Source organism: Rahnella perminowiae (genome assembly GCF_019049755.1).
Taxonomy (GTDB): domain Bacteria; phylum Pseudomonadota; class Gammaproteobacteria; order Enterobacterales; family Enterobacteriaceae; genus Rahnella; species Rahnella perminowiae.
The window spans coordinates 1-43613 of record NZ_JAFMOS010000636.1; the positions used below are offsets into that span (position 1 = coordinate 1).

Consider the following 43613-nt stretch of genomic DNA (forward strand, 5'->3'; position numbering starts at 1 on the left):
GGTTTTTTATTGTGCGGAAGAAACAGCTTACGCTTGTTTAGCTTCAGCAGCGGCTTTGACGATCACAGCGAAAGCATCTGCTTTCAGTGACGCACCGCCAACCAGCGCGCCATCGATGTCTGGCTGGGTGAACAGTTCAGCAGCATTGGCCGCGTTAACAGAACCGCCGTACTGGATGATCACTTGCTCTGCAACCGCAGCATCTTGTTTTGCGATATGGTCACGGATGAATTTGTGAACCGCCTGAGCCTGAGCCGGGGTGGCAGACTTGCCGGTACCGATCGCCCAGACAGGTTCGTAAGCGATAACAGCGCCTTCGAATGCTTTTGCACCCAGAGTGTTCAGCACCGCATCCAGTTGTTTCGCGCAAACGGCTTCAGTCTTGCCTGCTTCGTTTTCTGCTTCGGTTTCACCGATGCACAGAACAGGAGTCAGGCCAGCGTCTTTCAGCACACCGAATTTTTTCGCGATGAACTCGTCGCTTTCTTTGTGGTAAGTGCGGCGTTCTGAGTGACCGATGATGATGTATTTCGCACCGATGTCTTTCAGCATGTCGGCAGAGATTTCACCAGTGAATGCGCCGGACAGGTTCGCATCAACGTTCTGAGCACCCAGCGCAATACGGCTGCCAGCCAGAGCGTGTTTAGCCTGTGACAGGTAAACTTCTGGTGGAGCAATTGCAACGCCACAACCTACAACTGTGCTCAGTTCAGTACGCAGAGCAGCAATCAGTTCGTTAACCATGTGGGTGCTGCCGTTAAGCTTCCAGTTACCCATCACTAATGGATGTCGCATGTTTTTTCCTCCAAAAGGGGACGCGAGTGTCGATTAAAATTTCTGCCAAATAAGCAGATTACCTGTGCAACAGTATAGAGATCATTGGTCATAAAGGCTTTGCTTTTTGTCATTAAAAACCGTCATCTCATGGCTCAGCAAGCGCCAGCTTGACCGGTTCAACGGCGAATGTCAGACCTTTTTCGCCATTGTCTGAAATGACAAAACGTACTGCGCCTACTTCCTGCTTATAAAACTGCTGACCTTTGCCTTTCTCGATCAGAGAAGCCACTCTCGCCACGCTTTGCTCAGTGGATAGTGTGGCGTCGAACTGACGCATCAGGTTGGCCATATAGCTTATCGCCAGGGTGCGTGCGGCTTTTTCTTCAGCCCCCTGAATCGGCAGGTAAGTAATTTGCAGCGTTTTTATTTTGCCGGTGCCTTTTTCCAGCGCGGTCGACGCATACAGATTTTCGTTAATTTTGCTGGCAGCGCGGGTCAGGAAACTGTTGGGAGACTTATCGCTGATAGAACGGAACTCGCCAATCTGCTGAGTCGGATTAGCTTCATTATATCTGGCGCGAAAATTGATCAGCGTCGTTTCAAAGGTTGGCGCACCGGCAAGCAGGTAAGGGGCTTTTGGCATTTCTTCCGCGCCGGCGTGCTCTGCCGACGGATCGGCCAGTGCAATATTCTGGCCGGTGAGCATAAGCAGCGCGGGAAGTGCCAGTCGTAATAAGGATTGAGCAACAGTCATAGGGCGTTTCTTATTTTATTTCAACAAACCGATTAAAGCGGGGAACGGGGGGTAATGTCAAAAGGAGTGCGTAAAGATTCTCGTCGTTGTTGTCCGTGGGGTACACTCCGGCTGGTTTAACAATTTACTCCCATTGTACTTTACGGAACGGACTGTCAATGACGTTACAGCATGCACTATTTTCTTTTAACGGCCGCCTGGGCCGACGTGATTTCTGGATGTGGATGGTCAGCTGGCTGATCCTGATGGTGGCTGACTTCTTTTTTGCCGCACAGGAATGGATTACCTATCAGTCCGCCGGATTCGCGCTGGTGGTTTTACTGTGGCCGACGGCGGCTGTGCTGGTGAAAAGATTACATGACCGTAATAAATCTGCCTGGTGGGCGCTGTTGTTTGTGCTGGCGTGGATGCTGGTGGCGGGGAACTGGGCAGCGGCGATGCCTCAGATATGGAGCTGGGTTCTGGGACGGCTGGCGCCTTCAGTGATTTTCATTATGTTGCTGATCGACTGCGGTGCGTTTACCGGCACGCCGGGCACAAATCGTTTTGGCCCGGAACCGGACGACGTTAAATTTCGCTAGTTTTCAGTCACTGCTTACCAGTAATGCTCGCTGGTCATATGACCCGGTTTACGTTTGAGGTGTTTGCGCATACCCCGCGTGTCTTTGAGTAACTGCTGTGTATCGCGAACCATCTGCGGATTGCCGCACAACATTATGTGGCTGTCCTCTGCCAGCATTTTCAGGCCGACAGCTGCTTCCAGCGCACCGCTTTCAATCAGCGCAGGAACTCGCCCGGTCAGCGAGCCTGAAATTTCCTCGCGACTGACCACGGTCTGTATATGCAGTTTGCCTTCATAACGGCGTTGCAGTTGCTGCATCAACGGCAGATAACTCAGATCGGCAGCAAAGCGTGCCGCATGAACCAGAACAATATTTTTGAACCGTTCCAGCCCCGTACCTTCCTGTAAAATCGACAGATACGGCCCGATGGCGGTGCCCGTTGCCAGCATCCATAAGGTTTCGCATTCGGGCACTTCTTCAATGACGAAAAATCCGGCGGCTTCCCTGGTGATGTTGATTTCATCTCCGGGCTGCATCACATGCAGATGCGGGCTGAGTTTTCCTTCCGGCACGTTGACCAGATAGAATTCCAGCTCACCGCTTGAGGGCGGATTCACATAGGAATAAGCGCGCTGAACCCGCTCACCGTCAATATCCAGTGAAAGTTTGGCGAACTGGCCTGCGGTAAAAGGGTCAACGGGCGCATTGACCGTGATGCTGAACAAACTGTCAGTCCAGTGTTCAACTTTTTTGACTTTTCCTGTCACCCAATCAGCCATAAAAAACTCCCGTGGTTTCTGGTTTGTTCACGTGGTGCGAAATTATGTCCTGATTTTATTTCAAATTTTCCCGATCCCGTATCGGTTAAATGTTATCAGCCTGTTTATTACCGGTTAGTCAGTATCGATTTCTGTACACCCAGCGTTACAGAAGTGGTTCCCGCCGCTGCCAGCGAACTGACAGAAGTCTTCCCCGCAGTACTCGCTTATTCATCTTAATTTGTTAACTTATGCGCCGCCGGTGTCTGGCTGAAATGATGGGTTATTTATTCTGCTCTTTTCCATACTTATCCGATAATGAACTGAAAAATGAAAAAACTGGAAAATATTCACCTGCTTATTATGCTCATTTTGCTGGTGGCTGTCGGGCAAATGGCACAGACCATTTATGTGCCGAATATTGCGGACATGGCCGCCAGTCTTGCCGTAAAACCCGGTGCCGTGCAGCGGGTAATGGCGGCATATCTGCTGACATACGGCGGCTCGCAACTGGTTTATGGTCCGCTTTCCGATAACGTTGGCCGTAAACCGGTGATCCTGACCGGCCTGATAATTTTCCTGCTTGGCGCGGCGGGCGCGATGATGTCAACGAGCCTGAATATGCTGATCGCTTTTGCAGCCATTCAGGGGCTGGGCACCGGCGTAGCAGGTGTGATGGCGCGAACCATGCCACGTGATTTATACAGCGGCGGTGCGTTACGCCATGCCAACAGTCTGCTGAACATGGGCATTCTGGTCAGTCCTCTGCTGGCACCGGTGATCGGCGGCGCTTTGTCGGCGTGGCTGGGCTGGCGTGCAAGTTTTGGGTTTCTGCTTATCCTGTGCGCAGGAGTGGCTTTTTCGATGTACCGCTGGTTGCCGGAAACCCGTCCTGAATTCACTGCCGATCATCCGCCGCGCAAAATGCTGGGCAGTCTGCGTTTATTGCTGGCCGATGCCAATTTCAGCCGTTATCTGGTGATGCTGGTCGGTGCGCTGGCCGGCGTGGCGGTGTTTGAAGCCAGTTGCGGAGTGCTGATGGGCGGCGTTCTCGGGCTGAGCGGTGTGATGGTCAGCGTCCTGTTTATCCTGCCGATCCCGGCAGCTTTCTTTGGTGCCTGGTATGCCGGGCGTACAGAGAAAAGTTTCCAGCAACTGATGTGGCATTCGGTCATCAGTTGTCTGCTGGCTGGTCTGGCGATGTGGATCCCCGGCTGGCTGGGTATCATGAATATCTGGACGCTGGTGGTGCCAGCTTCGCTGTTCTTCTTCGGCGCGGGTATGTTATTCCCGCTGGCGACCACCGGCGCAATGGAGCCTTTCCCGTATCTGGCAGGCGCTGCGGGTGCTCTGGTCGGTGGTTTACAGAATATGGGTTCAGGGCTGGTAGCCTGGATGTCAGCAATGCTGCCGCAAACCGGTCAGTTCAGTCTCGGGTTACTGATGTTTGCCATGGCAGTGCTGATTTTGCTGTGCTGGTGGCCGATGTCGAACCGCAGTCAGCATGAAGGGCATACGGCCTGATAATGCAAAAGTAGGGCGCTGATGGCCCTGCTTTTTGATGACCGGAAGGAATGATCAGATAATAAATGCGTGTAACGCCGCGTCTTTACGGTCGAGGTAATGGGTGGAGCGGATACGGCGGATAGTGCGTGATTTACCCCGTATCAACAGTGTTTCGGTGGTCGCCATGTTCCCCTGACGGCTGATGCCTTCCAGCAGGTCGCCTTTAGTAATACCGGTCGCGGAGAAAATCACGTTATCGTTACGCGCCATATCATCAAGCAGCAGCACCTTACCGGCTTCAATTCCCATCACTTTACAGCGCGTCAGCTCTTCTTCGCCGATACGACGGTTTTCCGGTGTATCGCCTTTCACGTCATGCCGTGCCAGTAACCGGCCCTGCATATCGCCATCCAGTGCGCGGATTACGGCGGCAGAAATTACCCCTTCCGGTGCGCCGCCGATGCCATACAGCACATCCACTTCGCTTTCCGGCATACAGGTCAGGATCGTCGCCGCCACATCACCGTCCGGAAACGCGAACACTCGCACGCCTGACGCCAGCATTTCGCGGATCGCATCGTCGTGGCGTGGTTTCGCTAAAACCGCGACAGTCAGTTCGGTGAGCGGCTTATTCAGCGCCTTTGCAATATTTGCGAGGTTTTCAGCCAGTGTCAGTTGCAGATTAATCGCTCCTTTCGCGCCCGGCCCGACGGCAATTTTTTCCATGTACATGTCCGGCGCATTGAGGAAGGAACCTTTGTCGCCCACGGCCAGCACGGCCAGCGCGTTGGATTGCCCCATGGCCGTCATACGTGTGCCTTCAATCGGGTCGACAGCAATATCTACCGCATCGCCATTGCCGGTACCGACTTTTTCGCCGATGTATAACATCGGCGCTTCATCAATTTCCCCTTCACCAATCACGATGGTGCCATCAATATCAACTTTATTGAGCATGATACGCATGGACTGAACGGCAGCATTATCGGCAAGGTTTTTATCACCACGCCCCAGCCATTTGTAACCAGCCAGCGCAGCAGCTTCGGTCACGCGGGAGAACTCGATTGCTAATTCACGTTTCATTGGAAAGCCTGTAGAAAGAAAAAAGAGGTCGGTGAGACGAGGCTCATCTGTGCCGCAGATTTTAGCACAATGGGAAAAGGCACATAAAAAAACTCCCCAGGCGGGGAGTTTCAGAAAGAGGTGTTGGCGATAAAATACCCGGCGATTACTCGTCGTGATCTTCCCAGGAACGAACACGTGCCACCGCTTTTTGCCAGCCTTTATAGCGGACATTACGTTCCGTCGTTTCAATGCTTGGGCGGAATTCACGTTCGATAGTTGCTTTGCTGCGCACCTCTTCCAGATCGCTCCAGAAACCGACGGCCAGACCGGCGAGGTAGGCAGAACCCAGCGCGGTCACTTCCAGCACTTCAGGGCGCTCTACACGGGTGCCGAGAATGTCTGACTGGAATTGCATCAGGAAATTATTGGCAACCGCACCGCCATCCACTCGCAGCGCCTGCAGACGAGCGCCTGAGTCGGCCTGCATCGCATCCAGCACGTCGCGGGTCTGGTAGGCGATAGATTCCAACGTCGCGCGGATAATGTGGTTACTGTTCGCACCACGGCTCAGACCGAAGATAGCGCCGCGGGCATACGGGTCCCAATAAGGCGCGCCGAGGCCGGTGAAGGCGGGCACCACGTAAACACCATTGGTGTCTTTCACTTTCATGGAGAAATATTCGGAGTCGGTGGCATCGCTGAAAAGCTTCAGTTCATCTCGCAGCCACTGAATGGACGCACCGCCGACAAACACAGCACCTTCCAGCGCATAGTTCACTTCGCCGCGCGGACCGCAGGCGATGGTAGTCAGCAAGCCATTTTTAGACGCTACCGCTTCAGTACCGGTATTCATCAGCAGGAAGCAACCGGTGCCGTAGGTATTTTTCGCCATACCCGGTTGGACACACAGCTGGCCATACAGGGCCGCCTGCTGGTCACCGGCGATACCGGCGATAGGGATACGCGTACCGCCTTTACCCCCGATGTTGGTCTGGCCGTAAATCTCAGAAGAAGGGCGAACTTCCGGCAGCATTTCACGCGGAATATCCAGCGCTTCAAGCATGCGCTCATCCCATTGAAGGTCATGGATGTTGAACAACATGGTACGTGAGGCGTTAGTGTAATCCGTCACGTGAACACGACCCTGCGTCATTTTCCAGACCAACCAGGTGTCGACGGTGCCGAACAGCAGTTCGCCGCGTTTAGCGCGTTCACGTGAGCCTTCAACGTGGTCGAGGATCCATTTCAGTTTGGTACCGGAGAAGTACGGGTCGATAACCAGGCCGGTGTTGTGGCGAATGTATTCTTCCAGACCGTCTTTTTTCAGCGTTTCGCAGATGTCAGCAGTGCGGCGGCATTGCCAGACAATCGCATTATAGATTGGCTTGCCAGTTTCTTTTTCCCACACAATGGTGGTTTCGCGCTGGTTGGTGATACCGATACCGGCAATCTGATCGGAATTAATGTCGGCTTTTGCCAACACTTCCACCAGCACCGAGCTTTGCGATGCCCAGATTTCCATCGGGTCATGCTCAACCCAGCCCGATTTCGGGTAGATCTGGGTGAACTCGCGTTGTGCCACGCTGACGATATTGGCATCGTGATCCAGAACTACGGCGCGTGAACTGGTTGTACCCTGGTCGAGTGCAACAATGTATTTTTTTTCGTGAGTCGTATCTGCTGACATAATATTCATCCTACGAATGAGTAAGCTGTGGAACAGTTTAGCCGATCAGGCCTTACGTTGTTTGGATGGCTGAGGTGCTTTTTCTTCTGCCGGTTCATTAATCTGATTTGGCAAATGGCGACCAATCAGCGCCTTGTAGGCGATGGCACCCAGAGAAGCCCCGAGCAACGGGCCAAAAATTGGCACCAGGAAATAAGGAATATCGCGCGCACCGGTGAAGGCAACCTTGCCCCAGCCAGCGAAGAAGGCGAACACTTTCGGACCGAAGTCACGGGCCGGGTTCAGGGCGAATCCGGTCAGTGGCCCCATGGATGCACCGATAACGGCGATCAGGATACCGATAAGCAGCGGTGCCAGCGGGCCACGTGGAATACCGTTGCCATCATCAGTCAGGCCGAGGATTAACGCCATCAGAATGGCTGTAATCACCGTTTCTACCAGAAACGCCTGCAATACGCTGATGTGCGGGTTCGGATAGGTAGAGAAAATACCGGCCAGATCCAGACTTTCGACGCTGCCGCGGACCATATTGTGGCTTTGCTCAAAATCGAAGAACAGATTGTAGTAAAGGCCATAAACCAGTGCAGCGGCGCAAAAAGCACCGGCGACCTGTGCCACGATGTAAGGCAGAACTTTGCGTCCTTCAAAGTTTGCAAACAAACAAAGTGCAACGGTCACCGCCGGATTCAGGTGTGCACCGGAGATGGCGGCTGTCAGGTAGATGGCCATTGCCACACCCAGACCCCAGATGATACTGATTTCCCACTGGCCAAAGGTTGCCCCGGCAAGTTTCATTGCTGCGACACAGCCCGCACCAAAGAAAATGATAAGCCCGGTACCCAGAAACTCAGCGATGCACTGACCTTTTAATGTGGAACTCATGGTTTGGCTCATAGTTTGATCCTGCTAAGGATGATGTTAATGGTTAGTTATAGTTTTTCTGTTATATCGTTTGTGAACGTAATCGGATTTTGGCGTTCATCATTAAATGAGAACGTAATGTGAATTTATCGTTAACGAGCATAAACGAGAAATAGCGAAATCAAATTTTGTGTGTTGCGTCATAAAAATGAGCGATTTCGCGTATTGTCGGGCCATGATGCCGCGCCAAAAGGCCTGGATTTAACATTTTCAGCGCGCGTTGCTGACAAACGAGCATCACTATTACGTGTTTTACGGTGGCTACGGTTATTCGGCATTAAAGGCTATTTCTGGCGTGTGACACTGCTTTTTAGGCATTTCCTGATACCCAGCACTGTAAAATTGCAACAGACTGCGTGGATAGAGGGGTTGCGGGTAGACAGATCAAAGCTGGCTACATACAATCACCCGTTAAGACACCTGCCGGTTTTATGCAATTCTCTGATGAATTCGTTATAAAAATCGACGGAGTGCAGGAATTTTTGAGCCGTGTCCGGACGATGCGGCAGAACATAAGATGTGCGCCTTGCGAACATAAGGGGACCGAAAAATGTCATTTGAAGTATTTGAGAAATTAGAAGCTAAAGTTCAGCAAGCGATCGATACCATTACTCTGTTGCAGATGGAAATCGAAGAACTGAAAGAGCAGAACAACGCCCTGTCTCAGGAAGTTCAGCAAGCCAGCGGCAATCATGAGTCTCTGGTGCGTGAAAATGCGCAGCTGAAAGAAGAACAACACGTATGGCAGGATCGTCTGCGTGCACTGTTGGGAAAAATGGAAGAAGTTTAATGACTTCATATTCCAAATAAAAAAGGACGCCAAGGCGTCCTTTTTTGTTGTGCACAGAAGAAAATTATTCTATATCGAGCGGGTCTTCTGACAGCACGATACCGGTATTATCGGCATAAAGATGGTCGCCGGAGAAGAAGGTGACGCCGCCGAAATTGACACGAATGTCGCTTTCGCCGATTCCTTCACTGCCTGCGCCAGCCGGGATAGCCGCCATCGCCTGAATACCCAGGTCCAACTCTTCGAGATCGTCAACCTGACGGACTGCACCATAAATCACGATGCCTTCCCATTCGTTCTGGAACGCGAGGCGTGCCAGTCCGGCATCCAGCAGTGCGCGACGCACAGAACCGCCGCCATCAATCACTAACACACGGCCACGGCCGTTTTCTTCCAGCAGGTCATAAAGCAAGCCATTATCTTCGAAGCATTTCACAGTGGTGATTTGCCCGCCAAATGAAGTACGGCCGCCAAAGTTGGAGAACAAGGGTTCGACGACATTCACTTCTTCATGGTAGATGTCGCAAAGTTCGGAAGTATCGTATTTCATAGGTTTTCATCTGGTTGCTGCATGAATGCTCAGTATATCCCTTTCCGGCGGATGTTGGCAAAATCATCAATTGTTAAATGTGAAAAGTGACCTGATAAACGCACATCAGGCCAACTTTGTTCAATTGAGTAACAGTCCTACTGCAAACAAGACGTTAGTCAGCAACGCCGTTTTTACCATATGTTCCAGTAACGGGCGGACTTCGGTGGATGTTGTGGATTTCATCACCCGCGCCACATGTTTCGCCAGCATCGGAATCGCCAGGATAAACAGCCAGCCGGTCCAATGATGCAGGTATACGGCGGAGAAAATGAGCAGACACAGCACGGCGGCGGTCAGGATGATAGTGTGATAACGGCGGGCGTTAACCGGCCCGAGGCGAACCGCCAGTGTATTCTTGCCATTGATACTGTCGGTTTCGATATCGCGCAAATTATTGATATTGAGCACGGCGGTGGAGAGCAAACCGGTTGCCGTCGCCGGAAGCATCACGATCCAGTCGAAATAGCCTGCCTGTAAATAAAACGTCCCCGCGACACTGATCCAGCCGAAGAAAATAAGAACGGAAATATCGCCAAGCCCCATGTAGCCATAAGGCCGTGTGCCGACGGTATAGGTAATCGCCGCACCAATCGACAGCAAGCCGAGAACCAAAAACCCGACCACGTCACTGGGTTTATGGCAGGCCACGGCGATGAGCGCGATACCGCAAATTATGGTCAGCGCGATGGTCAGGATAATGGCGTGCTTCATCTGCGCAGCGGTAATCAGCCCCTTTTGCATTCCGCGCAGAGGGCCGACGCGATCCGGGGTATCGCTGCCTTTCTCTGCGTCCCCATAGTCATTCGCCAGATTCGACAGGATTTGCAGACAGCCGGCAGTCAGCAGTGCCAGCAATGCAATAAGCGGATGGAAGGTATTTTGCAGGCTGGCAATGGCAGAACCCATGACGATAGAGGCAAACGCCAGTGGCAAGGTTTTCGGGCGCAAGCTTTCCAGCCAGGCGCGGGCGGGCGTCGTCGGTGTGCAGGAAGTGATTATGCTCATAGATGATTTCGCTCAGGTGAAGAATCAGTCCGAAATCTAAAAAAAATCAGGGAGGCAAACGCCTCCCTGAAGATCACTTTCGGAACGTATGAGCAAATTATAAGATAAAACGGCTCAGATCTTCATCAGCTACCAGCTGGTCAAGGTGGCTTCTAACATAATCTGCATCAATGTTTATGGAGATTCCGTTACTTTCGCTGGCGTCGTAAGAGATATCTTCCATCAGACGCTCCAGAACGGTGTGCAGACGACGCGCACCGATATTCTCGGTGGTTTCGTTTACCTGCCATGCGGCTTCTGCAATGCGCCGGATACCGTCAGCGGTGAAATCAATGGTTACGCCTTCGGTCGCCATCAATGCTTTGTACTGATGTGTCAGCGAAGCACTTGGCTCGGTCAGGATACGTTCGAAGTCTTCAGTCGACAGCGCCTGCAGTTCCACACGAATGGGCAGACGACCCTGCAATTCTGGGATCAGGTCTGACGGACTGGCCGTCTGGAATGCGCCGGACGCGATGAACAGGATATGATCGGTTTTCACCATGCCATGCTTGGTAGACACCGTGCAGCCTTCCACCAGTGGCAACAGGTCACGCTGAACACCTTCACGGGATACGTCAGGGCCTGAACTCTGACCGCCACGTTTACAGATTTTGTCGATCTCATCGATAAACACGATACCGTGTTGTTCAACGGCTTCGATCGCCTGTTCTTTCAGATCTTCCGGGTTCACCAGTTTCGCCGCTTCTTCTTCAATCAGCAGCTTCAGCGCTTCTTTGATTTTCAGTTTACGTGGTTTCTGTTTCTGAGCACCCATGCTCTGGAACATCGACTGCAACTGATTAGTCATTTCTTCCATGCCCGGCGGAGACATAATTTCAACGCCAATCGGGCCGGATGCCAGGCTGATTTCAATTTCTTTGTCGTCGAGCTGGCCTTCACGCAGTTTTTTGCGGAAGTTCTGGCGCGCAGCAGAAGGTTCCTGCGCTTCGTCAGGCTGCCCCCAGTTATTTTTAGCCGGCGGGATCAGTACGTCCAGAATACGTTCTTCGGCCAGTTCTTCAGCACGATAACGGTTTTTTTCAATAGATTGCAGACGCACCATTTTTACAGCCGAATCGGTCAGGTCGCGGATAATAGAATCCACTTCTTTACCCACATAACCGACTTCAGTGAATTTGGTCGCTTCTACTTTGATGAACGGCGCGTTAGCCAGTTTCGCCAGACGGCGGGCAATTTCGGTTTTGCCGACACCGGTCGGGCCGATCATCAGAATATTTTTCGGGGTGACTTCATGGCGCAGCGCTTCATCGAGCTGCATGCGGCGCCAGCGGTTACGCAAAGCAATGGCCACGGCGCGTTTCGCTTTATCCTGGCCAATGATGTAACTGTCTAATTCGCTGACAATCTCGCGCGGGGTCATCTCAGACATAATTTCGATCCTTACGCTTTAGAAGATAATTCTTCGATAGTGTGGAAATGGTTGGTATAGATGCAGATGTCACCGGCGATGCTCAGCGATTTTTCAACGATGTCGCGCGCTTCAAGCTCGGAATTTTCCAGCAATGCGCGTGCCGCGGCCTGGGCATACGGGCCACCGGAACCGATGGCGATCAGGTCGTTTTCCGGCTGGATAACATCGCCGTTACCGCTGATGATAAGCGACGCGTTTTCATCCGCGACGGCCAGCAGGGCTTCCAGACGTCGCAGCATGCGGTCGGTTCGCCAGTCTTTTGCCAGTTCAACGGCAGCTTTCACCAGATGACCCTGATGCATTTCCAGCTTGCGCTCGAACAGCTCAAACAGCGTGAAGGCATCAGCCGTGCCGCCAGCAAAGCCCGCAATCACTTTGTCGTTATACAGGCGACGTACTTTTTTGACGTTGCCCTTCATGACGGTATTTCCCAATGTGGCCTGGCCATCACCACCGATAACGACCTTGCCGTTGCGGCGTACACTTACAATTGTTGTCACGAGCGGTTCCTCGTTGCAGACTGAAAAGATCCCCGCAGGCTTGGGGGACACGTCGGGTGTCTCACAAGCTTACGAGGCATATTGAAAGTATAGATTGGGGAAGGATTACGGGTTTTCAACCCCCGGTTGCGAGGGGTATGCAACCGGAGATGCCTGCGCTCTTCAGGCGGGATAAGGTGCTGTCTGCACCGGAGCGATTGTTGTAAGGGCCGATCACCACGCGGTTCCAGCCACCGCCGGTAGTGATCCGGCCTTCAAAGCCTTCAAATGCCAGCTTCGCGCGCTGCGATTCTGCCTGTTCCGTACCTTTGAAAGAACCACACTGCACCATAAAGCGTTGGGTTTTTTCCTGTGCTTTTGGTTTTTCCGGCTCAGCCTGAGTAATGGCGGCTGGCTGTTGCGGTTTCGGTACTTCTTTCACCGGCTCTTTAACCTGTGGCTTCGGTTTTGGCTGCGCTTGCACCTGAGCTTGCGGCGCGCGTACCGGCTGCGTTTGTGGCGTATACGTCGGCTGCGGCTGAACCTGGCGCGGCTGAGTTTGCACCGGTTGTTGCTGTGCGTATGTTGGCTGCTGTTGTTGAACCTGGCGCTGAGTATGTGCCGGCGCCTGCGCCACCTGGTTAGGGTCGTTATACGGCACTTCAGACAACTGTGTTGGCGTCTGGCGCATATCGGCCTGCATCTGTTCGAGAAGCTGGCGCTGTTCCGGCGTCAGTTGTGTTTTGGATTCGACCTGCCCGCCCGCTGTCGGTTCTGTCGGCGTGGTCACGCCCATCTGGCGGTTTTCCAATTCTTTAATGTAACGCCAGCGTTCTTCCGGTTTAGGCGGCAATCCATTACCCGGACGGACAGCGTGCGTTGGCAACACTGTCGCTTCTTCACGTTTATTGTGCGCAATAAAATAGAGGCCACCGACAAACACCACCAGTACCGCAACGGCTAACACCACCATGGTTTTGGAGATCGTTGTGGAACTGCGTTTTTTACTCCGGCTGGTACTTTTCCGCCGCGCTCCTGAGCGCCCACGGCTTACATAGTCTCTTTGTGCCACTATCGTTTCGCTGTGTCGTGATGAATGAAGAAGTGCGTCATGTTACTCAACCCTGAACATTTACTGAAACTAAAACTGTCGAAGAACATAAAAACGGACTCACGCTTTGGGGGCAGCGGTGCTTTCCCGCACCACCAGCTCGCTATCAAGCAACAGTGAACCGTTTTGTACCGGATTCCCCTGTAACTGCTCAAGTAATAATAACATGGCCTGACGGCCAAGCTGGAATCTCGGCTGCGCAACGGTGGTCAGCGGAGGATCGGTATACTGGCTGGCCTTAATGTCATCGAAACCGACAACCGACAAATCCTGCGGAATGCGCAGACCCATTTTTTTCGCCTGGAACATAGCGCCAATCGCCATCACATCGTTGTGACAGAAAATCGCCGTCGGCGGGACGGGCAGTGCCATCAGCTCGGTGACGGCTTGCGCCCCCGATTCATAGCTGAAATCGCCATCAATGGTCAGCGAACTCTCGACACTCAGTCCGTTGCGGCGCAGTGCCTGTACATAACCTTGCGAACGGTACTGGCACAACGGCATATGTTTCGGGCCGGCGATGCAGGCAATACGCTGATGCCCCAGTTTAAGAAGATAATGCACGGCTTCGAACGCGGCTGTCAGGTTATCAATATGGACTGTCGGCAGTTCAAGTTCCGGCGCAAATTCATTGGCCATCACCATCGGCGGTAAGTTGCGTTGTTCTTCTTTACTGGCATCGAAAGGTAAATCAGAGCCAAGCAGGAGCATACCGTCAATTTGCTTGGTAATAATCAGATTGATAAAGGTTTTCTCTTGCTGATTTTGGTGAGCACAATCTCCGATCAACACCAGATAACCGCTTTCGGCGGCTGTACGCTCGATCCCCTGGATCAGGTCGGCGAAAAACGGATCGCAAATGTCGGGGACGATCACCAGAATAGTGCGTGATTCATTACGTTTCAGATTGCGGGCCAGTGCATGAGGAGAATACCCTACGGCCATCACAGCCTGATCAACTTTCTGACGGGTCGCGGCGGAGACTTTCTCCGGATTCATTAACGCACGGGATACGGTTGCTGTTGAAACGCCTGCCTGTTCAGCCACATCTTTCATTGTTGCGGCGGGTAATTCTTTCTTGTGCTCCAACGTCTCTCTCCTTGCAACAGCATCAAACTGACACAACAACATCAACATTCCTCACCTGGCTACGCATGATGTGTAGCTCATCACATTCTAAACAGAATGTGAGTAGGATTTGTTACCTAATTTGCATTAAAAGTGTGACGCAGATGCTTTTTTCGATCCATCACGCAAAAAACCTGACTCTTTATGCATATTTGCTTTGGAGATCAGCTATCAATCGGATCGACATCCAGGGTCCATTTCACTTTTTTGGCTTGTGGCAGACTTAAAATCAGCGGCTGGGAGCTTTTGATCAGATGCTGCAAAACGCGACGTGAAGGGTGCTGCAATAAAAGCTGCCAGCGGAAGCGTCCGCTGCGTTTGGCTTGTAACGCAGGAACCGGCCCCAGGATCCACAGCGAATCATCTTTCAGCGGACTGGATTCGATCAGATTGCGTAACTGCTGAAGAAACAGCGCCGATTGCTGATTATCGTGGTCTTCCGAACGGATCATAATATGGCTGGTATAGGGAGGAAGAAAGACGCTTTTGCGCTCCGCCAGCGTCTGTCTGGCAAACTCGTCGTAGCCCTGTTGCAACAATACCTGCAGTAGAGGATGTTCGGGATGGTGAGTTTGCAATACCACTTCCCCTTGCTTACCTGCGCGACCGGCACGGCCTGACACCTGCGTATAAAGCTGGGCAAAGCGCTCGGCAGAACGGAAATCCGCTGAGAACAAGGCACCGTCTACATCCAGCAGTGATACCAGCGTGACGTCAGGGAAGTGATGCCCTTTTGCCAGCATTTGCGTACCGATAAGAATACGTGCGCCGCCACGATGGACTTCACTCAGATGCTGTTCCAGTGAACCTTTACGGCTGGTGGTATCGCGGTCAATCCGCGTGATAGGCGTATCCGGGAACAACGGTGCCAGTTCATTTTCCAGCTGTTCTGTACCGACGCCGACCGAGACCAGTTGTGTTGAGCCGCAATGCGGACACTGATGCGGCACGGCGCGCTGACTGTCACAATGGTGGCAGCGCAGCTGACGCTGATTCTGGTGCAGGGTGTAATAGTGATCGCAGCGCTGACATTCGGCTATCCAGCCGCACTCATGGCACAGCAGGGCAGGCGCATAGCCACGGCGGTTGAGGAACAACATCACCTGATTATCGGCCTTCAGGTGTTCCTGCATTTTCTGGATCAGCGGTTGAGACAGCCCGACTTTTAGCTGCAACCCTTTTAAATCCAGCAGATTTTGCCGGGCGAGTTTGGCATTTCCGGCTCGTTTGGTCAGTCTGAGCTGGCGATATTTTCCCCGTTCAACATTGTGCAGCGTTTCCAGAGCCGGGGTTGCCGAGCCCATAATAATCGGAATATTTTCAGCGTGAGCGCGGTATACCGCCAGATCACGGGCGTGATAGCGCCAGCCTTCCTGCTGCTTATAAGAACTGTCGTGTTCCTCATCAATGATAATGACACCAAGGCGTGCAAACGGCGTAAACAGCGACGAGCGGGTGCCAATCACAATGCCTGCTTCGCCATTGCGCGCCCGCAGCCAGACGGCGAGGCGTTCGCTGTCGTTCAGACCGGAATGGAGTACATCCACCGGCGCACTGAAACGCTCGCGAAAACGCGCGATGGTTTGCGGCGTCAGGCCAATTTCCGGCACCATCACCAGCGCCTGCCGACCTTGCGCCAGAATGTTTTCTAGCACACTCAGATACACTTCAGTTTTACCCGAGCCGGTCACACCGGCCAGCAACCAGGCGGAAAATTGTTGATCTTCACTGCGGATCGCACCGACGGCGGTGGCCTGCTCGGTATTGAGCCGTAAACGCTCACCGATCACCGAGAAATCCAGCCGCCAGTCGTGCGTGGCGGGCGCGATACTGCGTAAATCCGTCAGCCCTTTGGCACGGAGTGCCTGCAAGGCGGTATCAGTAAGATCCAGGTCGGCGACCTGATGACGATACAACGGTTTTTGCATCAGTGCGGCCATTGCCTGCTGCTGTTTGGGTGCCCGTTTCAGGCTGTCGAGCGGCGTGGCCCGCCCCTGCTCGGTGGCGAACCATTGCCACAGCGGCGTAAGTTCAGCGGCTTTTCCCTGACGTAATAACACCGGCAACGCATGGAACAGCACTTCGCCGATCGGATAATGATAATAGTCGGCAGCCCAGAACAGGATGCGCCACAAATCGGGGGTAAACAGGCTGGCACTGTCGAGGACTTCCCGTACCGGTTTCAGTTTTTCCAGGCCAAATTCGCTGAAGTCACTGACTTTGGTCACGATGCCGATGGCGTCACGTTTACCGAAAGGCACACTGACCCGGCAACCCGGTGAAACCTGCATATCAGGCGGCAACAGATAGTCAAAAGTACGGGCGAGCGGGACAGGTAAAGCAACGTGGGCAACAGGCATTGGGGGTCCAGACTATAAAAAAATGACGAGATAGTGTACACTGTGTCCTTCGAAATGCATGAACATCATTGCGCGGTACTCAGAGATTCTGTATGATTCGCCGCCTTTGGTGCATTTCGTACTCAAAGCCTATCATCCACTACGCGTGGTGTCTGACAGAACAGGGTTGGATAGCGACGCGGCCTTAAGAAGAGGTTTTCCATGAAACAAGGTATTCACCCTAAATATGTAGAAATTACTGCAACTTGCTCATGCGGTAATGTTATCAAAACTCACTCAACTGTGGGTCACGATCTGAACCTGGACGTTTGTGGCGAATGTCACCCGTTCTACACTGGTAAGCAACGTGAAGTGGCTACCGGTGGCCGCGTTGACCGCTTCAACAAGCGTTTCAGCGTTCCAAGCAGCAAATAAGCTTCGCTTGAGAGCAAAAAAAGGCGCCTTTGGCGCCTTTTTTGTTGCCTGCCGTTTCACTTCCTGACAAACAATTTTTTTCTCACAAAGATACTGAAAAAACGCGCGACGGGGTCGCACGGTCTTTTCAGCATATCTCTGCGTTGCAGCGATCAGTATTCCCAGGTATCAGGATCCACACCCAATTCACGCATCAGGATCTTCGCCGCTTCCGGTATTTCGTCACTGCGTTCTTTACGCAGGTCTTCGTCATTCGGCAAAGGCTGGCCGGTGAAGGCATGCAGAAAAGCCTCACATAATAATTCACTGTTGGTCGCATGACGCAGGTTGTTCACCTGCCGACGGGTGCGTTCATCGGTGAGAATTTTGAGGACTTTCAGCGGAATGGATACCGTGATTTTCTTAACTTGTTCGCTTTTCTTACCGTGTTCAGCGTAAGGGCTGACATATTCGCCGTTCCACTCAGCCATGGGACACCTTAAATTTATCAAAAAATAAAATTCTGAAAACCGCGTGATTATGCCCGATTTTCCCTGTTCTCACTAAGTAAATGTCGGAATTTAACAGGGATATCTCACGTTTTCCCTGCGGCACTGTTCATTTTGCTACCTTGCGCTTAAATCTTCCGGCGCGACACATCTGCCTGACATCTTCATTAATGGCATAATTTTAGCGGGTATTGCGCTGTTGCTCAATCTATACGCAAAGAAGTTTAGATGTCCAGATGTATTGACGTCTATATCTCCGGCGGTTACTCTTTATATCCTCATCCTTCGCAATTCGTCAGGAATAAACGATTATGACGCACAAGCAAGCCACCATTGCCGTGGGCAGTGGCCTGAACAATGATCAGCAATATGGTTGTGTAGTTCCGCCAATCTACCTTTCCAGCACCTATAACTTTGAAGATTTCAACCAGCCAAGAGCGCATGACTATTCCCGTCGCGGCAACCCGTCACGCGATGTTGTCCAGCGGGCGCTGGCTGATCTGGAAGGCGGTGCCGGTGCGGTTCTGACCAGCAGTGGGATGTCTGCCATTCACCTGGTGTGTACGGTATTCCTGAAACCTGGCGATTTACTGATTGCGCCGCATGACTGCTACGGCGGTAGCTATCGTCTGTTCGACAGTCTGAGCAAACGTGGCGCGTATCGCGTACTGTTTGTGGATCAGGGTGATCCGCAGGCGCTGGCGGATGCGCTGAAAGAAAAACCGAAGCTGGTGCTGATTGAAACCCCGAGCAACCCTTTGCTGCGTGTGGTGGATATACAGGCGATTTGCGATGCCTCACGTGCCGCCGGTGCTCTGACGGTAGTGGACAATACCTTCCTCAGCCCGGCGTTGCAGAACCCGTTGCAGCTTGGTGCGGATTTAGTCGTCCATTCCTGTACTAAATATCTGAACGGGCATTCTGATGTGGTCGCCGGTACGGTAATATCTAAGACCGCAGAACACGCGACAGAGCTGGCATGGTGGGCGAACAACATTGGCGTGACCGCCGCAGCCTTTGACAGCTACCTGTTATTGCGGGGTTTGCGCACATTAACGGTTCGTGTGAAACAGCAACAGGAAAATGCCCTGGCGATTGTGGCTTATTTACAGAAACAATCGCAGGTTAAAAAGCTGTATCATCCGTCGCTGCCGGAAAACCAGGGACATGAAATTGCCCGCCGTCAGCAACGTGGCTTCGGTGCCATGATCAGTTTTGAATTTAACGGAGATGAAGCTCAGTTGCGCCATTTCCTGAAAGAATTGAAGTTATTTACCCTCGCAGAATCACTGGGGGGCGTCGAAAGCCTGATTTCTCATACCGCGACCATGACACACGCTGGCATGGCGCCGGAAGCGCGCAAAGCCGCCGGGATTTCTGACAGCTTGCTCCGTATTTCTGTAGGTCTTGAAGACAGCGAAGATTTGATTGCTGATCTGGAAAATGCATTCCAGTCAGTGGCAACGAGGTAAGTATGAATGCAATAGCGGTTGCAGCGCCGGCGGGAAGCCGTCAGTTGCACAAGTTTGGTGGTAGCAGTCTGGCCGACGTGAAATGTTATCTGCGCGTCGCCGGTATTATGGCCGAGTATGCGAAGCCGGGTGACATGATGGTGGTGTCGGCGGCTGGCAGTACAACTAACCAACTGATCAGCTGGCTGAAGCTCAGCCAGACAGACAGACTTTCCGCGCATCAGGTTCAGCAAGCTTTGCGCCGTTATCAGAGTGATTTGATAACCGGCCTGTTGCCGCCGGAAATGGCCGAACCGCTTATTGCTTCTTTTATTCATGATCTCGAACGTCTGGCTGTTTTGCTTGACGGCAAAATGACCGATGCAATTTATGCTGAAGTGGTAGGGCACGGCGAAGTCTGGTCCGCACGCCTGATGTCTGCGGTGTTATGCAAACTGGAATTACCGGCCGCCTGGCTGGATGCCCGTGAATTTCTGCGGGCTGAACGTGCTGCACAACCTCAGGTTGATGAAGGCCGTTCTTACCCGCTGCTGCAACAACTTCTCGCGCAGCACCCTCAGCAATATCTGGTGGTGACCGGTTTTATTGCCCGCAGCGACGCGGGTGAAACCGTGCTGCTTGGCCGTAACGGCAGTGACTATTCCGCCACCCAGATTGGTGCACTGGCGAATGCCAGCCGCGTGACCATCTGGAGTGACGTGGCCGGCGTCTACAGCGCTGACCCGCGTAAAGTAAAAGATGCCTGTCTGCTGCCCTTGTTGCGTCTCGATGAAGCCAGTGAACTGGCACGCCTGGCCGCACCGGTTCTTCACACCCGTACTCTTCAACCGGTTTCCGGTAGCGATATCGATTTACAGCTGCGTTGCAGTTATCAGCCGGAGCAAGGATCAACGCGTATCGAACGTGTACTGGCTTCCGGCACCGGTGCGAAAATTGTCACCAGTCACGATGATATTTGTCTGATCGAAATGGTCATTCCGTCAGGTCATGATTTCGGTCTGGCGCAAAAAGATGTCGAACTGCTGCTCAAACGGGCGCAGATCAAACCGCTGTGTACCGGCATTCATCCTGATCGTAATTTACTGCAACTGTGCTACACCTCTGAAGTGGCGGGCAGTGCGTTGCAGGTTCTCGAAGAGGCGGCCCTTCCGGCGCGTCTGACGCTGCGTGAAGGGCTGGCGCTGGTGGCGCTGGTCGGTGCGGGCGTATGCAAGAACCCGCTGCACAGTCACCGTTTCTATCAGGAGATGAAAGATCAGCCGGTGGAGTTTATCTGGCAGGCCGAAGACGGTATCAGTCTGGTTGCCGTGCTGCGTATCGGCCCGACCGCGCACCTGATTCAGGGGCTGCACAAAACGCTGTTCCGTGCTGAAAAGCAAATCGGTCTGATGCTGTTTGGTAAAGGCAATATCGGTTCACGCTGGCTGGAACTGTTCGCCCGTGAACAAAAGAATATTTCTGCCCGCAGCGGTTTTGAGTTTGTACTGGCGGGTGTGGTTGACAGCAAGCGTAGCCTGCTCAATTACGACGGGCTGGACGCCAGCCGTGCTTTGGCTTTCTTTGATGATGAAGCGCAGGCACACGATGAAGAATCGCTGTTCCTGTGGATGCGTGCGCATCCTTATGACGATTTAGTGGTTCTCGATGTCACCGCCAGCGCTGAACTGGCAGATCAGTATCTGGATTTTGCCAGTTACGGTTTCCATGTTATCAGCGCCAATAAACTGGCGGGGGCATCGGATACGAATAAATATCGTCAGATCCGCGACGCGTTTTCCAAAACTGGCAGCCACTGGTTGTATAACGCCACGGTAGGTGCCGGTTTGCCGGTCAACCATACGGTGCGCGATTTACGTGAAAGCGGTGACAGCATTCTGGCCATCAGCGGAATTTTCTCCGGTACCTTGTCATGGCTGTTCCTGCAATTCGATGGCACGCTGCCGTTCACCGAACTGGTGGATTTAGCCTGGCAACAGGGGTTAACGGAGCCTGATCCGCGCGATGATTTATCCGGTCAGGACGTCATGCGCAAGCTGGTTATCCTGGCGCGTGAGGCCGGGTATGATATTGAACCGACGCAGGTTCGTGTGGAATCGCTGGTGCCGGAAAGCTGTGTGACCGGATCGGTTGATCAGTTCTTCGAAGACGGTGAGGCGCTGAACCAGCAAATGCTGCAACGTCTGGAAGCGGCCCGCGAAATGGGTCTTGTGCTGCGCTATGTGGCGCGTTTCGATGCTAATGGCAAAGCGCGTGTGGGTGTTGAAGCCGTGCGCGACGACCATCCTCTGGCTGCGTTGCTGCCTTGCGATAACGTGTTTGCTATCGAAAGCCGCTGGTATCGTGATAATCCGCTGGTGATCCGCGGGCCGGGCGCAGGGCGTGACGTCACCGCAGGTGCGTTGCAGTCTGATCTTAACCGCTTGACGCAACTTCTGTAATTCCCTGCGCCTGTCCTTCTCATGGGAATGGGGGGCGAAGTGGTCTGCTAAACCCCCTCCCAGCCTCCCCCTTCGCAGGGGGAGGAGCTTAATTCCCCCCAGCAAAACGTCCTCAAAATGAAATTCTTTCAGAAAGCGTGAATATTAATCATCCCCTGGCCTCATTTTAACGTTGACACTTTGCCCGCTTTCCGTCATTTTCTATCTATACGTTTAGACGTCCAAACGTCCATTATAACGAACCATAATCAAAACGCAGTGATCCATGAGGTAGTGTTTATGAGCTTTTTCCACGCAAACCAGCGCGAAGCGCTGAACCAGAATCTGGCAGAGTTACAGGGTCAGATTAACGTTTCTTTCGAATTTTTCCCGCCACGCACCAGCGAGATGGAAGATACGTTGTGGAGTTCTATTGACCGCCTCAGCAGCCTTAAGCCTAAGTTTGTTTCTGTCACCTACGGGGCAAACTCCGGTGAACGCGACCGTACACACAGCATCATCAAAGGTATTAAAGAACGTACCGGTCTGGAAGCTGCACCGCATCTGACCTGTATTGATGCCAGCCGTGATGAACTACGTCAAATCGCACAGGATTACTGGGAAAGTGGCATCCGCCACATTGTAGCTCTGCGTGGTGATTTACCGGCAGGCGGCGGCAAGCCGGAAATGTATGCCACCGATCTGGTAAAGTTGCTGAAAGAAGTGGGCGACTTTGATATTTCCGTTGCGGCCTATCCGGAAGTGCATCCTGAAGCTAAAAGCGCACAGTCAGATCTGATTAACCTGAAACGCAAAATTGATGCCGGTGCGAACCGCGCTATCACGCAGTTTTTCTTCGATGTGGAAAGCTATCTGCGTTTCCGTGACCGCTGTGCCGGTCAGGGGATTGATGTGGAAATTGTGCCGGGTATTCTGCCGGTGTCCAACTTCAAACAGCTGACCCGCTTTGCGACGATGACCAATGTGCGTGTACCGCACTGGATGAACAGCCTGTTCGAAGGGCTGGATAACGACGCCGAAACCCGCAAAATGGTTGGCGCCAACATCGCGATGGACATGGTGAAAATCCTCAGCCGTGAAGGTGTAAAGGACTTCCATTTCTATACCCTGAACCGTGCAGAAATGAGTTACGCAATTTGCCACACACTGGGTGTGCGTCCGGAAATTGACGTGCCGGTTCGCGCCTAATATTTTGCCCTACGCTGAATACAAAAAACCCGCGAATTCGCGGGTTTTTCTTTAGATAGCTTCAGCAGACACTAGCCGGTATTACGCATACCCGCTGCCACGCCGGCAATCGTCACCATCAACGCCTGCTCTACATTTGCATCCTGCTTACCGTCTTTTTCCAGCTCGCGGGAACGGTGCAGCAATTCAGCCTGCAATACGTTCAGCGGGTCAGTGTAGACGTTACGCAGGGCGATAGATTCCGCAATCCACGGTAAATCTTCCATCAGGTGATCGTCGTTAGAAATCGCCAGGATCACTTTAATGTCGCTTGCCAGCTGATCGCGCAGTTGCTGACCGAGCGGCCACAGCTCTTTCTCTACCAGACGATGATCGTAGTATTCCGCCAGCCACAGGTCCGCTTTCGCAAATACCATTTCCAGCATGCCGATGCGGGTGGAGAAGAACGGCCAGTCGCGGCACATGGTTTCCAGCTCGTCACGTTTCCCGCCATCGACCACGGCCTGTAAACCGGCACCGGCGCCCAGCCAGGCTGGTAGCATCAGACGGTTTTGCGTCCAGGCGAAAATCCACGGGATGGCGCGAAGGCTTTCGACGCCACCACTGGCTTTACGTTTCGCCGGTCGTGAACCCAGCGGCAGTTTCGCCAGTTCCTGTTCCGGAGTTGCTGCACGGAAGTAAGGCACGAAGTCTTTATTCTCGCGGATATAACCCCGGTACATTTTGCAGGACACGTCAGACAGCTGTTCCATAATATCTACCCAGGCTTGCTTCGGCTCAGGCGGTGGCAACAGGTTGGCTTCCAGAATCGCAGACGTGTACAGCGCCAGGCTGCTGATAGTGACTTCCGGCAATCCGAATTTGAAGCGGATCATTTCGCCCTGTTCGGTCACACGCAGGCCGCCTTTCAGGCTGCCCGGAGGCTGAGATAACAACGCTGCCTGCGCCGGTGCACCGCCACGGCCGATAGAACCGCCGCGTCCGTGGAACAGTGTCAGGGCAATCCCGGCTTTCTCGCAGGTTTTGATCAGAGCATCCTGAGCACGGTATTGTGCCCATGATGCGGCCATCACGCCCGCGTCTTTTGCGGAGTCGGAATAGCCAATCATCACCATTTGTTTGCCCTGAATGAAACCGCGATACCAGTCAATGCTCAGCAACTGTTTCATGACATCGTCGGCATTGTTCAGGTCGTCGAGCGTTTCGAACAGCGGCGCGACAGGCATCGGGAACGGACAACCGGCTTCTTTGAGCAGCAGATGTACGGCCAGCACGTCAGACGGTGTACGCGCCATCGAAATGACATACGCTGCAATCGAGCCTTCCGGTGCCTCGGCAATCACCTGACAGGTATCGAGCACTTCTTTGGTGTCGGCACTCGGTTCCCAGTGACGTGGCACCAGCGGACGTTTTGAATTCAGTTCACGGATCAGGAAAGCCTGTTTATCGGATTCTGACCAGCTTTCATAATCGCCCAGACCGAGATAGCGGGTGATTTCAGCGATAGCATCGGTGTGGCGGGTACTTTCCTGACGCACGTCGATACGCACCAGAGGCACGCCGAAGCAGCGCACACGGCGCAGGGTATCCAGCAACTGGCCGTTGGCAATAATGCCCATATTGCAGGCTTGCAGCGACTGGTAACACGCGTATAGCGGTGCCCACAGCTGGTCATTTTTCACCAATAAATCATGAGGACGCGCAACGCGTTCGCCTTTCAGACGGGCTTCCAGATAAACCTGCGTATTGGTCAGCTGAGCACGCAGCTGTTTCATGATTTCACGGTAAGGTTCGATGATATCCGCCCCCCCCGCCAGCTCACGCAGTTCCGGCGTACATTCGGTCATCGACAATTCTGATACCAGCACCGCGATATCACGCAGGAACAGGTCAGTCGCTTTCCAGCGGCTCAGCAACAGCACGTGGCGGGTAATATCGGCCGTCACGTTCGGGTTACCGTCGCGGTCGCCGCCCATCCATGAAGTGAAGCGAACCGGCACGGCTTCCACGGGCATTTTATAATCCAGTGACGTTTCCAGTTGTTCGTTCAGTTCACGCAGGAAAGCGGGTACGCCTTCCCACAGGCTGTTTTCAACGACCGCAAAGCCCCATTTAGCTTCATCCACAGGAGAAGGCCGGTTTTTACGGATTTCATCGGTGTGCCATGACTGCGCGATCAACTGACGCAAACGACGCATGATTTGTTTGCGTTCGTAATCGGCCAGATCGTTATGGTCGAGCTGCTTGAGGCAGTTATTCACTTCGACCAGTTTGTGGATCAGTGTGCGGCGGGCAATTTCTGTCGGGTGCGCGGTCAGTACCAGTTCAATAGAAAGCTGGTCGACAGCATCACGCAGCTGTTGTTCTGAGAGATTTTTGGATTTCAGGCGATCGAACAATTGTGCCAGGGCTTCAGGATTACTGGCCGCTTCGCCATGTGGCGAAATGCTGTGATATTGTTCAGCCACGTTGGCTAAATTCAGAAACTGGCTAAAAGCACGGGCAACAGGCAGCAGCTCATCATTGGAGAGATTTTGCAACGTTGACAGTAATTCTTGTCGATCCGCGTCGTTTCCGGCACGGGAGGATTTCGACAGCTTACGGATTTTCTCAACACGATCCAGGATATGCTCTCCCAACGTATCTTTGATCGTGTCGCCTAGCAATTTACCTAAGGTACTGACATTACTTCGCATTGCGGAATATTGTTCGTTCATATTACCTCTGACCCGTTCTCTCGTTTAATTTTTATATTCTGTAAATAACTTTCACCCGTCAGGCATTCTTGCCCCGTTCACCCTGCCAACCTGGCCATACTTTTAAATGCAGCACTTGTTTTAACCCAAAAACCCCTCATCACTCACGTGAAAAATGGTCTTTTTGGCCATGTCGCTGAAATTTAATTACAACCGCGACGATATCAGTTTGGCTAATCCTGCTTTTGTTCAATAGCAACGTTGTACAGTATCAAAGGGCGCCCGTAAGCGCCCTGTTTGTTTCTTCATCAGTGCGTCATTCAGTATCAGTGATAGCAGAAATGATGAACGACCTGAGAAATCAGCTCGCGAGTCGGTTTAATGAACGCCATATCAATATATTCATCTGGCTGATGCGCCTGATCGATAGAACCCGGTCCGAGTACCAGTGTCGGACACAGTTCCTGAATAAACGGTGCCTCGGTGCAGTAGTTAACAATTTCTGTTTCCACACCCAGCAGTTTTTCGACTACCTGTACCAGCGGGTGATCCGGCGGACATTCATAACCCGGGATGGGCGGATGCAGTTCTTCAATCTCAATACGTCCCGGCCAGCGTTCACTGACCGGGGCCAGCGCTTCGTTCAGCAGACCGTCAATCTCAGTCAGCGTCAGACCCGGCAGCGGGCGGATATCCATATGCATTTCGCAGCACGCGCAAATGCGGTTTGGCGCATCGCCGCCGTTGATATAACCAAAGTTCATGGTCGGGTACGGGATCACGAAACCACTGTGGTTGTAACGGCTTTTCAGCGTATTGCGCAGCGTCATTAAATGGGTAATCGATTCGTGCATCAGTTCAATAGCGTTCACGCCGCGGGACGGATCACTGGAGTGGCCGGACTGACCGGTGATACGAATAGCATTTGACAGATGTCCCTTGTGTGCACGAACCGGCTTGAGCGAAGTAGGTTCACCGATGATGGCGCAGTCAGGGCGGATCTTTGCGTTTTTGGAAAAATAGCTGGCACCGGCCATCGTGGTTTCTTCATCCGCAGTCGCCAAAATATACAGCGGTTTAGTCAGTTTAGTCAGATCAACATCGCGCAGTGAATCGAGGATAAAGGCGAAGAAACCTTTCATGTCGGCAGTCCCTAAACCATAGAGCTTATTTTCATGCTCGGTCAGGGTGAAAGGATCACGTGTCCAGCGGCCATCATCGAACGGAACGGTATCGGTATGGCCTGCCAGCAGTAAACCACCCGCGCCTTCGCCAGTACTGGCTAACATGTTGAATTTATGGCGTGTTCCTGGAACGGGTTGCACTTCGACTTTGAAGCCTAAATCACCGAACCAGCCTGCCAGTAAATTGATTAACGTTTCATTGCTCTGGTCCAGTGCAGCATCTGTCGCGCTGATGGAAGGGGTGGCGATTAACGCCCGGTAGAGCTCAATAAAAGGAGGTAATTTCATCTTCACTGTTGACAGCCTTTAGTTAGGGTAGTATTCATATTCATGCAATAATTGTGAATAAAAATACAATAAGCCAGCGCGTAAGGAAACCGGAAAAAAATTCATCCGGCCCTACCCCAAAATTGAGAAGGTGAACAAGCCCTATGTTGAATACGCTGATTGTTGGTGCCACAGGTTATGCCGGAGCTGAACTCGCTGCTTACCTGAATCGCCATCCACAGATGAACATAACCGGTTTAACGGTTTCAGCGCAAAGTGCAGATGCAGGAAAATTACTTTCTGATTTGCATCCTCAATTAAAAGGCATCGTCGATTTGCCTGTTTTGCCTCTGACTGATGTGGCTGAAGCAGCGAAAGGTGTCGATGTTGTTTTTCTGGCGACAGCGCATGAAGTCAGCCACGATTTAGCACCACAGTTTCTGGCGGCTGGCTGCGTGGTGTTTGACCTGTCCGGTGCTTTCCGCGTCAGCAAACCTGAGTTTTACACTGAATTCTACGGCTTTGAGCATCAGCATCTCGAACTGCTCGATCAGGCTGTATACGGCCTGGCCGAATGGCAGGCTGACAAATTAAAAGACGCACAGCTGATTGCTGTTCCGGGCTGTTACCCGACCGCGTCACAGCTGGCGCTCAAACCCCTTATCGACAATGGTTTGCTTAATGACAGCCAGTGGCCGGTCATCAATGCCACCAGCGGTGTCAGCGGCGCTGGCCGTAAAGCGACACTCGGCAACAGTTTCTGCGAAGTCAGTCTTCAGCCTTACAAACTCTTCAGCCACCGTCATCAGCCAGAAATTGCCGAACATCTTGGCGTGCCGGTGATTTTCACGCCGCATTTGGGCAATTTTCCGCGCGGTATTCTGGCGACTATCACCTGCCGTGTGAACGCGGGTGTGACGGAGCAGGACGTGGCGGAAGCCTTCCATAATGCGTATCACGATAAACCGCTGGTACGTTTGTACACCAAAGGCGTCCCGGCGCTGAAAGATGTGGTCGGTCTGCCATTCTGCGATATCGGTTTTGCGGTGAAAGGTGAACATCTGATTGTGGTAGCGACGGAAGATAACGTGCTCAAAGGCGCGTCTGCTCAGGCAGTTCAGTGCATGAATATCCGTTTCGGCTTCCCGGAAACACAATCATTGCTTTAACCAGCCGTCAGATTGACTGTAAACAGAAAACAACCGCCCCTGAGCGTTTATTCAGACGCGCAGGGGTGTTAGATTAAATTAAACGTATTGTTATTAATTAACATTCTCAACCGGTCGGGGCGCGAACAGCTATGAATCCGTTAGTCATCAAGTTAGGTGGTGTGTTGCTGGACAATGAAGAAGCACTTGAGCGCCTGTTCATGGCAATAGTGGCTTATCGCCAGGAATATCACCGCCCGCTGGTTATTGTTCATGGTGGTGGCTGCCTGGTTGACGAGCTGATGAAAAAGCTGAATCTGCCTGTCGTGAAAAAAGCCGGTCTGCGCGTGACACCGGCTGATCAGATTGACATTATCACGGGTGCACTCGCCGGCAGCGCGAACAAAACTCTGTTGGCGTGGGCGGTCAAAAATCACATCAACGCGGTTGGCCTGTCTCTGGCTGACGGCGGCACCGTCAGCGTTACGCAACTGGATGCATCACTGGGCTTCGTCGGTAAAGCCGAAGCGGGTGATCCGGCGCTGATTAACACATTGCATGGCGCAGGCTACCTGCCGATTGTCAGTTCTATTGGCATCACCGCAACCGGTGAGCTGATGAATGTTAACGCCGATCAGGCAGCAACTGCACTGGCGGCCACGCTGGGCGCGGATCTGATCCTGCTGTCTGATGTCAGCGGAATTCTTGATGGCAAAGGCCAGCGTATTCCGGAAATGAGTGCAGAGAAAGCCGAACAGCTTATCGGGCAGGGTATTATCACCGATGGCATGATCGTCAAAGTTAACGCTGCGCTGGACGCTGCACGTTCTCTCGGACGTCCTGTGGATATCGCCAGCTGGCGTCACGCTGAGCAATTACCCGCACTGTTTAATGGCGTTGCGATCGGAACACGCATTCTGGGGTAATTCACCTCCCGGCAGGTTTAAATCTGACGCGCATTCGGTACACACTTTTGTCAGGGCGCAGCCATATTGCGCCCTTTTGCATAAAAAATTTCAGGAGCAGGAAAATGGCACTTTGGGGCGGACGTTTTACTCAGGCAGCAGATCAGCGGTTTAAAGAACTGAATGACTCACTGCGTTTCGATTACCGACTGGCGGAGCAGGATATTGTGGGCTCGGTAGCCTGGTCCAAAGCGCTGGTGACTGTGAATGTATTAACCGCTGACGAACAGCTTCAGCTGGAAGACGCATTGACTGTGTTGCTGGAAGAAGTCCGTGCCAATCCCCGCGCTATTTTAGCCAGTGATGCCGAAGATATTCATAGTTGGGTTGAAGGCAAACTGATCGACAAAGTTGGCAATCTCGGTAAGAAATTGCACACCGGCCGCAGCCGTAACGATCAGGTCGCGACTGACATCAAACTGTGGTGTAAAACACAGGTGGTTGAACTGCGTGAGGCGCTGCATCATTTGCAGCAGGCGCTGGTCGCCACGGCCGAAGCCAATCAGGACGCCGTGATGCCGGGTTACACCCATCTGCAACGCGCCCAGCCGGTGACGTTTGCGCACTGGTGCATGGCGTATGTTGAAATGCTGGCGCGTGACGAAAGCCGCCTGAAAGACACGCTGGCTCGTCTGGACGTCAGTCCGCTGGGCTGTGGCGCACTGGCCGGTACTGCCTATCCGATGGATCGCGAACAACTGGCTGGCTGGTTAGGTTTCGCTTCTGCGACACGTAACAGCCTCGACAGTGTTTCTGATCGTGACCATGTTCTGGAGCTGCTTTCCAACGCGGCCATCAGCATGGTTCACCTTTCACGTTTTGCAGAAGACCTGATTTTCTTCAATACCGGTGAAGCGGCGTTTATCGATTTGTCCGATCGTGTCACCTCCGGCTCTTCCCTGATGCCACAGAAGAAGAATCCGGATGCACTGGAGCTGATCCGTGGTAAGTGCGGTCGTGTGCAGGGCGCGCTTACCGGTATGATGATGACGATGAAGGGTCTTCCGCTGGCGTACAACAAAGACATGCAGGAAGATAAAGAAGGGCTGTTCGACGCACTCGATACCTGGATGGATTGTCTGAACATGGCATCGCTGGTGCTGGATGGTATTCAGGTAAAACGCCCAAGGGCAAAAGAAGCCGCGCAACAGGGCTATGCTAACTCCACCGAACTGGCAGATTATCTGGTTGCCAAGGGTGTTCCGTTCCGTGAGGCGCACCATATTGTGGGTGAAGCGGTAGTGGAAGCGATTAATCAGGGCAAAGCGCTGGAAGAATTACCGCTGGCAGATTTGCAGAAATTCAGCAGCGTGATTGGCGACGATGTTTACGCCATTCTCGAACTGCAATCTTGTCTCGACAAACGAGCCGCTAAAGGCGGTGTTTCTCCGCAGCAGGTTGCACAGGCGATTGCTGATGCGAAGGCGCGTTTAGCGTAAATAAAAAAGGCGGATCATAGATCCGCCGAAAATTCACGTAGTCTTACTTTGCTTTTTTGTCGGTAATGCAGGGATTTCTTGCCTTACTGCTTACAGCAGATCCTTATTGACGCTTACTGTGCCACTTCGCACACGTCTTGTATTTCTGAATGGAGGTAAACCTCCAGATCGTCACTTCCCCCGATGTGGCGTCCACCGATAAAGACTTGCGGCACTGTTGCCCGGCCCGTCACGGCGCGCAGGCTGACGGTGGTCGCGTCTTTACCTAATACAATTTCTTCATACTGAATGCCGCGTTCCTGCAACATTTGTTTGGCTTTCGCACAGAACGGACAGCCCGGTTTGGTGAATACGGACACGGATTCCTGCACTTTAAATTCTGGTGCCAGATACTTGAGCATGGTGTCAGCATCAGACACTTCAAACGGGTCGCCTGGCTTATTTGGCTCAACGAACATTTTCTCGACGACACCGTTGCGTACCAGCATGGAATAACGCCATGAACGCGGGCCGAAGCCTAAATCCGCTTTCTCTACCAGCATGTCCATCCCTTTGGTGAATTCACCGTTACCGTCCGGGATGAAAGTGATGTTGGAGGCGTTCTGTTCGGCTTTCCAGGCGTTCATCACGAAGGTGTCATTCACGGAAACGCACAGGATGCTGTCGACGCCGTGGTTTTTAAACACCGGAGCCAGTTCGTTGTAACGTGGCAGGTGACTCGAAGAACAGGTCGGGGTGAATGCACCCGGCAATGAAAATACGATCACTGTTTTATTTTTAAACAGATTGTCGCTGGAGAGATCTACCCATTGATCGCCCTGTCGGGTGTGAAAAGTAATGTGCGGTACGTGTCTACCTTCCTGGCTTGCAAACATGAATAACCTCTTAATTAATCAATAAAATAGAAAGTTTTTTCGGCATTTCTGCCTTGTTGGAAAGCATTATTCACGATAGTAGTTGATAGATATAATCGTTGATTGCTATCTTATCTATCGTTAACGACTATCGCATTGCCTTTTAGGGACTGGAGGAAAAATGAACATTCGTGATCTAGAGTATCTGGTGGCACTGGCTGAGTTTCGTCATTTTCGACGCGCAGCAGATTCATGCCATGTCAGCCAGCCGACATTAAGTGGTCAGATACGTAAACTGGAAGATGAACTTGGCGTTATGTTGCTTGAAAGAACCAGCCGCAAAGTGCTGTTTACGCAAGCCGGTTTGTTGCTGGTGGATCAGGCGCGCACGGTGTTGCGTGAAGTGAAAGTTCTGAAAGAGATGGCGAGTCAACAAGGCGAAGCGATGTCCGGCCCGATGCATATCGGCCTGATCCCGACAGTCGGGCCTTATCTGCTGCCTCAGATTATCCCCTCGTTGCATAAAACCTTCCCGAAACTGGAAATGTATCTGCATGAGGCGCAAACCCATCAGTTACTGTCTCAGCTTGACAGCGGAAAACTCGACTGTGCGATTCTGGCGCTGGTAAAAGAGAGCGAAGCGTTTATTGAAGTGCCGTTGTTTGATGAGCCGATGAGGCTGGCGATCTACGATGATCATCCGTGGGCATCGCGCGATCGTGTGGCGATGGCCGATCTGGCGGGTGAAAAATTACTGATGCTGGAAGACGGGCATTGCCTGCGTGATCAGGCACTCGGTTTCTGCTTCCAGGCGGGGGCGGATGAAGATACCCATTTCCGGGCAACCAGTCTGGAAACGCTGCGTAATATGGTGGCGGCGGGCAGCGGGATTACCTTGCTGCCATCCCTGGCTGTGCCCAATGAGCGCAGCCGTGACGGAGTGACGTATCTGACGTGTGACAAACCGGAACCGCGACGCACAATCGCGCTGGTATATCGTCCCGGTTCGCCACTGCGCGGGCGTTACGAGCAACTTGCGGAAGCCATCAAAGAGCACATGCAGCCTTACATGGACCGAACTGCAGTGTTAAAAAAGGCGGTTTAATCCGTTCAGTGCCGCAACGCGATAGGCTTCTGCCATGGTCGGATAGTTGAAGGTGGTATTAACGAAATACTCGATAGTATTACCTTCACCTTTCTGTTCCATAATCGCCTGGCCGATGTGAATAATCTCGGCCGCACGTTCACCAAAGCAGTGAATCCCCAGAATTTCTTTAGTATCCCGGTGGAACAGGAGCTTCAGGCTGCCCACGTTCATACCCGCAATTTGTGCGCGTGCCAGATGTTTAAACTGTGCGCGGCCCACTTCGTATGGCACTTTCATCGCCGTCAGTTCCTGCTCGGTTTTACCCACGGAACTGATTTCAGGGATGGTATAAATACCGGTCGGAATGTTTTCGATAAGGTGGACTTTCGCTTCGCCCTGAATCATGGCCTGCGCGGCAATCCGGCCCTGATCATAAGCCGCTGATGCCAGACTTGGATAGCCAATGACGTCACCTACCGCATAAATATGTGACAGCGCAGTCTGATACATGCTGTTCACTTTCAGCAGCCCGCGGCTGTCAGCTTCCAGACCAATATTCTCCAGACCCAGTTTATCGGTGTTACCCGTGCGTCCGTTGGCATACAGCAGCGCATCAGCCTTCACTTTTTTACCGGATTTGAGGTGCATGATCACACCGTCTTCCACGCCTTCGATCATCTCGAACTCTTCGTTGTGGCGGATGACCACACCGTTATTCCAGAAGTGATAGGACAGCGCATCTGACATTTCCTGATCGAGGAAAGACAGCAGGCGGTCACGGGTATTGATTAAGTCTACTTTGACGTTCAGACCGCGGAAGATTGACGCATATTCGCAGCCGATCACCCCCGCGCCGTAAATAATCACGTGGCGTGGCTCATGGCTCAGTTCGAGGATCAAATCGCTGTCGTAAATGCGCGGATGACCAAAATCGACATTGGCAGGCCGGTACGGGCGCGAGCCGCAGGCAATCACAATGTTATCTGCGGTAATCACTTCGTGTGTGTTATCGGCGTAGCGGATACTGATGGTATTGGCATCCACAAAACTGGCATCACCCGAGAACAGCTGGCATTGGTTTCTCTCATAGAAACCCTGGCGCATACGTGTTTGCTGATTAATCACTGAATCGGCGTGACGCAGGATGTCCGGGAAAGTGGAGCTCATTGTGCGGGAGTTATCGCTGTAGAGCGGGTTTTGGTTAAATTCGATGATTCTGCTGACGGCGTGGCGCAATGCTTTGGAAGGGATGGTTCCCCAGTGAGTACATCCGCCACCGACATTGTTATAGCGTTCGATGACAGCAACCCGGGCGCCTTGTTTAACCAGTCCCATGGCAGCGCCTTCTCCGCCAGGACCTGAGCCAATGATGATGGCATCAAAATGTGAGTGCTGTGGCATAGTTCGAAACCTATTTTTATACAAAATCACAACGAGAAAGTAACATATTACACCTATTTACCCCACATGCAGTTGTCATTTAATGGTAATGCAGCAACATTCTGACCCACTTTATGCTGTTGTATCTTTGGCTCCGACCGCTAAAAATTTTGATATAGTGAAGCGATATCAGGCGAATAATCAAAAAGAAGAATACTATCCGGATGAAGGTTATGGGCGTAAGAGCACAACAAAAAGAGCGCACGCGTCGTTCACTGATTGAGGCGGCTTTCAGCCAGCTCAGTGCCGAGCGCAGCTTTGCGAGTCTGAGTCTGCGTGAGGTTTCCCGCGAGGCAGGCATCGCGCCAACCTCCTTTTACCGGCATTTTCGCGATATGGATGAACTGGGCCTGACAATGGTTGATGAAAGCGGGCTGATGCTGCGTCAGCTGATGCGCCAGGCACGCCAGCGCATTGCGAAAGGTGGCAGCGTGATCCGCACCTCAGTCTCCACATTTATGGAATTCATCGGTAACAATCCCAACGCATTTCGTCTGTTGTTGCGTGAACGCTCCGGTACGTCATCGGCGTTTCGTGCCGCCGTCGCCCGCGAAATTCAGCATTTTATTGCGGAACTTGCCGATTATCTGCAACTCGAAAACCATATGCCGCGCAGTTTTACCGAAGCGCAGGCTGAGGCGATGGTTATCATCGTTTTTAACGCCGGTGCGGAAGCGCTGGATGTGGATATTGCACAGCGCCGCCAGCTGGAAGAGCGGCTGGTATTGCAGCTGCGGATGATTTCCAAAGGCGCATATTACTGGTATCGCCGTCAGCAGGAACGGACGGCCGTGACTCCCCCTCAATAATATGACCAGAGGTAAAGAAAATGACCGAACAACCGAACCAGGATAATGGCACTCTGGTTTTGGCTTTGATTGCCGGGCTGTCGATTAATGGCACTTTCGATGCGTTATTCAGTTCTGTCGTAACGTTTTCGATCTTCCCGATCATTTCTCTGGTGTTAGCGGTGTATTGCCTGCACGTTCGTTACCACCGCAGTGAAATGCCGAAAGGGTTACCGGTTTTAGCCGCGGCTTGCTTTCTGCTGGGGCTGTTGCTGTACAGCACCATTGTGCGCGCGGAATACCCTGAACTGGGCTCGAACTTCGTGCCGTCGGTGATTTGTGTGGCGCTGATCTTCTGGATAGGTCTGAAGCTTAAAAAACGTAAGTCTTCCTCGCAGTAGTCCCTTTCTGATAACCCAACGAGGCAATCTGCGGATTGCCTTTTATTATTTCCCGCCAGTTAATGAACTGTCATTTCATTAATATCAAACCGATGTTCAATATTTAGAGATTGATCGCCCACTTCTTCATTTTTTTGCCATAAAGTTCGTTTGAGTGGCAAAAACCAAAAGGTTTTCATTCCTGCTCCCCGTTAATTTGAATCATGGCCGGACGAAATATTTTCGTTCGCATTCCGCCTACGCCTATAGGTGATTTAACAGAGGCAACACGGCAATGAAAACACGTAAAATCGGATTCTTTAATTACATCGCCTATGGGTCAGGCGATTTTCTGGGGGCGGGGACGACAGCCCTGACCGCAGCGTGGCTGCTCTATTTTTACACCACGTTCTGCGGGCTCTCGCCCATCGAAGCGACATTTATTTTTGCCACCGCACGCGTCGCTGATGCCGTACTGAGTCCGCTGATGGGGTATCTCACCGATAACTTCGGCAATACCTGGCTCGGTAAGCGATTCGGTCGCCGCAAATTCTTCATCCTGTTAGGCATTCCCTGCGTGTTCAGCTACAGCTTTATGTGGGTGGGCGATATGGGATATGCCTATTATCTGCTGACCTATCTGCTGTTTGATATTGTTTACACGATGATTCTGGTGCCGTATGAAACATTGGTGCCGGAAATGACCGATGATTTCAAACAGAAAACTAAATTCTCCGGCGCCCGTATTGCTTTGGCACAGTTGTCAGCGATTCTGGCGGCCTTCCTGCCGGGTATTCTGTTGCAGCATTTTGGTAAAGATAACGCCATCTCCTTCTTCTATTCGAGCCTGGTCTTTGCCGTAATCTGCGCATTCGTTCTGACGCTGGTGTATTTCTTTACCTGGGAAAGACCGGAAGAGCTCAAATCTGAAGCCACGAAGAAAATTGAGCGCGAACGTCAGCAACTGACCCTGGCGCAAAGCCTGAAACGCCTGAAAGTCGAATTATCCTCGACGCTGCGCATCAAAATTTTCCGTCAGCATCTGGGGTTATATCTGGGCGGGTATATCGCGCAGGACGTGTTTAACGCCGTGTTCACCTATTACGTGGTGTTCGTGCTGATGCAAAGTGCTGCCACGGCCTCCAACCTTATGGGCATGATGGCCATCCTGCAATTTGTGGCGGTGATCGGCATGATCCCACTGTGTATCCGCTTTGGCCCTGCGCCTTCTTATCGTCTGGCTGTTTCTCTGTTCGGGCTGGCCGCTATCTCTTACGGCTTACTCTATTACGCAGGCATGAATGACTCGATGTCATTATTGTTGTTAATTTCCGCGCTGGCCGGTCTGGGCCGTGGGGGGATCAACTACGTGCCGTGGAACATTTACACCTATATCGCTGACGTTGATGAAACTATCACCGGCCAGCGCCGCGAAGGGATTTTCGCCGGCGTGATGACACTGACCCGTAAGGCGTCACAGGCCGGTGCGGTGATGCTGGTGGGTATTATCTTACAACTGGCCGGGTTTGTTTCCGGACAAAGCCAGCAGGTTCCGGCAGTCGGTCATACTATCCTTGGCGTGTTGGTGGTGGGTTCCCTGCTGATGCTCAGTATCGGTTTCACCATCTCTCTGTTCTTCCGTCTTAACCAGAAAACACACGGCGTGCTGACCCGCGAAACGCAGAAAATGCGTGATGCTAACCGTATCGTGCCGGAGCAAATTACGCCGGAAGACCGCGCTACGGTCGAAATGCTGACGGGGATGAAATATGAATCGCTGTGGGGTAATAACAACATCGGTTATCTGCATCGCAATAACCCGCCCCCTGAAAAGCTTACCCGTGAAAATACTGCCGAAATGCCGGTCCAGGGACGTTTATAAATTTTGAGTTCACAGGAGAACACCATGAAAGTTTTTGAAGTTAAACACAGTGCTTTGCTGCGACAGCCGGAACATTTCATTTCCCGCGGGGAACTGAAATCGCTGATCCACAACGTGACCAACAATCTGGTGAATATCGAAGATAAAACCGGTGAGTTCCTGCTGCGGTTGGACGATGGCCGCGTGATTGATACCAAAGGCTGGGCGGGCTGGGAATGGACGCACGGCATCGGGCTTTATGGAATTTATCAGTATTATCAACAGACCGGCGACGAAAAAATGCGTGCGGTGATAGATGACTGGTTTACTGCGCGTCTGGCGGAAGGTACACCGACCAAGAACGTTAATACCATGAGCCCGTTCCTGACGCTGGCGTATCGCTACGAGGAAACCGGTAATGCGGCATGGCGTCCTTATCTGGAGCGCTGGGCTGAATGGGTAATGTACGAAATGCCGCGCACAGACAAAGGTGCGATGCAGCACATTGTTTATAATAACGAAAATCATCAGCAAATGTGGGACGACACGCTGATGATGAGCGTGCTGCCGCTGGCGAAAATCGGTACATTGCTGGGTCGCCCGGAGTTTGTCGAAGAAGCGACGTATCAGTTCCTGATGCACGTGCAATATCTCATGGATCGCGAGACTGGTCTGTGGTTCCACGGCTGGACATTTGACGGCCATCATAACTTTGCTCAGGCCCGCTGGGCGCGCGGTAACAGCTGGCTGACGATTGCTATCCCGGAATTTCTTGAACTGGTGGATTTGCCGGAAAACAACGCCACCCGCCGCTATTTATTGCAGGTGCTGGAAAGTCAGGTCAGTGCGCTGGCAAAATGTCAGGACGATAGCGGTTTGTGGCATACGCTGCTTGATGACCCGCAGTCTTATCTTGAAAGCTCAGCGACTGCCGGTTTCGCCTACGGCATTCTGAAAGCCGTGCGTAAACGTTATATTGACGCGTCATATGCGCCGGTAGCGGAAAAAGCCATTCAGGGTGTAATTAAGCACATCAATCCCGCAGGGGAACTGACGCAAACGTCATTCGGTACGGCGATGGGTAACGATCTCGATTTTTACCGTGAAATCGCGCTGACCTCAATGCCTTACGGGCAGGCGATGGCTATCCTGTGTCTGTCAGAATATATGCGTGTTTATTTATAATATTGTGGATAACGGAATGATATAAAAACGGGCACTCAGAAGGTGCCCGTTTTTGTTTTTCCATTCGCTGTCAGAATTTTTCCAGCAGCACACCCGATTCCATATGGTGGGTGTACGGGAACTGATCAAACAACGCCAGACGCGTGACGCGGTGCGTTTTGCTCAGGGTTTCCAGATTTGCACACAGTGTTTCCGGATTGCAGGAGATATAAAGAATACGTTCGTAGCCCGCGACCATTTTCACGGTTTCGTCATCCAGTCCGCTGCGTGGCGGATCGACAAAAATCGTGTTGCATTCATATCCGCTTAAATCCACCTCCTGCAGACGACGGAATTCGCGCACCCCATTGAGCGCCTGGGTAAAATCTTCAGCCGCCATGCGGATAATTTGCACATTATCAATCTGGTTAGCTGCAATGTTGAATTGTGCCGCAGCCACGGAAGGCTTGGCGATTTCTGTTGCCAGCACCCGGCGGAAGTTACGCGCCAGAGCCAGCGAGAAGTTGCCGTTACCGCAGTAAAGCTCAAGCAAATCGCCGGTCGAGTTTTCCGTGGCCTTCAGCGCCCATTCCAGCATCTGAATATTCATCTCAGCGTTTGGCTGGGTGAAACTGTTTTCCACCTGACGATAAATCATATCGCGGCCAGCCACCGGAAGGACCTCGTCGACATAATCCTGGTCGAGCATGATTTTGGTTTTGGCGGCACGGCCAATCAGATGGATATCAAATCCCTCGGCGCGCAGGTGGTCGCGCAGAGTACTGGCAGCCTGCTGCCATTCGTCATCAAGCTTACGGTGGTAAAGCAGCGAGGCGATGATTTTGCCGCTGCGGGTCGATAAATAGTCGATCTGAAAAATCTTGCGGCGCAATGCCGGATCCTGCCTGATGGCCGCGATAAGCACTGGCATCAGACGGTTAATCAATTCGCTGGCGATCGGGAACTGATCCACACGCACGCGGGCTTTGGTCTGCTGATCGAACATGATGTGGTACAAATCGCCTTCATCATGCCAGACGCGGAACTCGGCGCGCATACGGTAATGGCTGACAGGAGAACGGAAAACGTCAGGCTGCGGCGCATTAAAAGGCGACATCATCGCCGTGAGACGTGCGGTCTTTTCCGCCAGCTGGTCGTCGTAGTGTTCAATGGGCAGGTTTTCAGGCGTCATCGGTTATCTCGTCTAACAGGAAGTAAATGGGCAAACTTTGCGGGGGATTGTAGGGAAAGTCTCCCCTATGTCTACCTTTGTTGTATTTATATCAGGAAAGTTCATCCGACATTACGGATGTCTGGATTTCCAAATGGGTTGATCGTAGGATTGCGTTTCGGCCTCATTGACTGAGTTAAAAGGGAATCCGGTGTGAATCCGGAACTGGCGCGCAGCGGTATGGGGAAATCACGGCGATAGCATTCTTTATTATGCAGACACTGTTTCTTTTTTCTCTTTCCCTTTTTATATAAAGGCAAGAGGGAAGAGGAAATGGGAAGTCATCGCCCGGTGCGGATATTTTAATTGATTACGATGTAATTAATTAGCCTGCAAATCCTAAGTCCGAAGACCTGCCGATGTTACGTCGCATTAATCATCGTCGTCGCGAAATACCGTCGGTGATCCTCTGCGGCATCCGCCAATTAAGTTTGGATGCTCGATTTATGACAATTAAAAAGCATGTGCTGCTGACGGCATTATCCGTCACGGCTTTTTCAGGGTGGGCGCAGGACAACACTTCCACAAACAGCAGCGATGACATGGTCGTTACTGCCAACCGTTTTCCACAACCTGTTTCTTCTGTATTAGCGCCGACGGATATCGTCACGCGTGAAGATATTGACAGATGGCAGTCCAAATCCGTAGCTGATGTATTGCGTCGTTTACCAGGCGTGGATATTGCTCAGAACGGCGGAATGGGCCAGCAGACTTCATTATTCGTTCGCGGAACGAATGCCAGTCACACATTAGTGCTGATGGATGGCGTGCGTCTTAACCAGGCGGGTATTTCCGGCGCGGTGGATATCAGTCAGATCCCTATTTCTCTTGTTCAGCGTATTGAGTTTATTCGTGGCCCACGCTCCGCAGTTTATGGTTCCGATGCCATTGGTGGCGTGGTTAACATCATTACCACGCGCGATAAATTAGGCACGACTTTGACAGCCGGTATCGGATCAAATGGCTATCAGACTTATGATGGCTCAACGCAGCAGAAACTCGGTGAGAATACGGTTCTGACGCTGGCGGGGAACTATACCTATACAAAAGGGACCGATGTGGTGGCGAATCTGCCGGATACTTACGGTGATCCGCGTCAGCCCGATCGTGATGGCTTCATGAGTAAGACACTCTGGGCAGGTCTTGAGCATCAGTTCAATGATCAGTTCAGCGGTTTTGCCCGCGCATACGGTTTTGATAACCGCACGGCCTATGACGGAACATACAGTTACGCAGACCCGGCACACAGTGATGCGTTGCCTGACACGCGCCAGTTATACAGCCGGACTTACGATACCGGGTTGCGCTTCCAGCAAGGGATCTATTCGACGCAAATCAGCGGAAGCTACAGCAATACTAAAGACTATAATTATGACCCGAAATACGGTCCGTATTCCGCTTCTGCAACGCTGGACGATTCGGATCAATACAACCTGCAATGGGGGAATACTTTCCAGGTAGGGCAGGGGACCCTCAGCGCTGGCGCTGACTGGCAGAAACTCAGCACTCAGCCAGGCACCAATTATATTACCGATGGCTACACCCAACGAAACACGGGTGTATACGCGACAGCTCAGCAAAAAGTGAGCGATTTCACTTTTGAAGGCGCAGTGCGTAATGACGATAACTCACAGTTTGGTTCACATGGTACCTGGCAAAGTAGTGCTGCCTGGGAGTTTATTGACGGCTATCGTTTGATTGCGTCTTACGGGACAGCCTTTAAAGCGCCTAATCTGGGGCAGCTATATGGCAGTTTTGGCGGTAATGCCGATCTTAAGCCTGAAGAAAGTAAAGAATGGGAAGGTGGGCTGGAAGGCCTGACCGGGCCATTAAACTGGCGTTTGTCCGCTTATCGTAATGACATCGATCAGATGATCAGTTACGACAATCAGCAATCCGGTTATTACAATGTCGATAAGGCAACAATCAAGGGGGTTGAATGGACCGGATCTTTCGATACTGGCCCGTTGAGGCATCAGGTCACACTGGAATATTTAGATCCCCGCAATGCTGAAACCAACGAGATTTTATTACGCCGCGCTAAACAGCAGGCGAAATATCAGCTCGACTGGACAGTCGCTGATTTTGACTGGTCGCTCAATTATCAGTATTTGGGTGAACGATACGATAAGAATTACAACACCAGTGAAAATGTACGTCTGGGAGGCGTGAGTCTTTGGGATCTTGCGGTGTCATATCCGGTAACGTCACATCTCACGGTTCGTGGTAGAATTGCCAACCTCTTTGATAAAGATTACGAGACGGTTTATGGCTACGAAACACCAGGACGTGAGTACAACCTTACTGGAAGCTATACCTTCTGATACAACCCAAGTGCCTGATCGCCCGACAGTGCTGGTTTTCGATTCCGGCGTCGGCGGGTTATCGGTTTATGATGAGGTCCGGCAAATGTTGCCGGACCTGCACTATATATATGCCTTCGATAATGTGGCGTTCCCCTACGGGGAGAAATCCGAAGCGTTTATCGTTGAGCGTGTGGTTGAAATTGTCAGCGCTGTCGCAAAACGTCATCCCCTCTCTGTTATTGTCATCGCCTGTAATACCGCGAGTACCGTTTCCCTTCCTGCATTACGCGCTAAATTCAGTTGCCCTGTTGTCGGGGTTGTCCCCGCCATCAAACCTGCGGCTAAATTAACCCGTAATGGCGTGGTCGGATTGCTGGCGACTCGTGCGACAGTTCAGCGTCCTTATACTCATGACCTGGTTGCTCGCTTTGCGACGGATTGTCAGATTCTGATGCTGGGTTCTGCGGAACTGGTGGAACTGGCAGAAGCGAAGCTGCATGGCGAAGAGGTTTCGTTAGTCGCAATAAAGAAAATCCTGCATCCGTGGCTGCGTTTACGTGAACCGCCCGACACGGTGGTGTTAGGTTGCACCCATTTCCCGTTGCTTTCGCAGGAGCTGTCACAGGTTTTGCCCGATGGCACGCGTATGATCGACTCGGGTTCTGCGATTGCGAGGCGCGCACATTGGCTAATTGAGACTTCTCATGTGCCGGTCCCGGTAAAAAAAGCCGATGTGGAAATCGAGTGTGTCGCTTATTGCATGGCGATGACTGCAGAAGCGCAAAGTTTGCTGCCTGTTTTACAAGCATATGGCTTCAGAAGTATCCAGGAATTGCCGCTTTAAACGGCATTTGATGAAAGATTCAGCGGTCAGTAAATTATTTGTATTTTAGGGGTTGCGGGCTTCTGAGAACTCCCTATAATGCGCCTCCACTGACCGGGAACAACGACTGACAAGTCGCCTGGCCAGGAAGAGAAAAAGAAGAATGTTCGAATGAATAATCTCTTGACTCTTCAGCGGGAAAACGTAATATACGCCTCCCGCGCCGCATAAGATTCCTTGCGAACCGCGGCATGCTCTTTAACAATTTATCAGACAATCTGTGTGGGCACTCACAAGACGATATCAGCCACTTCGGTGGCAAAAAATATCAAGTCTTAGAGTGACCAAGCAGTAATTCATTTAGTGAATTATTACGAAGTAATCTCTGAGCACCGCTTAACGTGTTTAAGCAAATCGAACTTTTAATTGAAGAGTTTGATCATGGCTCAGATTGAACGCTGGCGGCAGGCCTAACACATGCAAGTCGAGCGGCAGCGGGAAGTAGCTTGCTACTTTGCCGGCGAGCGGCGGACGGGTGAGTAATGTCTGGGAAACTGCCTGATGGAGGGGGATAACTACTGGAAACGGTAGCTAATACCGCATGACCTCGAAAGAGCAAAGTGGGGGATCTTCGGACCTCACGCCATCGGATGTGCCCAGATGGGATTAGCTAGTAGGTGAGGTAATGGCTCACCTAGGCGACGATCCCTAGCTGGTCTGAGAGGATGACCAGCCACACTGGAACTGAGACACGGTCCAGACTCCTACGGGAGGCAGCAGTGGGGAATATTGCACAATGGGCGCAAGCCTGATGCAGCCATGCCGCGTGTGTGAAGAAGGCCTTAGGGTTGTAAAGCACTTTCAGCGAGGAGGAAGGCATCACACTTAATACGTGTGGTGATTGACGTTACTCGCAGAAGAAGCACCGGCTAACTCCGTGCCAGCAGCCGCGGTAATACGGAGGGTGCAAGCGTTAATCGGAATTACTGGGCGTAAAGCGCACGCAGGCG

The 43613-nt window shown here is 52.2% G+C and carries 36 protein-coding genes, 1 rRNA gene and 1 riboswitch; of the genes, 18 read left to right on the top strand and 19 right to left on the bottom strand.

Annotated elements, in window-relative coordinates:
• Positions 1-27: 27 nt before the first annotated feature.
• Positions 28-795 carry a triose-phosphate isomerase gene (gene tpiA, locus J1785_RS23995; protein ID WP_129955297.1) on the bottom strand — a complete coding sequence of 256 codons (768 nt, stop codon included), beginning with the start codon at positions 793-795 and terminating at the stop codon, positions 28-30.
• 127 nt (positions 796-922) lie between these two features.
• Positions 923-1531, bottom strand: coding sequence for a DUF1454 family protein (locus J1785_RS24000; protein ID WP_217220933.1), 609 nt, complete (start codon positions 1529-1531; stop codon positions 923-925).
• A gap of 158 nt (positions 1532-1689) precedes the next feature.
• Between J1785_RS24000 and J1785_RS24005 the strand changes: the two genes are divergently transcribed.
• A complete protein-coding gene (locus J1785_RS24005) occupies positions 1690-2112 on the top strand; it encodes a DUF805 domain-containing protein (RefSeq protein ID WP_129955299.1) in 423 nt (140 codons plus the stop codon).
• A 14-nt stretch (positions 2113-2126) separates the two neighbouring features.
• Here the strand turns inward: J1785_RS24005 and fpr are convergent, their stop codons facing one another.
• Positions 2127-2873, bottom strand: a complete 747-nt coding sequence (fpr, locus tag J1785_RS24010) for a ferredoxin--NADP(+) reductase (protein ID WP_217157658.1) — start codon at positions 2871-2873, stop codon at positions 2127-2129.
• Between the two features lie 309 nt (positions 2874-3182).
• Between fpr and emrD the strand changes: the two genes are divergently transcribed.
• Entirely contained in the window at positions 3183-4376 is a 1194-nt protein-coding gene (gene emrD, locus J1785_RS24015) for a multidrug efflux MFS transporter EmrD (protein WP_129955301.1), read from the top strand.
• A gap of 54 nt (positions 4377-4430) precedes the next feature.
• Here the strand turns inward: emrD and glpX are convergent, their stop codons facing one another.
• The 3 genes from glpX to J1785_RS24030 form a co-directional block, all read right to left on the bottom strand.
• Entirely contained in the window at positions 4431-5441 is a 1011-nt protein-coding gene (gene glpX / locus J1785_RS24020; RefSeq protein WP_217220934.1) for a class II fructose-bisphosphatase, read from the bottom strand.
• Between the two features lie 145 nt (positions 5442-5586).
• A complete protein-coding gene (glpK, locus tag J1785_RS24025) occupies positions 5587-7110 on the bottom strand; it encodes a glycerol kinase GlpK (RefSeq protein ID WP_129955303.1) in 1524 nt (507 codons plus the stop codon).
• Positions 7111-7155: 45 nt separating this feature from the next.
• Entirely contained in the window at positions 7156-8004 is an 849-nt protein-coding gene (locus tag J1785_RS24030) for an MIP/aquaporin family protein (protein ID WP_129955304.1), read from the bottom strand.
• A gap of 577 nt (positions 8005-8581) precedes the next feature.
• Between J1785_RS24030 and zapB the strand changes: the two genes are divergently transcribed.
• Positions 8582-8821, top strand: coding sequence for a septal ring assembly protein ZapB (zapB, locus tag J1785_RS24035; RefSeq protein WP_129955305.1), 240 nt, complete (start codon positions 8582-8584; stop codon positions 8819-8821).
• Between the two features lie 64 nt (positions 8822-8885).
• Here zapB and rraA read toward each other — a convergent pair whose 3' ends face one another.
• The 7 genes from rraA to priA form a co-directional block, all read right to left on the bottom strand.
• Positions 8886-9371, bottom strand: coding sequence for a ribonuclease E activity regulator RraA (rraA, locus tag J1785_RS24040; protein ID WP_129955306.1), 486 nt, complete (start codon positions 9369-9371; stop codon positions 8886-8888).
• 120 nt (positions 9372-9491) lie between these two features.
• The gene (locus J1785_RS24045; RefSeq protein ID WP_129955307.1) at positions 9492-10418 is read right to left on the bottom strand and encodes a 1,4-dihydroxy-2-naphthoate polyprenyltransferase; all 927 of its coding nucleotides are present in this window, start codon (positions 10416-10418) and stop codon (positions 9492-9494) included.
• Positions 10419-10515: 97 nt separating this feature from the next.
• Positions 10516-11850, bottom strand: coding sequence for an HslU--HslV peptidase ATPase subunit (gene hslU, locus J1785_RS24050; RefSeq protein ID WP_129992182.1), 1335 nt, complete (start codon positions 11848-11850; stop codon positions 10516-10518).
• 11 nt (positions 11851-11861) lie between these two features.
• Positions 11862-12392 carry an ATP-dependent protease subunit HslV gene (hslV, locus tag J1785_RS24055; protein ID WP_015699184.1) on the bottom strand — a complete coding sequence of 177 codons (531 nt, stop codon included), beginning with the start codon at positions 12390-12392 and terminating at the stop codon, positions 11862-11864.
• Between the two features lie 115 nt (positions 12393-12507).
• Positions 12508-13443 carry a cell division protein FtsN gene (gene ftsN / locus J1785_RS24060; protein WP_217157654.1) on the bottom strand — a complete coding sequence of 312 codons (936 nt, stop codon included), beginning with the start codon at positions 13441-13443 and terminating at the stop codon, positions 12508-12510.
• A gap of 99 nt (positions 13444-13542) precedes the next feature.
• On the bottom strand, positions 13543-14571 hold the full coding sequence (gene cytR / locus J1785_RS24065; protein WP_129955312.1) for a DNA-binding transcriptional regulator CytR: 1029 nt from the start codon (positions 14569-14571) through the stop codon (positions 13543-13545).
• Positions 14572-14774: 203 nt separating this feature from the next.
• On the bottom strand, positions 14775-16970 hold the full coding sequence (priA, locus tag J1785_RS24070; RefSeq protein WP_129955314.1) for a primosomal protein N': 2196 nt from the start codon (positions 16968-16970) through the stop codon (positions 14775-14777).
• 201 nt (positions 16971-17171) lie between these two features.
• Between priA and rpmE the strand changes: the two genes are divergently transcribed.
• Entirely contained in the window at positions 17172-17384 is a 213-nt protein-coding gene (rpmE, locus tag J1785_RS24075) for a 50S ribosomal protein L31 (protein ID WP_129955316.1), read from the top strand.
• A gap of 152 nt (positions 17385-17536) precedes the next feature.
• On the opposite strand, the gene metJ is transcribed toward rpmE, so the two are convergent.
• Positions 17537-17854 (bottom strand): met regulon transcriptional regulator MetJ, encoded by a 318-nt coding sequence (gene metJ, locus J1785_RS24080; protein ID WP_004392248.1) that lies wholly within the window; start codon positions 17852-17854, stop codon positions 17537-17539.
• A 329-nt stretch (positions 17855-18183) separates the two neighbouring features.
• On the opposite strand from metJ, the gene metB reads away from it, so the two are divergent.
• The 3 genes from metB (at position 18184) to metF (ending at position 22970) form a co-directional block, all read left to right on the top strand.
• The gene (metB, locus tag J1785_RS24085; protein WP_129955318.1) at positions 18184-19344 is read left to right on the top strand and encodes a cystathionine gamma-synthase; all 1161 of its coding nucleotides are present in this window, start codon (positions 18184-18186) and stop codon (positions 19342-19344) included.
• Positions 19345-19346: 2 nt separating this feature from the next.
• On the top strand, positions 19347-21782 hold the full coding sequence (locus J1785_RS24090) for a bifunctional aspartate kinase/homoserine dehydrogenase II (protein ID WP_129992181.1): 2436 nt from the start codon (positions 19347-19349) through the stop codon (positions 21780-21782).
• Positions 21783-22061: 279 nt separating this feature from the next.
• Entirely contained in the window at positions 22062-22970 is a 909-nt protein-coding gene (gene metF, locus J1785_RS24095; RefSeq protein ID WP_129955321.1) for a methylenetetrahydrofolate reductase, read from the top strand.
• 71 nt (positions 22971-23041) lie between these two features.
• On the opposite strand, the gene ppc is transcribed toward metF, so the two are convergent.
• The gene (ppc, locus tag J1785_RS24100) at positions 23042-25687 is read right to left on the bottom strand and encodes a phosphoenolpyruvate carboxylase (RefSeq protein ID WP_129955323.1); all 2646 of its coding nucleotides are present in this window, start codon (positions 25685-25687) and stop codon (positions 23042-23044) included.
• A gap of 305 nt (positions 25688-25992) precedes the next feature.
• Entirely contained in the window at positions 25993-27144 is a 1152-nt protein-coding gene (gene argE, locus J1785_RS24105; protein ID WP_129992180.1) for an acetylornithine deacetylase, read from the bottom strand.
• A 137-nt stretch (positions 27145-27281) separates the two neighbouring features.
• On the opposite strand from argE, the gene argC reads away from it, so the two are divergent.
• From argC to argH, 3 genes are all read left to right on the top strand, one after another.
• A complete protein-coding gene (argC, locus tag J1785_RS24110) occupies positions 27282-28286 on the top strand; it encodes an N-acetyl-gamma-glutamyl-phosphate reductase (RefSeq protein WP_217220935.1) in 1005 nt (334 codons plus the stop codon).
• Positions 28287-28417: 131 nt separating this feature from the next.
• On the top strand, positions 28418-29191 hold the full coding sequence (argB, locus tag J1785_RS24115; protein WP_129955328.1) for an acetylglutamate kinase: 774 nt from the start codon (positions 28418-28420) through the stop codon (positions 29189-29191).
• Positions 29192-29295: 104 nt separating this feature from the next.
• A complete protein-coding gene (argH, locus tag J1785_RS24120) occupies positions 29296-30669 on the top strand; it encodes an argininosuccinate lyase (protein ID WP_129955330.1) in 1374 nt (457 codons plus the stop codon).
• Positions 30670-30782: 113 nt separating this feature from the next.
• Here argH and J1785_RS24125 read toward each other — a convergent pair whose 3' ends face one another.
• Positions 30783-31544 (bottom strand): glutathione peroxidase, encoded by a 762-nt coding sequence (locus J1785_RS24125; protein WP_217220936.1) that lies wholly within the window; start codon positions 31542-31544, stop codon positions 30783-30785.
• A 160-nt stretch (positions 31545-31704) separates the two neighbouring features.
• On the opposite strand from J1785_RS24125, the gene oxyR reads away from it, so the two are divergent.
• On the top strand, positions 31705-32628 hold the full coding sequence (gene oxyR, locus J1785_RS24130; protein ID WP_129955334.1) for a DNA-binding transcriptional regulator OxyR: 924 nt from the start codon (positions 31705-31707) through the stop codon (positions 32626-32628).
• Here oxyR and sthA read toward each other — a convergent pair.
• Positions 32611-34011 carry a Si-specific NAD(P)(+) transhydrogenase gene (gene sthA / locus J1785_RS24135; RefSeq protein ID WP_015699169.1) on the bottom strand — a complete coding sequence of 467 codons (1401 nt, stop codon included), beginning with the start codon at positions 34009-34011 and terminating at the stop codon, positions 32611-32613. The genes oxyR and sthA overlap by 18 nt on opposite strands.
• A gap of 212 nt (positions 34012-34223) precedes the next feature.
• Here sthA and fabR point away from each other — a divergent pair, with 212 nt between their 5' ends.
• From fabR to bglB, 4 genes are all read left to right on the top strand, one after another.
• Complete coding sequence (gene fabR, locus J1785_RS24140) at positions 34224-34859, top strand: HTH-type transcriptional repressor FabR (RefSeq protein ID WP_217220937.1); 636 nt, start codon at positions 34224-34226, stop codon at positions 34857-34859.
• A 20-nt stretch (positions 34860-34879) separates the two neighbouring features.
• Entirely contained in the window at positions 34880-35239 is a 360-nt protein-coding gene (locus tag J1785_RS24145) for a YijD family membrane protein (RefSeq protein ID WP_129955338.1), read from the top strand.
• Positions 35240-35513: 274 nt separating this feature from the next.
• On the top strand, positions 35514-37100 hold the full coding sequence (locus tag J1785_RS24150) for an MFS transporter (protein ID WP_129955340.1): 1587 nt from the start codon (positions 35514-35516) through the stop codon (positions 37098-37100).
• 24 nt (positions 37101-37124) lie between these two features.
• Positions 37125-38264 (top strand): beta-galactosidase BglB, encoded by a 1140-nt coding sequence (gene bglB, locus J1785_RS24155; RefSeq protein WP_129955342.1) that lies wholly within the window; start codon positions 37125-37127, stop codon positions 38262-38264.
• Positions 38265-38334: 70 nt separating this feature from the next.
• On the opposite strand, the gene trmA is transcribed toward bglB, so the two are convergent.
• Complete coding sequence (trmA, locus tag J1785_RS24160) at positions 38335-39435, bottom strand: tRNA (uridine(54)-C5)-methyltransferase TrmA (protein ID WP_217220938.1); 1101 nt, start codon at positions 39433-39435, stop codon at positions 38335-38337.
• A 141-nt stretch (positions 39436-39576) separates the two neighbouring features.
• A riboswitch (cobalamin riboswitch) is annotated at positions 39577-39849 on the top strand.
• Positions 39850-39920: 71 nt separating this feature from the next.
• On the opposite strand from trmA, the gene btuB reads away from it, so the two are divergent.
• The 3 genes from btuB to J1785_RS24175 all read left to right on the top strand — a co-directional run.
• On the top strand, positions 39921-41798 hold the full coding sequence (gene btuB / locus J1785_RS24165; protein WP_129992178.1) for a TonB-dependent vitamin B12 receptor BtuB: 1878 nt from the start codon (positions 39921-39923) through the stop codon (positions 41796-41798).
• Complete coding sequence (gene murI / locus J1785_RS24170; protein ID WP_129955347.1) at positions 41743-42624, top strand: glutamate racemase; 882 nt, start codon at positions 41743-41745, stop codon at positions 42622-42624. Before btuB ends, murI begins: the two co-directional genes overlap by 56 nt.
• Positions 42625-43026: 402 nt before the next feature.
• Positions 43027-43613, top strand: a 16S ribosomal RNA gene (locus J1785_RS24175); the annotation flags it as partial.

Excerpts from the sequence above, each read along its gene's own strand:
- tpiA (WP_129955297.1), bottom strand. The coding sequence starts at position 795 with ATGCGACATCCATTAGTGATGGGTAACTGGAAGCTTAACGGCAGCACC.
- J1785_RS24000 (WP_217220933.1), bottom strand. The coding sequence starts at position 1,531 with ATGACTGTTGCTCAATCCTTATTACGACTGGCACTTCCCGCGCTGCTT.
- J1785_RS24005 (WP_129955299.1), top strand. The coding sequence starts at position 1,690 with ATGACGTTACAGCATGCACTATTTTCTTTTAACGGCCGCCTGGGCCGA.
- fpr (WP_217157658.1), bottom strand. The coding sequence starts at position 2,873 with ATGGCTGATTGGGTGACAGGAAAAGTCAAAAAAGTTGAACACTGGACT.
- emrD (WP_129955301.1), top strand. The coding sequence starts at position 3,183 with ATGAAAAAACTGGAAAATATTCACCTGCTTATTATGCTCATTTTGCTG.
- glpX (WP_217220934.1), bottom strand. The coding sequence starts at position 5,441 with ATGAAACGTGAATTAGCAATCGAGTTCTCCCGCGTGACCGAAGCTGCT.
- glpK (WP_129955303.1), bottom strand. The coding sequence starts at position 7,110 with ATGTCAGCAGATACGACTCACGAAAAAAAATACATTGTTGCACTCGAC.
- J1785_RS24030 (WP_129955304.1), bottom strand. The coding sequence starts at position 8,004 with ATGAGCCAAACCATGAGTTCCACATTAAAAGGTCAGTGCATCGCTGAG.
- zapB (WP_129955305.1), top strand. The coding sequence starts at position 8,582 with ATGTCATTTGAAGTATTTGAGAAATTAGAAGCTAAAGTTCAGCAAGCG.
- rraA (WP_129955306.1), bottom strand. The coding sequence starts at position 9,371 with ATGAAATACGATACTTCCGAACTTTGCGACATCTACCATGAAGAAGTG.
- J1785_RS24045 (WP_129955307.1), bottom strand. The coding sequence starts at position 10,418 with ATGAGCATAATCACTTCCTGCACACCGACGACGCCCGCCCGCGCCTGG.
- hslU (WP_129992182.1), bottom strand. The coding sequence starts at position 11,850 with ATGTCTGAGATGACCCCGCGCGAGATTGTCAGCGAATTAGACAGTTAC.
- priA (WP_129955314.1), bottom strand. The coding sequence starts at position 16,970 with ATGCCTGTTGCCCACGTTGCTTTACCTGTCCCGCTCGCCCGTACTTTT.
- rpmE (WP_129955316.1), top strand. The coding sequence starts at position 17,172 with ATGAAACAAGGTATTCACCCTAAATATGTAGAAATTACTGCAACTTGC.
- metJ (WP_004392248.1), bottom strand. The coding sequence starts at position 17,854 with ATGGCTGAGTGGAACGGCGAATATGTCAGCCCTTACGCTGAACACGGT.
- metB (WP_129955318.1), top strand. The coding sequence starts at position 18,184 with ATGACGCACAAGCAAGCCACCATTGCCGTGGGCAGTGGCCTGAACAAT.
- J1785_RS24090 (WP_129992181.1), top strand. The coding sequence starts at position 19,347 with ATGAATGCAATAGCGGTTGCAGCGCCGGCGGGAAGCCGTCAGTTGCAC.
- metF (WP_129955321.1), top strand. The coding sequence starts at position 22,062 with ATGAGCTTTTTCCACGCAAACCAGCGCGAAGCGCTGAACCAGAATCTG.
- ppc (WP_129955323.1), bottom strand. The coding sequence starts at position 25,687 with ATGAACGAACAATATTCCGCAATGCGAAGTAATGTCAGTACCTTAGGT.
- argC (WP_217220935.1), top strand. The coding sequence starts at position 27,282 with ATGTTGAATACGCTGATTGTTGGTGCCACAGGTTATGCCGGAGCTGAA.
- argB (WP_129955328.1), top strand. The coding sequence starts at position 28,418 with ATGAATCCGTTAGTCATCAAGTTAGGTGGTGTGTTGCTGGACAATGAA.
- argH (WP_129955330.1), top strand. The coding sequence starts at position 29,296 with ATGGCACTTTGGGGCGGACGTTTTACTCAGGCAGCAGATCAGCGGTTT.
- J1785_RS24125 (WP_217220936.1), bottom strand. The coding sequence starts at position 31,544 with ATGTTTGCAAGCCAGGAAGGTAGACACGTACCGCACATTACTTTTCAC.
- oxyR (WP_129955334.1), top strand. The coding sequence starts at position 31,705 with ATGAACATTCGTGATCTAGAGTATCTGGTGGCACTGGCTGAGTTTCGT.
- sthA (WP_015699169.1), bottom strand. The coding sequence starts at position 34,011 with ATGCCACAGCACTCACATTTTGATGCCATCATCATTGGCTCAGGTCCT.
- fabR (WP_217220937.1), top strand. The coding sequence starts at position 34,224 with ATGGGCGTAAGAGCACAACAAAAAGAGCGCACGCGTCGTTCACTGATT.
- J1785_RS24145 (WP_129955338.1), top strand. The coding sequence starts at position 34,880 with ATGACCGAACAACCGAACCAGGATAATGGCACTCTGGTTTTGGCTTTG.
- J1785_RS24150 (WP_129955340.1), top strand. The coding sequence starts at position 35,514 with ATGAAAACACGTAAAATCGGATTCTTTAATTACATCGCCTATGGGTCA.
- bglB (WP_129955342.1), top strand. The coding sequence starts at position 37,125 with ATGAAAGTTTTTGAAGTTAAACACAGTGCTTTGCTGCGACAGCCGGAA.
- trmA (WP_217220938.1), bottom strand. The coding sequence starts at position 39,435 with ATGACGCCTGAAAACCTGCCCATTGAACACTACGACGACCAGCTGGCG.
- btuB (WP_129992178.1), top strand. The coding sequence starts at position 39,921 with ATGACAATTAAAAAGCATGTGCTGCTGACGGCATTATCCGTCACGGCT.
- murI (WP_129955347.1), top strand. The coding sequence starts at position 41,743 with ATGGCTACGAAACACCAGGACGTGAGTACAACCTTACTGGAAGCTATA.